A 56684-nucleotide genomic window follows, 5' to 3' on the forward strand; every position below is an offset into this window, starting at 1 on the left:
CGGGGTGGGCACGCCGCGGTAGCCGACCGCGCGCACCACCAGTTGGGCCGGCACCTCCTCGCGCTCACCGGTGTCCTTGGCGACGACGCGGCCGTTGTCGGTGACCAGTTCGTTGCGGCCCAGCACGATGGACTCCACCTTGCCGTCGCCCTTGATCTCGATCGGGGAAGTGCGGAACCGGAACACGATGCGCCGTTTGGCGCCGCGCGGTGGCTGCTCGGCGTATTTGCGCAGCACCTTGATGTTGTTGCGCACGGTCTTGCCCGCCGCGTCGAGATCCTCGTCGGTGATGTCGGCGACGTCGTCCCGATCCACGATCACGTCCACGTCGGCCAGGCCCTCGAGGTCACCGAGCTCACGCAACTCCAACGTGGTGAACGGCGCCTGTAGCGGCCCGCGCCGGCCGACGATGAGGACCTCCTCGACGCCGCGGCCGTGCAGCGCCTGCAGCGCGTGGTCGGCGATGTCGGTGCTGGCCAGCACATCGGGGTCGGTGACAAGGATGCGGGCCACATCCAATGCCACGTTGCCGTTGCCGATGACCACGGCGCGCCCGTTCGACAGGTCCGGCCCGCTCTCCCCGAAATGGGGATGCGCGTTGTACCAGCCGACGAAGTCGACGGCGGCGACGCTGCCGGGCAGATCCTCGCCGGGGATGCCGAGAGGCCGGTCGGATTGGGCGCCGACCGCATAGATCACGGCGTCATACCGTTCGGCCAACTCGGCGGCCTGCACGTGCTCGCCGACTGCGACGTTGCCGAAGAAGCGGAACCGAGGGTCGGCGGAGGTGGCCTCGAACTTGGCGCTGACCGACTTGATCTTGGGATGGTCGGGTGCCACACCGGAGCGCACCAACCCCCAGGGGGTGGGCAGCATCTCGAGCATGTCGACGCGCACGTCGCGCTTCTGGTCGGTGTCGTCTTGGGCATCGGCGAACTTCAGCAGCGACGCTGCGGCAAAGTAACCCGAGGGGCCCGAGCCGACGATCGCCACGTGATATGGACGCATACCTCAACCTTCTGTAGGCCGTGTCACTGCCCTGGCGAGACGCAGGGGGCTGTCGCGTCGTCGCGGGGCTGGTTACCCACCCGATGCTAAACGTGCGGTCGCCTCGTTGCCGCCAGTGATGGAGAACCGACACGCCGGTACGCTGATTTCTCGTGGATGCCGACCGTCAAGCCGATATCGCAGCCCTGGACTCCACCCTGACCACGGTGGAGCGGGTGCTCGACATCGAAGGCCTGCGCAGTCGGATCGAAAAGCTCGAGCACGAAGCCTCCGATCCCAGCTTGTGGGACGACCAGACCCGCGGGCAGAAGGTCACCAGCGAGTTGTCACACGCCCAGGGCGAGCTGCGGCGGGTCGAAGAGCTGCGCCAGCGCCTCGACGACCTGCCGGTGCTCTACGAGCTGGCCGATGAAGAGGGCGGTGCCGACGAACTGGCAGAGGCCGACGCTGAGCTCAAACAGTTGCGCGAGGACATCGAGGCGATGGAAGTGCGCACGCTGCTGTCGGGGGAGTACGACGAGCGCGAGGCGGTTGTCACGATCCGGTCCGGCGCCGGCGGCGTGGACGCGGCGGACTGGGCCGAGATGTTGATGCGGATGTACATCCGGTGGGCCGAGAAGCACGGTTACCCGGTCGAGGTGTTTGACACCTCCTACGCCGAAGAAGCGGGCATCAAGAGCGCGACGTTCGCGGTGCACGCACCGTTCGCCTACGGCACGCTCTCGGTCGAGCAGGGCACCCATCGGCTGGTGCGGATCAGCCCGTTCGACAACCAGAGCCGTCGTCAGACGTCCTTCGCCGACGTCGAGGTGCTGCCCGTGGTGGACACCACCGACCACATCGACATCCCGGAAAGCGATGTGCGCGTTGACGTGTACCGCTCCAGCGGCCCCGGCGGTCAGTCCGTCAACACCACCGACTCCGCAGTCCGGCTCACCCACGTTCCGACGGGGATCGTGGTGACCTGTCAGAACGAGAAGTCGCAGCTGCAGAATAAGGTGGCCGCGATGCGGGTACTTCAAGCGAAGTTGTTGGAGCGCAAGCGTTTAGAAGAACGCGCTGAGCTCGATGCATTGAAAGGCGACGGAGGCAGTTCGTGGGGCAATCAGATGCGTTCCTACGTGCTGCATCCGTATCAGATGGTGAAGGACCTGCGCACCGACTACGAGGTCGGCAACCCGTCAGCCGTCTTGGACGGCGATATCGACGGGTTCCTCGAAGCCGGGATTCGGTGGCGCAACAGACGCGATGACGAGTAGCAGCTATCTAGCGTTTTCGCCGGCCCAGGGCTGGCATGACTTCTGGCACGACAACATCGGCGAATGGATCCTCACCAAGGGGCTTCGCATCACCGTGTTGTTGCTTGCCGCCGTGCTGATCGCCCGGTTCATCAACTGGGCCGCGCACAAGGTCACCCGGCGACTCGAGGTGGGCTTCGAGACCGGCGACGCGCTGGTGCGTTCGGAGGCGTCCAAGCACCGACAGGCCGTCGCATCGGTGATCTCCTGGGTGTCCATCGTGCTGCTCGGTGTGGTGGTCGCCGTGCAGATCACGAACATCGTCAACGTGCCGGTCGGCTCGTTGGTGGCGCCGGCCGCCGTACTGGGTGCGGCGCTGGGTTTCGGCGCCCAGAAACTGGTCCAGGACCTGCTCAGCGGGTTTTTCATCATCACCGAAAAGCAATACGGCTTCGGCGATTTGGTGGAGCTGAACATGCTCGGCGCACCCGATGGCGCGCTGGGCACCGTGGAGGACGTCACGTTGCGGGTCACCAAGCTGCGCACCGCCGACGGCGAGGTGTTCACGATCCCGAACGGCAACATCGTGCGCTCGTTGAACCTGTCCAAGGACTGGGCCCGCGCGGTGGTCGACATCCCGGTGCCCGTCACCGCCGACCTCAACCGCGTCAACGACGTCCTGCATGAGGTGTGCGAGGCGTCGATGGACGACCGCCTGCTCAAGGACCTGCTGCTGGACGCCCCGTCGCTGATGGGCGTGGAAAGCATCAGCCTCGACAACGTCAACGTTCGGATGGTGGCGCGCACGCTGCCCGGTAAGCAGTTCGAGGCCGGCAGGCGACTGCGCGTACTCGTGGTCCGCGCGCTGGGCGGCGCCGGCGTTGTCACCCAGACCGATGCGACACCTGCCGTGGACACCCTGCCCCCTGCGGCAGCCAAGGCGGAGCGACCCGGTGGCTGAGCGCAAATTCCGCGTCCCGAGCCATCTGTTGGGCGGCCGGCTCCGCACGTCGACAGTCGCGCTGATCGTGGCGTTCGCCGCGGCGGTGTGGCTGCAGCAGACCTACGAGCCCGCACCGGAGCCGCCCCCACCGCCGACGCAGTTCGTACCGCCGGGCTTCGTCCCTGACCCCAACTACACGTGGGTGCCGCGCACCAACGTGCGCCGCACGACCGAACCGTCGTACCCGACGACCACCACGCCAACCACCACCACGACCACGCCGTCGCCGACCGAGACGACGCCGACCACGGCAGTGGACCCCGACGGACCGGGCCCGTTGTCGCCGCAGACCGACACCGTCGAAACGGCTCCGGAGACGTCGCCGCCGACCGCGCCGGGCGAGCCGCCGGTGACGACGACGGCTCCACCCAGCTAGTCCCGCTACACTGGCCAGCCGTGATCACCCTCGATCGAGTCTCCAAGCAGTACAAGTCGTCGGCGCGCCCTGCGCTGGACAACATCTCGGTCAAGATCGACAAGGGCGAGTTTGTCTTCTTGATCGGGCCGTCGGGATCGGGCAAGTCCACGTTCATGCGGCTGCTGCTGGCCGAAGACACGCCGACGTCCGGTGACATCCGCGTCTCGAAGTTCCACGTCAACAAGCTTCCGGGCCGACACATCCCCGGCCTGCGCCAGGTGATCGGCTGCGTGTTCCAGGATTTCCGGCTGCTGCAGCAGAAGACCGTGTTCGAAAACGTCGCGTTCGCGCTGGAGGTGATCGGCAAGCGCGGCGAGGTGATCAACCGGGTGGTGCCCGACGTGCTCGAGATGGTCGGGCTGTCGGGCAAGGCCAACCGGCTGCCCGCCGAACTGTCCGGCGGTGAGCAGCAACGCGTGGCCATCGCCAGGGCGTTCGTCAACCGGCCGCTGGTGCTTTTGGCCGACGAGCCGACCGGCAACCTCGACCCGGAAACCAGCAAGGACATCATGGACCTGCTTGAGCGCATCAACCGCACGGGCACGACCGTGTTGATGGCCACCCACGACCATCACATCGTCGACTCGATGCGTCAGCGCGTCGTCGAGCTCGAACTGGGCAGGCTGATTCGTGACGAGCAGCGCGGCGTGTACGGAATGGACCGCTAGTGCGCTTCGGCTTCCTGATCAACGAGGTCCTGACCGGATTTCGGCGCAACGTCACCATGACGGTGGCGATGATCCTGACCACAGCCATCTCGATCGGCTTGTTCGGGGGTGGGCTGCTGGTGCTGCGGCTGGCCGACCAGTCGCGCGACATCTATCTCGATCGGGTGGAGAGCCAGGTCTTTTTGACCAACGACGTCTCCGCCAACGACCCGACCTGCGACGCCGACCCGTGTCAGGCGCTGCGCGAGCAGATCGAGAACCGAGATGACGTGCGCTCGGTGCGTTTCCTCAACCGCGACCAGGCCTACGAGGACGCCATCACGAAGTTCCCGCAGTACAAGGACGTCGCCGGGCGCGACGCGTTTCCGGCGTCGTTCATCGTCAAGCTGGAGAACCCCGAACAACACCACGAGTTCGACGAGGCCATGGTCGGCCAACCCGGGGTGCTCAACGTGCTCAACCAGAAGGACCTGATCGACCGGCTGTTCGCGGTTCTCGACGGCATCAGCAACGCGGCGTTCGCCGTGGCGCTGGTGCAGGCGGTCGGCGCGGTGCTGTTGATCGCCAACATGGTCCAAGTCGCGGCCTACACCCGTCGTACCGAGATCGGCATCATGCGACTGGTCGGCGCCAGCCGCTGGTACACGCAGTTGCCGTTCCTGGTGGAGGCGATGCTCGCTGCGCTGATCGGGGTGATCATCGCGATCATCGGGCTGATCGTGGTGCGGGCGTTGTTCCTGGAGAACGCGCTCAACCAGTTCTATCAAGCCAACCTGATCGCGAAGGTCGACTACGCCGACGTGCTGTACTTCAGCGCTCCGTTCATGCTGTTCCTGGGGCTCGCAATGTCCGGTGTCACCGCCTACGTCACGCTGCGGCTCTACATACGGCGCTGATATGGCCAAGAAAGCCGACCCGACCAGGTCCAGTAACAACAAGGTCGTCGCGACCAACCGCAAAGCGCGACACAACTATTCGATCCTGGAGACCTTCGAGGCCGGCATCCAACTGGTCGGCACCGAGGTCAAGAGCCTGCGCGAGGGGCAGGCGTCGCTCGCCGACGCGTTCGCCACCGTCGACGACGGCGAGGTGTGGCTGCGCAACGTGCACATCCCCGAATATCACCACGGCAGCTGGACCAACCACACCCCGCGGCGCAACCGCAAACTTCTGCTGCACCGCCGGGAGATCGACCGGCTGATCGGGCGGATCCGCGACGGCAACCTGACGCTGGTGCCGCTGTCGCTGTACTTCTCCGACGGCAAGGTCAAGGTGGAACTCGCGTTGGCGCGCGGTAAGGAGGCCCGCGACAAACGCCAGGATCTGGCCCGCCGCGATGCGGACCGGGAGATCATCCGCGAGCTGGGCCGCCGCGCCAAAGGCATGACCTGATCGATTGAGTTGATGGCGGGAGGGAGCCCGTCACGACGTAACCTTTCGCTGCCGCAAAAGTTGAATGCGATATTTGCCGAGCGGGCCGGGCAAGCCCCTCGAGTAAGGCATCATGGCGAAGCGGGAAGGTGGAAAAGCGTGTCGCTCAGGGGTCAGCGCAGGCGTTACGTCGACTTGCTGGCTCTGCTCCTGCTGGTTGTGGTGAACGCGCTGGCCCCGTGGGGACACGACGTGGCCACGGCTGGGTTGACGGCGATGCAGGCGGTCCTGGGCATTGCGGTCGTGGTCCGCGGCTTCGCGGTGGCGCGCAGGATGCACGGTCCGTCTCGATGGTGGCGAGTGCTCATCGCCGTCGCTTGTTTGAGCTGGCTCATCGGCGAGTTGCTGTGGTGGACGGACGGCGGGTCGGCCGACGGGCGCGTGGCGGGCGCGAGTGAAATTGTGGCGTATCTGCTCCCTGCGGTGCTCATCTTCGCTGCCGTGCTCGTGCTGGGCCGTTCAGACGGCTTAACCGCCGGCACTCCGACCATTCCGGGGCGCCCGTATTCTCTCGTCGCTTTCGTGCTGGACGGGGTCGTGGCCGCCATATCGTTCTCGCTACTGTCCTACATCGCCGGCTACGGCGGACTGGCTGCCGCGGCGTTCCCTCGGTCCGACGATCCCCCCGTACTGGTGACCTATTCGCTACTCCAATTGTGCGCGGTGGTGGCGGCGGTGTCCTTGGCCATTGTTTACCGGCCCGGCCGGCCGTCTCGGGCGAACTGCCTGCTGCTGACCGGCGGAATCATGTTGCTCACGTCAGCGGACCGGTTGGTGGCCTATTTCCGGACCGTCGGTGTGCACAACGGTGACCTGTGGGGCGGCGGCCTGTTCGTCATCGCGCTGGTGTTGGTGGTGTACGCGCTGTCCGAACCGAGACCGCGATCGGAGTCGGCGGCGCAAGCCGGTGATCGGGTCATGGACTGGGTCCAGCTGCTCCTGCCGTACGCCGGATTTGTCGGCATTGCAATGCTTTACGGCTACCACGTGATGATCGGCCAAGAGCTGGACGCGGTGCTGGTCAGCGGAGCGGTGGTGATGGTTGTGCTGGTCGCCGCGCGTCAGGCCCTTGCGATGCGCGCGCAGCAGCGGCTGACGATGCGGCTGTACGACGCGCAGGCCCGGCTCGCGCACCAGGTGCACCATGACACATTGACCGGGCTGCCGAATCGGTTGCTATTCGGCAAGAGACTCGAAAGCGCCGCCAGGGGCGACTTCGTGCTGATATTCGTCGACCTCGACGACTTCAAGGACGTCAATGACCGATTCGGGCACGCCGGCGGTGACGCACTGTTGCGTGCCGTGGGCGAACGTCTGCGTCGATGCGTGACAGAGGCAGACACCTTGGCCCGCATCGGCGGCGACGAGTTCGCGATTCTGATCAACGACGAAATGGCGTCGCCCGAAGTCGTCGCCGACCGCATCCAGGCGGCGCTTCGAGAGCCGTTCGCCGTGCACGGTTCCAGTGTGCGGATCCGCGCCAGCATGGGCCTGGTTCGGCACTGCGCCGACGAAATCACCCAGACCCCAGACGATCTGCTGCGCAAGGCCGACCAGTCGATGTATGAGGGCAAGCGCCTGGGAAAAGACATCGCCGTGGTCTATCCGTCGATCGCGGATCTGGCCGTGGACTTTCCCACCGCGCTGCGCCATGCCGATGGCGATGCGCCCGCCGGGTTCAACCTGGTCTACCAGCCGATCGTTCGGCTGCCCGAGGCGACTCCGGTGGCCGTCGAGGCGCTCGCGAGATGGGCAGCGCCCGACGGCACACAGATCGCGCCTGAGACATTCGTGGCTGCGGCCGAGGCCGCGGGACTCGGGCATGTCCTGGACGCGATGATCCTGGATCTGAGCTGTCGGGAACTCACCGCCGCTGGCACGGACCTTGGTATCCACGTGAACATCGGGGCGGCACGGTTACACGGGGGGCGTTTCCACGACGTCGTGGCCGCGACGCTGGCCCGCTACGGCATGGCGCCCAGCCGGCTGACGCTGGAGATCACCGAGACCGTGCCGATTATCGATCTCGAGGAGGCGGCCGCACAGATCGAGCGGCTCAACGCCACCGGTGTCAAAGTCGCGCTGGATGATTTCGGGGCCGGATACAACTCGTTGACCTATCTGCACGCGTTGCCTGTCCACGTCGTCAAACTCGACCGCAGCCTGGTGACCGGTGTGGAACGGGCGCGAGACGCCGCGCTGTACCGCTCGGTGACCGCGGTGTGCAACCCGTTGGGCCTGGAGGTGGTCGCCGAAGGTGTCGAGACCGACGACCAGGCGGAGATGGTGTTTCGCGCCGGCTGCGGCTTCGCTCAGGGACATCTGTTCGGAAGACCCGCCGCGATCGCCGACCGTGCCATCGAACCTCTCACCGCTGACCGTACGGTCAGGCGGTGAGCTCCTCGCGTCCGGTGACGAAGCTCGACACTCTTGCTGCCGGTGCGAGCAAGCGGGTGAGGCCGACGCGGGCTAGGAGGACAGTCCGCTGACCGCCGGAAGCGTTAGGCGATACTGATAGCGATTAGTTAGCCGGTCGAACCGTAGGAGCGCCACCGTTGACAGAAGCGACGAGTTCGGCCGAGACGGCGACTACCGCGTTTTTCGAACGTCGTGGTGACAGCTTTCACCCGCGACGGATCGCCAGGGGCGGCTGGGGCCCGCTCATCAGCGGTCACGTGGTCGGCGGTCTGTTGGGATGGGCCGTCGAACGGGTTGTCGACGACTCGGATTTCCTGCCTGCGCGGTTGACGGTCGACCTGCCCAGGCCGGCGGCCATCGCGCCCGTCGAGTTGCAGACCCGTGAGATCCGTAGCGGTAAGCGGTTGCGTCTCGTCGAAGCGGTCATTCGCCAAGGCGGAAAGGTCGTTGCGCAGGCGAGTGGTCTGTTCCTGCGTCGTGGCGAGCAGCCGACCGGGAAGATCTGGTCGCCGCAAATCGAAATGCCGCCGATACCAAAGCAATCGGGACCGATCGACAACCCGCTGTTCCTCCGCACCTACGGCTGGGGGTTGTCGGTACAGAATCCCGACGAAACTTGGCCGGGGGAGGGCGGTCCGAAGTACACGTGGTTGAAATTGGTGAAGCCGCTGTTCGACGACGAGCCGCTGACACCCTTCACCCGCGTAGCGATGGCTGCGGATGTGACTGCGTCGCTCGTCAATTGGAGCTCGGAGGGCTTGAAGTTCATCAATGCCGACTACACCCTCACGCTGAGCCGCTTGCCCGCGGGGTCGGTGATCGGGTTGGCATCGCAGAGCCATTCGACCCAGGACGGTATCGCGACCGGTTCGGCGGTCATTTTCGACGAGAACGGCGAGATCGGCAGCAGCATCTCCGTGTCGGTGGCGCAATCAGGATTCGCTCCGCCGTCTCGCTGACCAGCCCTGCTTATTGCGCGAGCGTGCGCGTTTGAGGGCGACACGCCGGTCGGCACCAGATTTTGCGCACGCTCGCCGGCGCGCAGCGCTACGTTCGGCGGTGTGAGTACTTCGCGCCCCGTGACTGTCCTCGACAAATCCACCGTGTTAGACGGCTTGTTCGCTGTGTGGGACGACATCGCCGCGCTCGCCGCCGGTCTGGACGACGCGCAGTGGCAGGCGCCGACGGCGCTACCCGGCTGGACGGTGCACGACGTCACGGCCCACATGGTCGGCACCGAATCGATGTTGGCGGGCGTGGACACCCCGGACACCGACGTCGACGTGTCCACGCTTGAGCACGTCCGCAACGACATCGGGGCGATGAACGAACGCTGGGTGCGCCAGCTGCGCCAGATCAGCTCGGCGGAGCTGCTCGAGCGGTTCCGCGCCGTCACGGCCGGTCGGCGCGAGGCGCTGACGGCGATGTCCGAGGACGACTGGAACGCCGTCACGATGACCCCGGCCGGTCCGGACAGCTACGGCCGGTTCATGCGGGTGCGGGTCTTCGACTGCTGGATGCACGAGCACGATATCCGCGACGGCGTCGGTCTCCCGGCCTCCGATGCCGAGGTAGCGGGATCCGCCGCGGAGCAGGCGCTCGACGAGATGGCGGCCAGCATGGGTTTCGTCGTCGGCAAGTTGGGCGGGGCGCCCGACGGGTCCCGGGTGTCGATCGAGTTGACGGGTCCGCTGAGGCGCACGATCAACGTGGCGGTCGAGGGCAGGGCACAGGTGGTCGACGACTTCGGCGGCGAGGCGCCCACGTCGACGATCCAGCTCGACGGGCTGTTGTTTACGCGGCTGGCCGGCGGACGCACCGCGCTGGACCACGCTGCCGTTACGTACGGCGGTGACGAGGCCGTCGGCAGGCGGATCGTCGAGCGCCTCAACTACGTGATCTGACGCGCGGCTCGCGCGGGTCGGGAAGATATCGGTGGAGTGCGTTGTTGGTGAAGGCGTACTATGGAATGTCCTGCCGATCGCGGCAGGTGATGTTCGGAAAACTAAACAAGGGGCTGAACGGTTTCGACTTCGAGTGTCGAATCAAGGGAAGCGTGCCGGTGCAGGCAAGAGACCACCGTAAGCGTCGTTGCAACCAATTAAGCGCCGATTCCAATCAGCGCGACTACGCTCTCGCTGCCTAAGCGACAGCTAGTCTGTCAGCCCGGGAGAGCCCTCGACCCGGTGTCTGGCATCAGCTAGAGGGATCCACCGGTGAGTCCGGTCGCGGGACTCATCGGGACAACCGACAGCGACTGGGATCGTCATCTCGGCTTGTTCGCGTGACCGAGAGATCCGAGTAGAGACATAGCGAACTGCGCACGGAGAAGCCTTGAGGGAACACCGCAGGACCCGGGTTCGATTCCCGGCAGCTCCACCAATCGAAGGTACTGGCCAGGGCAACGAGCCCTGGCCAGTTCTCGTTTCACCATCTGTCGACCTGGCCGTTTCGCTGGGAATCTCGTGCGTCTGCACTTAAGCTGTGCCAGTCCCGCTTCGAGACATGTGCGCTTAACTCTCAGGGATCACGCGTTGGCGGCTCGGCGCACAAGGGGGAAACGGTGACTCAAGGGCTAGGGCGTCTGCGCGGAAAGTCCGCGGTGATCACCGGGGCGGCGTTCGGCATCGGCCGGGCAACGGCCGTGCTCTTCGCGCGCGAGGGCGCGCGGTTGGTGGTGACCGATGTTCAAAGCGAGCCGCTGCTTGCGCTGGCCGACGAATTGCGGAACGCCGGGGCCGAAGTCGAGACAGTCATCGGTGACGTCTCAATCGAGGCCGATGCGCAACGGATGATCAATGCGGCGGCCGGCCGCTACGGCCGGCTCGACGTGCTGGTCGCCAACGCCGGGATCATCCCGCTCGGCGATGCGCTGGAGGTCTCCGCCTCCGACTGGGACGAGGTTGTCGCCATCGACGGACGTGGCATGTTCCTGACGTGCAAGTTCGCGATCGAGGCGATGTTGCCGATCGGGGGTGGCGCCATCGTCTGCCTCTCGTCGATCAGCGGACTGGCAGGGCAGAAGCGTCAGGCGGCCTACGGGCCCGCCAAGTTCATCGCTACCGGCCTGGCCAAGCACCTGGCCGTCGAGTGGGCCGACCGGGGGATCAGAGTCAATGCCGTTGCGCCCGGGACGATTCGGACCGAGCGTGTCAAGCGGCTTCCCGAGGAGCCGGGTGGCGCGGAGTACTTGGCGGCAATCGAGAGCATGCATCCGATGGGCCGTCTCGGCGAGCCGGCTGAAGTCGCCAGCGCCATCGTCTTCCTCGCGTCCGACGACGCCTCTTTCATCACCGGCGCCGTCTTGCCCGTCGACGGGGGATACCTAGCGCAATAGCGACGACGCCCGGCAGCTCTGAGAAGGCGGCAGTTTGCGGCACGCCGTTTGTGAAACGTGGGCGAAAAACACGGCCAAATTCCGCCAAGGTTTCACAAACGGCGCCCGGGGGCTAGGCGCGGGCCGCCTGGTCGACCACCGACGCGAGCGGGGCAGCTTCGGCCCAAACCACCCATCCTGCCGACGACGCCGACACCAACGCCCGCCGCGCTCAGTCAGCTTCGGTCGAGGTCCCACTGGCCGAAATCAGAAGCGAGGACTTCGTTCTCGTCGACCTGGGTGCCGCCCATGGCGATCCCCGTGTCCGGCCCGGTGACCACCACCGCCTGATACAGCACCGCCCGCGGCTCGCGCTTACCCGCGGACCACGCCCTCGTCTGCCAGGCCCACCAGTGCCCGTCTGACGTCGATCGGCCGATCACCGCATCGTCGATCGCCCACGCGCACACCCGCGCGTGCCCGTAGACTCCGGTGCGCTCCACGCCCACAACGGAGTTGATCCCTCGAAGCCACTGCGCAGCAACGTTTTTCCAAGTGTCGAGGTCGATATCCTCGTCGATGCTGAAGAAGATGGGCGCGGAATCCGGACCGCCGGCCGCGGCATGCCACCGCAGCGCGGTGTGCGCGTCCGCCACCCCGCCCTCATAACCGCGGGTGTAGTCCGACGGCGTCGCCCAACCCGGCTTGCCGTACTGATAGCAGCTGGCGACGTGCAGACCGGCCGCGCGCAGTGAATCCGCGTACTCGCGGGTGACCGGCTTGAAATCGAAGTCGGCGCCCGGCCGCAACTCGGACACGTAGACCAGTGCCCCGTCATAGCCGGCCGCCTTGATCTGGTCGGCGGGCACCTGCCGGTGGGTGAAGTCGACGAGCCGCAAGGGCCGCGCACCCGCCGTCGGCGCATCGACCGCCGCGCCTGCCATACCGAGCATCACCAGCACAGGTGCGGACGCGCCGAACCTGAGAACGTCGCGCCGCGAACAAGATCGCCCTCGGTCGCCGGGGGCGGGTACGGCGCGATGGTCACAACGCTCCATGCCCCTTACTCTGGGGCGCGTCGCCCGCACCGTCAATGGATGGAGGTGGCAATGGTCAGGTTCGCCGCATCGGCCCTGCTTCTCCTGGCATGGGTCACCTCGTGTGGCCACGCGTCCGCGCCCGCGGTGCACCAACCCCCATCGCACACCCCGACACCGCCGGCCGCGACCAGCCCGGTGCGGACGCCGACTGCCCCGCCCACTCCCGACATCCCGGCCGTCTCCGAGGTGATCAACGACGCGATCGCCGCACATCGGCTCCCCGGTGCCGTCGCCGCGGTTGGACACGGCGGCAAGGTCGTCTTCGAGCGGGCCTACGGCGTGCGCAAACTGGCCGGTGAACAAGGGCTCGACGGCGCACCGTCGCCCGCCGAGCCGATGACCCTGGACACCATCTTCGACGTCGCGTCGCTGACGAAACCGCTGGCCACCGCGACCGCCATTCTGCAGCTCTACGAAAAGGGCAAGGTCGACCTCGACAAGCCCGTCCAGACCTACCTGCCCGAATTCAACCCGGACGGCGATCCGCAGCGCGCGAAGGTCACCGTGCGCACGTTGCTCACCCACACGTCCGGTGAACCCGACGTGCTGGACCTGCGCGAACCGTGGGGCCTGGAGCGCGCCGACAAGACCGCAGGCATCCATCGCGCACTGAGCGCCCCGCTGCTGTCGGAGCCCGGTGCGGTGTTCCGCTACTCCGACATCGGCTTCGTCCTGCTCGGCGCGATGGTCGAAAAGCTCACGGACCAGACGTTGGACAGCTATGTGCAGCGCAACATCTTCGCGCCGCTGGACATGGACGACACCCGCTACCTGCCGCCGGCGAAAGCCTGTGGGCCCCACAAGATCAGGGGAGTGGCGCTCGCGTGGGCACCAGACCAAGGGGCTCACGAAAGCTGCGCGGCGGGTACGTGGAGCATCGATCTGTTGCCGCGGATCGCGCCGACGGCGATCGACGGAGAACACGCCGTCGATCCCAGCAAGAATCCCAATTTCGGCCACCTGCTGCGCGGCACGGTGCACGACCCGACGGCGCGTCGCATGGGCGGGGTCGCCGGATCCGCGGGGGTGTTCTCCACCGTGCACGACGTCAGCCGCTTCGCCCAGGCGCTGCTGGACCAGCTCGCGGGCCAGCCGAGCCTATTTCCATTGCAGCAGAAGACATTACAGCTGATGACCACCCCCCAACAGCCCGGCCATTCGACCGACCAGCTTCAAGCAGCCGACGCCGCCGCGCGCGCTGCCGCTCCGAGATATCCGGCGATCAGGGGCCAGAACCTGCGCGGCCTCGGCTGGGACATCGACACCGGCCACTCCCGGCCGCGAGGCACCATCTTTCCGATCGGCAGCTTCGGCCACACCGGCTTCACCGGAACCTCCCTCTGGCTCGACCCGGGCTCAAACACCTACGTCGTGCTGTTCACCAACGCCATCCACTTGCCCGGTAGTCGACCCGTGTCGGATCTACAGGGTGCGGTGGCGACGGCCGCGGCCCGCGCGCTCGGTATCTGAAGCCGGGCGCGGTCTCATCGCCCAGGCCGCCAAACCCACTGCGACAGCGGAAAGTACGTGCCAGGCGCCGTGGAACTGCCACAGGCTGTCGGGCCGGCACAGCGGCGACCCCGAACGCCCCGCGGCGTAGGCGAGCAAGCCCAACGCGAAAACCCCGGCAGCCGTCGCCCACGAGGACCGGCGCACCCGGAGTCGGCTGCGGGCCAAACCGGCGGCGCAGATCGCGGCGAGGGCGACGATGGGCCAGTCATGGGCCGCCTGCGCCCATGACGGCTGCGTGCCGTGGTAGGCGAAGCTGCCCAGCCCCACCGTCACCGCCGCCACCCCGGCAAGCGCCCCCAGCACGGCCCTCGCTCTCGTGGCCCACCACAGCACGACCATCCCGACGACGACGTAGGCCAGGCTGGTGAGCGCCAGAACCGGCTGCGCCAGCGCGACGCCGGCGACGCGTTCGCAGTCGGTGTGCCCGAGACTCCTCGGGGCGAAAAACAGGTGCATCGGCGGCCACGGTAACCCGCCCGCATCCGACGCGTGCCGTGAGAACATCGCATGGTGACGGTGGTTCTGGCGCTGCGCTGCGCCGACGGGTTGGTGATGGGGTCGGATTCGCAGATCACCGATCCGGGTCGCGGGTTGAGTTATCCCGCGCAGAAGCTGCACATGATGGGGAAGCACGCGGCGTGGGGCGGCAGCGGTTCGCGGGCCGTGCTCTACGACCTCGAACAGATCTTTCACGCCGAACCCGACGGGATCCTAGAGGCCGACGACATCGGCCGCGCCCTCCAGCAGCGCACGGTCCCGGTGTTCAAACACCACTACGAAAACTTCATCGAAGACGTGCCCGCGAAGTCGACCAGCGGCGCGACCCCGGCCACCTACGTACTGGCGGCGGGCTTCGCCGGGGACCGCCCGTTCATCGTCGACCTCGACCCCCACGGGCTCATCGGCCATTACGAGGAGACCGGCTTTCAAGCGGTGGGTAGCGGAGCGCCGATGGCGCAGCAGGCCTATGCGCTGCTGTCGAATTTCCGGATGACCGAACGCGGCGTCGACTACGGCCTCGTGGCGGCGCTACGGGTGCTCGACGCGCTCGATGTCTCGTCGCCGAGCGTCGGGGGACCGATGGACCTGTGTCGAATCACCTCGGACGGGGCGCATCACCTCGACCCCGACGAAGTCGAAAGCGTCCGAACGCACGTCGACCGGTGGTTGTCCCTCGAGAAGAGCGCGCTCGACGGACTGTTCGACTAGTCACCAATCCGCAATACCGGCGCGCGATTCAGGTCGGCGAGGTGTCGAGCGGCGATCCCGGCGCCGGTGTGCACCGCCCGCCACTGCGAGATCACCGGGTCAGATGCGGCGAGGGCGTATCGACCGGTCGTCAGTAGCCGGTCGGCCGCGTCACGCGCCCGCACGACGGCCTGGTGGCACGCCCATGTCGCGGCCGCAACCTCGCCGTCGTGCTCCAGCGACGTCACGACCTGAAGCTTGGCGGCATCGATGTCGGACGCCGCCCTCGCCAACTGAGCCGCGCCCGCTCCGGTGACCTGTTCGCCGCCGTACGACGTGGCAAGGCGTCCGCGCATCTGATCGACGCATTTGCGCCACACGCCGTCGGCCGCTCCCACCGCCGCGGCCGCCATACCCGCCCCCGCGACCGCGAAGACGCTGTCGCGGCCGCCAAAGATGTGGCGCCCGCCTACCGGCGCCTCGCGCACCGTCACATCGGCCACTCCCGCCCCGTCCAGACCGGCCGAGCCGATCGGGTCGGCGCGCACCGCGCCGCGAGGCAACAGGACGCGACGCGCACCGCTTGTCGACAGCAGCAGCCAGTCGGCGGCATCGGCGCCCACGACCGATCGCCAGTGACCGCTGAGCCGACCGTCCCCGTCAACATTCCCCTCGGCTCGATAGCTGGCGGCGACCAGTGCGGCCGGATCAGCGCCCCAGATTTCGTCGGCCGCATCTCCCGGCAGTTGTGCGACCTCATACGCGGCCGCGTTGTAACCGGCAATCAGCCAACTCCGGAAGCCGTCGAGTGCGGCGATCTCACCGATCGCCGCGATGAACTCCTGAGCGGGCAACGCGGCCCCACCCAGTCGAGCCGGTTGCAGAATCCGGTAGGCGACCGAGTCACGCGGCGCTACAACAGCTTCCGCCGTCACCGCGTCGACCACCGCACGCACTGCCTCACGTTCAGCGGCCAGTTTGGCCATGCCCACCTCCACCGACAGCGACAATGGTAGGCGTGACCGCGGTAGGGAACGTTCGATGACTGGCCAGAATTCGTCGAAATCTGTGCTCAGCGCGGTGCGGTCCCTTCTGCCTCAGATCGCGGCGGCCGCAGAAGAGGTCGATCGAACCGGCGTAGTGGACTCGCAGCTGATCAGGCAGTTGCACGACGCGGGTTACTTCTCGCTGCTGCAATCCGAACCGTTCGGCGGCCTAGAATCCGGACCCGACATCTACCTGACGGCCACGCGGGAGCTGTCTTCGGCGTGCACGTCCACCGGGTGGCTGGCCGGATGGCTTGCGGTGAACAACTGGGGGCTTTCCGTGCGCGATGAGCGAGTACTACAGGAGATCTGGGGTGAGGATCCTCGCGCGCTCCTGTGTTCGTCCTACGCTCCGACCGGACGGCTCGAGGCCGTCGACGGAGGGTTCCGGTTATCCGGTCGCTGGACGCGGTGCACGGGTGCTCACCACTCCTCGTGGCTGAGCGTCGCGGCTCTGCTGGTCGGTTCCGATGGCGCTGCACAGGATTTCGTGGCTGTGCTGGTGCCCAGGACCGACTACAGTATCGAATCGACGTGGAATGGTCTGGGCCTGCGGGGAATCGGCGCTGACGACGTCGTTGTCTCCGGGGCATTTGTACCCCGGTATCGCTCGTTCAGCTGGCTGGACTTCGACCTCGGTTCGAACGTTCCTGCGCTGGACCGGCTTCCGCAACCGACGGTGTATACGCTGGCCGGGACCATCCCGTTGATCGGTGCGGCGCAGCGTGTGGTCGCGACGCGGCCGCAGGATGCGATGACGCCATCGGACCCGGTCGCCATGGCTCGCACCGACCTTGAGCTGTCGGTGCTCCAGATCCACCGCAACGTGTCTGAGCTCCTGAGCTGTGTTCGTGGCGGCGACCAGCCGGACACCGAGTTGGTGCTGCGGACGCGACGCGATCAGGTGATGGCCGCCGATCGGGCCGTGCGCGCCGTCACCACTATCGTGCAGACCTGGACCCATGACGCCGACGACGTTGTGGTTGAACGTATCTCGCGGGATATGCAGACGGCGCGCATGCACGTCTCCAGCAATGTCGAGCAGGTACTCTCCGTCGTAGGCAGGTTTGCGCTCGGCCTCGAGGTCGACGACCTCATCTGGTAGGCGATCACACCCAGTCGTCGGACGACAACGTGCGCAGCACCCGCGACAACATATCGTCGGTGACGGCCACGGAAGCGGTTTGGACCTGCGCCGATGCTGACGTCGAGTCGGTGAGGCGTTCGGCGATGCCCCGGGAGCAGCGGGTGAGAAACGGTGCCACTCTTTGCAATCGAGCGACCGGCACGATGCCTGAAAGTGAGACCGCCGCCCACTCGCCGTCGGCGAGTCGGATAGGCGCCGCGACGCTGGAAAGGCCCGCGGCCAGCTCCTGGTCGTCGTAGGCGAGCCCGTGCCGGGATCTGATGCGCGCCAACTCCTGATGCAGTGTGGGAAGGTCGGCGATCGTCGCCGGAGTGCGTTTGCGAAGCGGGGTAGCGAGAGTTTCGTCGATTTTCTCGGGGGAGAGCTGTGCCAGCATCGCCTTGCCCAACGCGCTGGCGTGCGCGGGGGTGTAGCCGGCGACGCGTAGCGGTCCCACACCACCGTGATCATCCGAAACCCGGTCCAGGCACAAGACATCGGCCCCGCGTAGGACGCCGAGATGCACCGCCAGCGCGGTGTCGGCGCGGAGGCGCTCCAGCACGGGGGAGGCCACCGCACGCAGCCGGGAATGGTCAACTCCGCGTCGCGCCGCCGGGGACGAGGAGGTAAGGCAGTATCCCGCCGAGCGGCGGTGAAGCAACCCTGCGCTGTTCAACTGGCTGAGGATCCGATGAGCCGACGAGCGTGGTAAGCCCGTTTGGCGGGCCACCTGGTCAAGCGGCAGCGGCTTGTCGGCGAGGTTCAGCGAGTTCAGGATCAGCGCAACCCGGGACACCATCGACGTCGGCGCGTCCGATGCATTGCCGCGAGATTCTCGCACGATCACCTCCGAACTCGTAGCCGCACGAGAACGATCCCACTTGCTACCGAAGGTGGTGACCGAAACCGGTTGTTTGTCCGACCGGGACCATCACACAGCAGAGCCGGCCCCGCCACCGATGGGGGTAGGGGCCGGCTGTGCTGAGTGGCTGGCTACCGCGTCATGCAGCCACACTTGCCTCACCGGTGTTGCCCGCGTCGCCGCGCGCGTCGGATCCGGCGTCGTCGTCGCCCGTGTCGCCGAGCGTCGGTGCTCCGGTGACGTCGTCGTCGGCCTCGTCTGAGGTGTCGGACGACCGGGTTCCCGGCGACGTGGAGCCAGGCTGCGTGGTACCGGGCACGGCCTTGTTCCCGTCCTTCAGGTCGGTTGCGCCGTTGGCCGTCACGCCCGGCGCGTCATCGTCGGGCGCGTCGGTTTCCGAGGGGACGGTCTGCGCGTCGTCGACGGCGTTCGCAACCTCCCGAGCCTCCGTAGCTTCCGCAGCCTCTGTCGGTTCCGCGGTGCCGGCCTGCGGGCCACTATCGGAGGAGACCGCCGCAAGGTCGTTGACGGACAAGACGTCGGCACCTGAGGGGACGGCGCGCGTGTCCTCGGCGGCCGCCGAGTCGGTGGCCGTATCGACGGTGGATACCTCGACCGGTGACGACGACGCCGGCGCGGCGGGGGCGAACTTCTCGGCGAGTTCGCTGCTGACCTTGGCGGCCATCGCGCGCTGGAACTTGACGAGCGAGTATGCAGCGTCTGCGAAACCGCGGTTGAACGCGGTGGCGATCGTCGCGGGGTCTCTGGTGGCCAACGCTTCGGCAACCTGACGTGCGGTAGTCACGAGCTGTCGGCTCAACGTCCGGATGTGGAGCCTCGTTGCCCCGGCGAGCGTGAGATCGGGGCTGAACTGCTGGCCGTTCCAGTTCACCAGAATCCACCCGTCCTCGGGATTGCCTTCGATCACAACGTAATCGGTGTTGTCCAACGGGCTGGTGCGCAGCAGCTCGATCTTCTGCTGCAAGGTGAGGTTCGAGACGTTCATCATCGTCCAGAACATGATGGTGCCGCCGTGGGAGAACACGACCGGGTTGCGGTCGCCCTTGTCGTACATGGCCCGCAGCGCACCGTCGACCCGGGCGTCGAACTCGTGGCCGTTGATCGACCCCGGGATCCGCACGTCGCGCTGACCGGCGAAGGTCCACGCCAGCATGGCCTGGGCGTAACCCTCCTCGGCTTCGCTCTCGGGTGTGCCTTCGAAGATGCCGGCCTCGATTTCCTGAAGGCCGGGCAGCACCTGGATCGGCAGCCGCAGATATTGCGACATCGGCGTCGCGGTGAGCTGGGTTCGCACCATCGTGGAGCCGTAGATGGCGTCATAGTTGTTGTCGCCTAGCACGCCGACCACGGCCTGGGCTTGTTGCTGGCCCTTCGGAGTGAGAACGGGACCCGGCGTCGAAGTGTCGATCAGCCCGGAGGCGTTGCCGGCCGACTCGCCGTGGCGGACGAACGTCACCCTCATCAACTCGGCCGCAGAGGCCGGGATCGCTGCTCCGAACAGGAGCAGCAGCGAGAAGAGGGCGGCACACCAGTGCTTCCACCCCACGGATCTGCGTCGTGCGGATGCTTGACTCGCGAGTGCGTCGGGTTCGGTACCGTTCACAGAGCCTCCTGTTCATGGGTGGTACGGATAGCTCACGGTGAACTCGCCGCCGACGACGGGCAAGCGCAAGTCTCACTCATCGAGACTGCGGAGACGCGTCAGGAGATGGTCAGCAGAGCGTGGTCGACGCGTGCGCGCGTATCGTCCGGCAGGCCGCCGGCCATCTCCGCAACGAAGCGGCGGGCCAACTCTCGGACTTTGACGTTCGTCTCCTGCGAGCGCCAGACCAGGATGTCGAAGGCCCGGTCTGCGCTGATGCCGTACGCGGCCATGAGCAAGCCCTTGGCCTGCTCGATCACGGCGCGGCCTTCGGCCATCTTGGACAGTGCCGCGGAGATGTCGGATTGCATGGTCTCGGTGTAGTCGACGTAGAAGCCGGTGGTGCCGACGACGTTGCCCGACTCGTCGACCATGCGATCCCCGACGACGATGACCCAGTGGGTGCGTCCAGCGGTGTCGACGATGCGGTGCCGGCTGCTGAACGGCTCCCCGTTCGCGACCCTTTCCAGAACTTCAGCGACCTGCTGCCGGTCCTCTGGATGCTTGTGCCGCAGTAGCAGGTCTGTCGTGGGCGTCACGGTGCCCGGCTCGTAGCCATGCATCCGCTCGATGTTGTCCGACCATTCCCACCGTTGCTCGGCGGTGTAAAAGCGGAAGCTGCCTACACGCTGGGGTTCGCCGGTGCCAACCGCAAGCTCGACGGCTTCGTGGGTCGTCTCCGAATCGCCGTCGCGCGAACCGGTCATCGCGTTGGGCGCGGAAGTCACCGCGGTCGCGGCCCCGGGTCCGATGTCGCCGATATGGGTGTCGTCGCTCCGATGCAACACCTGACTTCCTCCCCGTCGCTGCGTTTCAACGCGAGTAAAAAATCTGTGGCTGTCTGAACAGATTTTATATAACACTACCGACGTTTTTGTGCAATCTCGTCCGCAGATATTGTTCTTGCTACAGTACATATCTCTGAAGGGATCTTGGGACGCTACGCACACGGTGGTTGACGACGAAATGACGGATGGGCTCGTAAACGCCGCACCTCCCGCGTCTGACCGCGGGGTCTACGGAATCTCAGTGGCTGCCGAACTGTCGGGTATCAGCGAACAATCATTGCGGCTCTATGAGCGCCACGGTCTTCTGACGCCGTCGCGCAGTCCAGGGGGGACCCGCCGCTACAGCGCCGATGACATCGTTCGCCTTCAGCGGATCAAAGAACTCGTCGACGACGGGGTCAACCTCGCCGGTATCGGCCGCATCCTCTCCCTGGAAGACCGCAACGCCGCCCTCGGCGAACGCAACGTCACCCTGGAGAGTGACAACGACGCGTTGCGCAACGAAAAACTCCGTAGGTAAGTCGCCACCAGTTCGCGCCACAGTTCGACGATGGTGCCGCGGTGCCGACGCACTTTGTGCAGTACGACGAGACCCCCCGTGACGGCGCCGAGCGCACCCGGCCGGGCGGACCGGGCCCGCGGCACCTTGGCCGCCGCCCACCCGGTGACGACGCCGAGCAGAAAGAACCCGCGGCCGCGTCTGCTGTTCCGCAGCACTGCAAACGCCGCGATAAAGCCGCATATCGCTCCGGTGGCGGCAACCGTGATGAGAACAAGGGCAAGGGCTGCTGCTCCGAGCACAGTCAAGTCGTACCTCTACGCGTCGTTCGCGAACCAGTCGCTCGATCAAACCACTGGCGTCGTGATAACAGCCGGTCGTGACCAAACCGACGGTCAAGTGTTAGCGGGCCGCCGCATCCCGAGCGGATTGGCCCTAACCGGCCGCCTGAAGCGTGATCTCCGAAATCTCCGTGCGGCTCTGGTCGTTGGTCGTACCCAACGTGGATATCCAGACCAGCACGTTGGACGTCTTGGTCTGGTTGTCCACCTCGATGCGGTTGTGCCCGGGCTGCAGCGGTGTGGTCGGCGTCAGCTCGGTGGTATCCGACAGCTCGGCGGGGTCTTCGGTGGGCGACGAGCGGATCTGCACCTCAGTCCCCGTACTGGACACGTCGACCGTGACGACGCCGAGCTCGGTCGGCTCGGGCAGGTGCAGCATCACGCCCATGCCTTCGATGAAGTTCGGGAAAGGGACGGCGTCCCTGTAGGTGACGGTGGACCATGCCGTGTCCGGGTTGCCGTCGATCGCCAGATCGGCATCCTGTGGATTGTCCGGGGCGCCGGCGGGGGAGAACACCGTCGCGCTCACGGGCTTGACCATCGGTCCCGGGCCAGCCCACAGGCCGAACCCCTCGGTCACGTAGGCCACCGAGGCCGCGACCAACACGATCACGCCGATCAGCGCGCCGAGCGCGATGAACAGGCCTGAGCGATTGCGCTTTTTATGCTGCCTCGGCGGCGCGTCGCGCCGCGGCTCCTTTCGGGGCGGCGACGATCGTCTCTTGGGCCGGGCGCCGGCCGACACGTTGACGATCGTGTCGGCGTCCAGCGTGTCGCCGTCCCAGACACCGCCGACCTCGACCTCATCGCCTTCTGCCAGTTGCCCCGCGACCAGTTGCGTCTGGATCTCGACCGGAACCGGAGCACCCCGGTTGTCGATCGGGTTGTGGGGCACTACGTGGAATGACAGCACCCCGACGTCATGTTGGGCGTCGACAACGTTTTGCGCCACGCCGCGCGCGGTGCCGTGCACCACCAGCCGCTCAAGCCGCTGTGTGGACACGTGACCCGACGGCGTCGCGCCCGAATGCGGCTGCGTCCCGGGCGCTGCGAGGGCCCGAGCGAAGTCGAGACAGTTTCGGTATCGCTGGGTGGGGTCTTTGGCCAGCGCCTTCATCAGCACCGCGTCCAGGCGGGCGAGTTCGGGTCGATGATCCGAGAGGCGTGGTGGTGGCGTGTTGAGTTGGTGGCTGATCACCACGGCGGGGTTGGAATCTTCAAACGGTGGCTTGCCGGTCAGGAGGTGAAAGGCCGTGGCCGCCAGCGCATATTGGTCCGCGCGCCCGTCGAGCGGCTTGCCGAGAAGTTGCTCGGGAGCCACGTAGTTGATCGTTCCCATCGCGACGTTGTCTTTGGTCAGGTTGCTGGACTCGTCGATTCTGCGAGCGATCCCGAAGTCGGTCAGCAGCACCCTGCGACGCTGGCCGTCGGGCGCGGTGACCAGGATGTTCTCCGGCTTGATGTCACGGTGCAGCAGGCGGCGCTCATGACCGAAGTCGAGCGCATCGGCCACCGCCGTCACGATCTCTGCCACCTCTTGTTCCGGCATACCGCGCGAATAACGCTCCCGGATCAACCGCCCGGCGTCGGTGCCGTCCACGTAATCCATCGAGATCCACAGGCGGCCGTCGAACTCACCCCGGTCGAGAACGCCGACGATATGCGGGTGCCACAGTGTCGCGGCCAACTCTGCCTCGCGGATAAACCTCGCCCGGAACTCCTCGTCAGTCGCCGAAGAGGCCGACAAGATCTTCAGCGCGTCATGACGAGGCAGTCGCGGGTGCTGGGCGAGGTACACCTCGCCCATTCCGCCAGTACCGAGCAACCGCTGAATGACGTAGCCCGCGAAGATCTCACCGTGGTTCAACGGCATGCCGAAAGCCTACAAACCGGCACAGTTGGGCCGTGAACTCCGCCGGTGACAAGGCATTTTCGGCCGGCGCCAGAGATGAGGACCGGACCGATACAAAACGGTCGACCGTAGGTCTTGCCATGCTTAGGCTTGCCTAATAAGCTCACAGAAAGTTAGGTGAGACTTAGCTTGCTTGACGCGGTCCGACCATCGAGGTGTCTTAGTTGTTCGTTTGTCTTTGCACAGGCGCTACCAGCGAGTTGGTCGCTGACGCGGTAGCCAAAGGGGCGCTCACCTCGAACCAGGTCACGGCCGCGTGCGGGGCCGGAGCGGACTGCGGGCGGTGCCGGCGCAACCTCCGCGCGATCATCGCAAGCGTCAACGGTCAATCGGGCGGCCACGCACGCGGCGGATCGTCGTTCGGCACCCATCGGTGCGCGATGGGACCAACCCCGTGTAGCGAGCCCGCCTGCGCGGCGACGGGCAGCTAGCCTCAGCGACGTCAACTGCCGTCGCGGGTCCGGGACCGCGGCCGGGTCAGGCGCCATCGGCTCGGTTTCGGCGTCTGGTGCGACCGGGTCCAGTCCTCCCACATGATTTCTTCCGGGGTCTCCGCCAACGGGTTATCCGATACCGACCAGCCGAGCCTCTGCACTTCTGTTGCGCTCCAACGCAGTAGCGAGCCGTCGTTGCCGATTTGCTGTGCCAGCACGGTTCGGTCGTCGGGACTCAGCTGGTCACTGAACGCCTGCATGGTGTTCTTCACCTGCCGGTAGGGGACATCGTCGTCGAACTGCTGACACAGTTCCAGCAGCTCCTGGCGGGCGTGGTCAAGGAGCGATTCCGGCTGCGAATCGGCGCGCGCAGCCGTCGGCGCCCGCGGCTTCGGTTGTTTTACAGGTCGTGATGCCGGTGGCGCGCTGCCGGCGCTGGCCCGCAGTTCGTCGATTTCCGCGAGGGCTGCCAGGGCGGTGTTGCGCCACCACACGAGGTGATACTCGACGAGCTTCGCCTCGCAGTCGGGGCATACCGCAGTCGGCTGCGCTGCCTGGTCCAACCTGGTGGAACCGTCGAACACAAACCCGCAGAGCGCATGGTCGTCGCGGCTGTCGAGGTAGTCCTCATGGTGCACGACGGAATCGGATGCGTTCCGTACGTACCTGTGGGGCGGTTCCACATATGGAAACCTAGTTGACCGTCTCTGAGAAGTCGGCGCGATCGGGCGAACCCGTCTGTACATCAACGCAACTCGTGGACTTCTTGATGGCGCGGCCTGATACTCACCGAACCACAGTGGGTACCAGATGGCGAAGGTCGGCGACAGCGGCCACCCTGGTCGAAAGGCACCGAGATGTCCACGGCAGATGATGTCCTCGCGACGAACGGCATCGACGAGGTGCAGGTTTGGCAGGAGGAGTTCTACAAGGATCTCCACCGCCACCCCGATGTGTGGGGTGAGGAAGCGCGCACCGCCGCGAAGGTGACGCGCAAACTCGAAGAGATCGGCGTCGACGAAATCCTGCAGATCGGCGGGGGCGTTGTCGGCATCGTTCGCAACGGCGACGGCCGCCGCGTGCTGTTTCGCGCCGACATGGACGCGCTGCCGGTCACCGAGGCCACCGGCTTGGAGTACGCCTCCACCGAGGAGGGCAAGATGCACGCCTGCGGCCACGATGCGCACGTTGCGTGCGGCCTCGGCGCGGCGGCGCTGCTGACCCGCAATAAAGCTGAGTGGTCGGGAACCTACCTCGCGCTGTTTCAGCCCGGCGAGGAAACCGCCAAGGGCGCGCAGGCGATGGTCGACGACGGCCTGGTCGACAAGCTGGCGGCAGATAAGCCCGGGGTCTGCTTGAGCCAGCATGTGCTGACGAAGCCGGAGGCCGGCCATGTGGCCACCAGGAACGGGCCTGTGCTGTCGGCCGGTGACAGCCTCAAGGTGACGGTCTTCGGGACGGGCACACACGGTTCGATGCCCCACCTCGGGGTCGATCCCGCGGTGTTGGCCTCGAGCATCGTGTTGCGGCTGCAGGGCATCATGTCGCGGGAAGTCGCGCCGGGGGTATTCGGTGTCGTCACCGTGGGCTCGGTGAAGGTGGGTGACTCACCCAACGTCATCGCGGACCGGGCCGAATTGCTGCTCAACGTGCGCACCTACGACAGCGCGGTGCGTGACACGATCCTCGCCGCCATCGACCGGATCGTCCGCGCCGAATGTGAGGCGTCGGGCTCACCGCAGGAGCCGACGTTCGAGTCCGTCGCGACCTTTCCGCTGACGTCGAACGATCCGGCTGTCACCGATGCGGTGACCACGGCGTTCACCCGGGCCTTCGGGGAAGACCGGGTACACGTATTGGAGCCGGTTCCGGCGTCTGAGGACTTCAGCCGTATCCCGGTGGCGTTCGGTGTGCCATATACGTTTTGGGGTTTCGGTGGTTTCCTGCCGGGGATGAACGTGGTGGGAAACCACAACCCGCAGTTCGCGCCCGCGATACAGCCGACCCTGCGCACCGGCACCGAAGCCGCCGTCGTTGCCAGCCTCGCCTACCTCGGCTGAGATGCCGTCGGACGGGCGCACGGACCACCACGACTATGTTGTGCTGAGGGCGCGCGCTGGGCTGCGCCGGGGGACCGACCTTGTCAGGAGTGGCCAATGGGCGTCTATGCGGTGACGGGATCGGCCTCGGGTATGGGGCACGCGGCTGCCGAACAGTTGCGGGCCGAGGGTCATACGGTGATCGGCGTCGACCAGCGTGACGCCGATGTGGTGGCCGATCTCGCCACCCCGGGAGGTCGTTCCGACGCCGCCGCCGCCGTGCTCGACCGGGTGGACGGCCGACTCGACGGCGCCATCCTGGCTGCCGGAGTCGGCCCGTTACCGGGGGCGCAGAACGTCCCGTTGATCCTGTCGGTCAACTACTTCGGCGTGACCGAACTGCTCGACGCATGGCGGCCGGCGCTGGCCGCATCCGGCAAAGCCAAAGTGGTTGTGGTAGCCAGTAACTCGACGACCACCATGCCCATGGTGCCCAAGCGCACTGTGCGTGCCCTGCTCGACGGCGACGTGGACCGTGCCGTACGGGCACTTCGGCTGTTTCGTTCGGCCGCACCGTCGTTGGCCTACGGCGGTTCCAAGATCGCCGTCTCGCGGTGGCTGCGTCGCACTGCCGTACAGCCCCAATGGGCCGGCGCGGGTATCAGGTTGAATGCGCTGGCACCCGGCGCGATCCTGACGCCCTTGCTGGAGAAGCAGTTGGCGACTCCTCGGGAATCCGCGACCGTCAAGGCGTTCCCGGTCCCGGTCGGAGGTTTCGGCAGCCCGGAGCAACTCGCCCAGTGGATGGTTTTCATGCTGTCGGACGCGGCTGATTTCCTCTGCGGCAGTGTGGTGTTCGTCGACGGTGGTTCAGACGCCTACTTTCGCTCCGATGACTGGCCGACGCGGGTGCCGACACGGCGGTTGGCGCGGTACGGGCTGCAGTTCTGGCGAGGGAGCCGGCGTTGACGTCATCGGCGACGGGGGTGTGAATGTTCATCGTCGTTCTCGGTGCGGTGCTGGCACTGATGCACCTGTACCTGTGGAAGCGGCTGGTCAAGGACACCACCGCGCCGGGGCGCACCCGGAGGATCCTCACGGCCGTGCTCGTCGCGCTGGGGGCACTGTTGTTGGCGACGCTGGTGCTGCCGCGGGTTTTCGGGCTCGCCGACGCGGGCTGGTATGCCTGGCCCGGCTACTTCTGGTTCGGCCTGTTGGCGTATCTCTTTCTGATATTGCTGGTCACCGAACCTGTCCGGCTGATGTTGCGCGGCTGGGTGAAACGCAGCGCGCGGACGGAGCAGAACGGGGACGCGTCGCCGACACCACCGCCGATGGACCGACGGCTGTTTTTGGCGCGGGCGACTGCCGTGGCCGCCGGGGCGGTGTCGGTCGGCGTGGTCGGTGTCGGCGCCTCCTCCGCGCTGGGCCCACCGGATCTGCTGCAGGCGCCGATGCGGTTGCGCCGACTCGATCCGGCGTTCAACGGGTTTCGGATCGCGGTGGTATCCGACATCCATCTGGGCCCGTTGGCCGGGCGCGCACATACCGAGCGCATCGTCGAGATGATCAACGGGGCCGACGCCGACCTGGTGGCGATCGTCGGCGATCTGGTGGACGGAACCGTTGAGGAACTCGGTCCGGCCGCAGCGCCCTTGCGCGAGTTGACGTCCCGGGAGGGCACGTTCTTCGTGACCGGCAACCACGAATACTATGTCGCCGACCCCGAGTCCTGGCTGCGCGAACTCGAGCGGCTCGACGTCCAGGTGCTGCGCAACGAGAACACCGTGATCCGGCGCGCCGGGGCAGCCTTCGACCTGGTCGGCATCAACGACATCGCCGGCGGCCAACGGTCCGACCCGCCCGATTTGGACCGGGCATTGGAAGGGATCGATGCGTCGGGGCCCACGATTCTGCTTGCCCACCAACCGGTTCTGGTGAGCGAGGCGGCCACACGCGGGGTGGACCTGCAGCTGTCCGGGCACACCCACGGCGGCCAGATGTGGCCCTTCCACTACGTCGTACGTGCCGAACAACCGGCCCTCGCCGGGCTGTCCACCGTTGGCGACACCCAGCTTTACGTCACGAAGGGTGCCGGGTTCTGGGGCCCGCCCGTGCGCATCGGTGCGCCGCCGGACATCACCGTGCTCACGCTTCAGTCCGGCGAAACGTGAGCGCTCAACAGGTCAGCAGCATGCAACCCGCGATCGGCCCGCCTCCCGCAGCCGCGACGGCCACCTCGGGCCGTCGAGACAGCTGGCGTTCACCGGCTTGACCGCGCAACTGCAGGCAGGCTTCGTGTAACAGCCAGTAGCCGTGCATCCGCCCTGCAGACAGCTGGCCGCCGTACGTATTCAGCGGCAGCTCACCGTCGAGCGCGATGCGGGCCGCCCCCTGCACGAACGGACCCCCTTCGCCGTCGGCGCAGAACCCCAGCGCCTCCAGCCACGCGAGCGTGAGAAACGTGAAGCCGTCGTAGAGTTCGGCCACGTCGACGTCTGCCGGGGTGAGCTCGGTGCGCGACCACATCTCGGCCGCCGCGTCGACCGAGGCCATCTTCGGGAAGTCGTCGCGGTGAAACCAGCCGCCCAGACCGTATGAGCCGCCGACAGCTTCCACTGCGACAGCAGGATTCGGGCAGTCGGGCGCGTAATCAGCGTGTGAGACCACCACCGCGATCGACCCGTCGACCGGCACGTCACAGTCGAACAACCCGAACGGTGTCGACACGGAACGGGCCGCCAGATAGTCGTTCATCGTCATCGGCTCGCGGTAGGCCGCACGGGGGTTGAGTGCGGCGTTGCGCCTGCTGTTGACCGCCAACCAGCCCAGCTGTTCCTTGGTCGTCCCGTAGAGATCCATGTGCCGCCGGCAGTGCATCGCCAACCAGTTGGCCGCCGAGTAGGCGTGTGCGGCCAGCAGCTCGTCGATGTCCTCGAATGGCTTGAGCTGCCTACGTGTTCCGGGCGTGCGTGGCGCTTCGGGCGGGTTGGCCAGAGGGTTGGGTTCCGACGACGGCGGTGACTGGGTCATCGTGCCGCCCAGCATCTGAACCGTGCGATAAACGAGCACATGGCGGGCCCGCTTCTCGGCGACCGCGCGGCAGGCTGACATCACCGGGGTGAGGAGACCGCCGGTGTCGAATCCGGATGTGTAGTTGGGTACGTCGATCTTGAGAGCGGTGTTCACGTCGGCCAACGGCACATCGCCGAGCGAAGCGATGCCGTCGATGTCGTTGGTGGTCACGCCCGCATCCTCGACGGCACCCCGGGCGGCTTCCATGGTCAGATCCAGCCCCGGTATGCCGGTGCGCCGCCCGACCCGTGAGATGCCCAGACCGCTGATGATCGCGTCCTTCTCGAAGTGGCTCATCGGGTGACCATCCGTTTCATCCGGCTCCATTTTTGTAACGACCGTTGTCCGGAATGTACTTTGCTTGTCATGTCCGACGACGCCGCCCCCGCCGTTCCCGCGCGCATTCTGCCCGCGCTGACCGAACACAATCGGGCCTTCTGGACCGGCGGAGCCGACGGGCAGCTGCTCATCGCCCGGTGCACTGGATGCGCGATGTGGGTGCATCCTCCGGCATCGGACTGCCCCGAGTCCGGCGGCACGCTCGTCGCGCAACCGGTGTCGGGCCAGGCAACGGTGTTCAGCTACACCGTCAACCAGCAACCGTTCAACCCCGCAGTGCCGGTGCCGTACGTGGTGGCGATCGTCGAACTCGTCGAACAGGCCGATCTGCGCATCGCGACCAATATCGTGGACTGCGACCCGGCTTCGGTGCGTGTCGGCCTACCTGTCGAGGTGCGCTTCGAACGCCACGACGTCGGCGACGACGCCGTCTTCGTTCCGGTGTTCGCGCCCCGCTAGTTCTCTGCCAGGCCCATCAGCTCGGTGACATGGTGGTCGCGTCCGGCCGTGTAGCCGCCGTCCACCGCGATGGTCTGCCCGCTGACGAAACTCGCGTCCGGCGACAACAGGAACGCCGCAACGGCGGCGACTTCCTCGGCGCGGCCGAACCGGCGTAGCTTGTGCTCGTGGCGCAGCGCCTCGCGCGGTGTCTCCATCCCGGGCATACCGAGGACCGCGTCGAACATGGGCGTCTCGATGAAGCCCGGGCAGATCGCGTTGACTCGAATTCCGCTCGGGCCGTAGTCGATCGCTGCGTTCTTGGTGAGCAGGTTGACGCCGCCCTTTGAGGCGTTGTACGCGCTGCCGCCTGCGGTGCCCTCCAGGCCTTCGATACTTGCCAGGGTGACGACGGCGCCGCGCTCGCCTCCCATCCGGCTCTGTTGCATCATCTGGCTCAGGGCGGCGCGAAGCACGACGAATGTGCCCTTGAGGTTGACGTCGAGTACCCGGTCCCACTCTTCGTCGGGCAGCAGGTGAATCGGGCCGCCGCCGGCGACGCCGGCGCAGTGCACCACGCCGTCGAGTCGACCCACCGCAGCGACGACGGCCGCCACCGCCGCGGCGACCGCCTCGGCGTCGAGCACGTCGGCTGGGCGGTAGGTGAACCTATCAGCGCCGGAATGCGTTGTGTCGGGCGCTGAATCGATGCCCACCACGGTGGCCTGCTCGGCGAGCAGTCGCTCGACGGTGGCTTTTCCGATGCCCGATGCCGCACCGGTGACGAGTACGCCTTTGGCGTCGAACCTGATCATCCCTCTCCCTTCCGCAACGGCGCCAGCAGTGCAGACAGCCCGTACTCGAACACCGCGTCATAGTCGGTGGGTGACCGAAGCGCGGCCACCAGTTCGCGGTCGGGCCAATCGTCACCCCACAGCGTCGGATCCTCTTCGTCGTGCTTGGCGCCGCGCACAGCGGTGAATTGCATTACCGCCGAGGAGATGACGTGCACCTGCACGGCGCGAAGGAACAACGCGGCGTCGGTTCCGGTCACGTCCAGCCCGGCCAACTCGACGGCAAGGGTCTGCTGGATCGGCAGGAACAACTGCGGGGTGCGGTCGCGTTCGTGGGCGACCGCAAGCAGATGCTGCCGCTCGATCAGGGCGCGCCGCTGTGCGCGCGCCAACGACGCGATGCGGTCAACGGGTGTGGCGCCTTCGACGGGCAGCTGAGCCATCTGGCTGAGCAATCGGCCAACGAGGCTGTCCAGCAGCTTGTCTCGTCCTCCGACATGCCAGTAGATCGACGTGACCGCGACCCCGAGCTCCTCGGCCAGGCGGCGCATCGTCAACGCGTCCACGCCGTCGAGCTCGATGAGACGCGCCGCCGTCTCCAGAATCGCCTCGGCGCTGACGTTGTCCTGGCCGCGTCCGCCGCCGGCCTTAGCGCCGGTCAGGGTGTCTCACCCCCGGTGATGCGATCCGGTTCTGGAAGGTCCAGATAACGTTCGAGGTTGCGGTGCATGTTGATCACGCGGCGCTCCTCGTTGGACAGGGTCAGGTGGCTGAACCCGGGCTGGTGCAGACCGCGCTGAATTCCGGGCAGCACGGTGATGTCCTGGGTCAGCACCACCCCGGGATGGGCTTCGTCGGCCGTCATCCGGACGTCGGCGGGTTTCAGTCGGGGTGAACCCGGTGGCATCCGCGTCCACAGCATCATCACCAGCTCACCGTGGTCCGGGTCGGTGCCCGGAAGCGAAGACATGACCGTCAGGTGGTCGGCGTTGGTCAGCAGCGTCATGTTCGGAAAAATGTTGTACTGGTGCAGCCGCATCAGCTGATCGGTGCTCGCCCAACTTAATTCGACACCGCGCTGCGCGGCGAACGCCCTGGTACGCTCGGCGATCACCTCGGCCACCGACTCGCCGGGCATTGGGCGGCCGTCGGGCAGCGGGGTGCCCTCCTCGACACCCATCAACGCGCCCTGCGTGCAGACGTAGGCATCCCACACTTCGCGGCTGGAAAGGGTTTCTTTGATGTGTGGGCTCTGCACGCCGTACAGCTGTTCGGACTTGCCCGTGTGGCCCCAGATCACCTGCGGGGCATGGACGTCGTCCATGCACAAGCGAAGCTCTGGATGCAGTGTCTGGATGTGGTACGTCTCGCTGTACCCGTCGGCGATGGTCTTCCAGTTCGCATCCACTTCGATGGTCAGCGTTGCATAGCAACGGAAGTCGCTCAGCGTGTTCCACGCGATGTCTGACGGTACTTGTTCCAGGTACTCGAGAAGGGGCACCGCATCGACGTCGAGGTTGACGAAGACGATGCGCTCCCAGACGTCGACGGCGGCGGCGTGCAAGGGCAGTTCCGACATCCGCAGCGCGCCGAAGCCTTTGCGGTTCGGTACCCGTTTGAGCGCTCCGGACAGATCCCATGTCCAGCCGTGGTAGCCGCATTTCAATTCGTTGAGCCCCGAACCCGTTCCGACGCACAGCGTGTTGCCGCGATGGCGGCATACGTTTTGAAACGCGCGAAGTTCGCCGTCGTCGCCGCGCACGATCAGCACCGAGTACGGTCCGCACCGGTATTCGAAGTAGTCGCCGGGTTCGGCCACGTGGTCGACGGAACAGGCCACCTGCCACACCTTCGGCCACAACCGCTGGACTTCGCGCGCTGCGAACGCCGCCGAGTAGTACCGCTCGGCCGGTACCAGGGTGGGGCGCTGCGGCGGCGCGCCGATCGCATCGTCGCCCCGGTTACGGGGTGCGGGACCGGCGGGATCTCCGGTGCGCTCGGTCTGGGTCGTCATGGAAGCGTCCTGCCTGTCTGAAGTCGACGACATCGGCCTGTAACGGTGTTACATTGCCACTGTAGCGGCCGGTAGGGCACCCGAGGAGTGAATCGTGTTCGATCTCAAAATCACTGGCGGAACGGTCGTCGACGGAACCGGTGCGGACCGATTCCAGGCCGACATCGGCGTCAAGGACGGCAAGATCGTCGAAGTGCGCCGCCGCGGCCCGCACGACCCGCCGCTGGAAGGTGACGCGCGCGAAACGTTCGATGCGACCGGAGACATCGTCGCGCCCGGCTTCGTCGACATCCACACCCATTACGACGGTCAGGTCAGTTGGGACGATCTGCTCGAACCCTCCAGCAATCACGGCGTGACGACGGTCGTGATGGGCAACTGTGGTGTCGGTTTCGCGCCGGTGCGGCCCGGGCGCGAGGAATGGCTCATCGAGCTGATGGAGGGCGTCGAAGACATTCCGGGTGCCGCGCTGTCCGAAGGCATCAGCTGGGGCTGGGAGAGCTATGCCGAGTACCTCGACGTGATCGGCGAACGCGAACTGGCGGTGGACGTCGGCAGCCAGATCGCCCACGGGACCGTCCGCGCGTATGCGATGGGGGAGCGCGGTGCGCGCAACGAGCCCGCCACTCCGGAGGACATCGCGACGATGAGCCGGCTCGTGCAGGAGGCGGCGGAGGCGGGCGCGCTTGGCTTCTCGTCTTCACGCACGCTCGCGCACCGTGCGATGGACGGCGAACCCGTGCCCGGCACCTTCGCCGCCGAAGACGAACTGTTCGCGCTCGGACGGGCGATGGCCGCGGGCGGTGCCTCAGTGTTCGAGCTCGCGCCGCAGGGAGCGGCGGGCGAAGACATCGTCGCGCCCAAAAAGGAGCTCGACTGGATGCGCCGGCTGGGCGCCGAAATCGACTGCGCCCTGAGCTTCGCGCTGATCCAGGTCGACGCCGACCCCAACCTGTGGCGCGAACAGCTCGAGATCAGCGCGGCCGCCCACGACGCGGGCAGCCGGCTGTACCCGCAGATCGCCGCGCGCCCGTTCGGGATGCTGCTGGGCTTTCCCGGCCATCACGCGTTCACCCACCGGCCGACCTATCGGCGGCTGAAGGCCGAATACGGTCGCGAAGAGCTGGCCGTCCGGCTCGCCGATCCCGCCGTCAAGGCGGCGATCCTGGCCGAGGACGATCTGCCCGCCGACCCGAACGTGCTTTTCGACGGGATGTTCGCGTTCGCGCAGCATTCGGCGGACCGGCTCTACGCCCTCGGTGAGCCGCCCGACTACGAACCCACGGCTGACCGCACGGTCACCGCCATCGCGCGCGAACGCGGCGAGGACCCACTGGCGACCATGTACGACCTGATGCTCGAATCCGACGCGGCTGCAATGCTTTTGCTGCCGCTGTACAACTACGCCGACGGCAATCACGATGCGATCCGCGAGATGCTCACCCATCCCGCAGGCGTTCTGGGGCTGTCGGACGGCGGCGCGCACTGCAGCATGATTTGCGACGCGTCCTATCCCACGTTCCTGTTGACGCACTGGGCCCGCGACCGCCACCGCGGCAAGCAACTGCCGCTGGAATACGTGATCCGCAAGCAGGCTCACGACACCGCGCAGCTGTTCGGGCTGTCGGACCGGGGCACGATCGCCGTCGGCAAGAAGGCCGACATCAACGTGATCGACATGAACACGTTGACGCTGCACGCCCCTCGGATGGCCTACGACCTGCCCGCAGGCGGCAACCGTCTGGTGCAGGGCGCGTCCGGCTACCGCGCGACGATCGTCAACGGTGCGGTGACCCGGCGCGACGGCGTCGACACCGGTGCCCGGCCCGGCCGGTTGGTGCGCGGCGCCCGCTGAGCGTTCTCGGTGCGGCTACGGCACAACGGACAGTAGGCTCTACGTCACCGACAGGCGACTCGCCGAGCCGACGTGACCGGCTGGGCCTAAGGAGAACGTGTGGTCACGCTAGACCGGCTGGTGAACGTGCTGGGCAGCTACGGGGTTCGCTTGCGCTTCTGCCCGGTGCCGCGGTCCACAGAACTGGGCAGTGTCGTGATGCACGAGGTGGCCGGCGGCCGCACCGTCATCGGTGACGTGCTGCTGGCCATCGGCGCCCGATCAGTGAAAGAAGCTGTGCGATGGGCTGTTTCGGCTCGCGCGGTGGTCGTCCTGCTGCGCAGCGGCGATGACGAGGCCACGTTCTCCGGGATGGCCGAAGGTGTCGCGGTCATGGTGGTCGATCCGAGCGTGTCGTGGAGCGAGCTGGCCGCAGTGGTCTACGGCCTGGTGCTGGAGGGCCGAGAAACCGAATCAGGGCGTGGCCCAACAGATTTGTTCGCACTGGCCGACAGCCTTGCGGATGCCACCGGCGGGGCCGTGGTCATCGAGGACCAGCTGTTGCGGGTGTTGGCCTACTCCAGAAATCAGCAGAACGCCGACCCCGCGCGCACAGCCACGATCATGGACCGCCAAGCACCGGAACGGCTGAAGGAATTCTTCAGGGCCCACGGGGTTTACCAGCATCTGGCGGCCTCCGACGAACCGTTGTACATCGGTGAGCACCCCGAGCACGGTGTCACCGGCCGCATGGTGGTGGCGGTGCGCTCCGGGCGCGAACTTCTCGGCTCGGTCTGGGTCGCGTGCCCCGTGCCGCTGAAAGGTCAGGCGCGCGCGGCGCTGGTCGACGGCACCCGCACGGTGGCGCTGCATCTGCTGCGGTCGCGCGCCAGCGCAGACCTCGAACGGCAGGTCGAATCCGATCTGGTGATACGGCTGCTCGAGGGCAGCGCCGACACCACATCATCGGTCAGCAGATTGGGCTTCTCCTCCGGCCCGTTGCGCGTCATCGCGGTCCAGGCGGTCAACGGCGCAGAACGAGATGCCGCGCTGCTGTTGGCATTCGACCGCGCCACCACCGGGTTCGGTTGGTCACGCCCTGGCCGCAGTGCGTTGGCGGGTAACACCGTCTACACCATCCTGCCCGGCGAGGACGTCGAGGCGGCCCGGCGCTGGGTCGCCGGTCTACGCGCGGCGTTGCCCGACCCGGTCACGCTCTCGGCCGGGATCAGCAAGCCCGCGTACCTCACGGAGTTGCCCGCGGCCCGCCAAGAGGCCGACGAGTGCCTGGCGCTACACCAGACCTGCTCGGTCGACTCGGCGCCGCCGGCCTACGACGAATCGTGGGACGAGATCCTGCTGCAACGGCTTCGCACGGCGGCCCTGGCCGGACGTTCACCCGACCGGGGCCCGGTGGCCGAACTGCGCAGGCACGACGAGGCGCACGCCACCGGCTATGTGGCGACGTTGCGCGCCTGGTTGGAAGCCCTCGGCGATCCTGCCGAGGCCGGCCGTCGACTCGGGGTGCACGAGAACACCGTGCGGTACCGACTGCGCAAGATGGGTGAGATCACCGATCTGCAACTCGACGACGCCGGTAAGCGGCTGGCGATGATGATCGAACTCGCGGCCACCGACACCCATCGGCCCCATGAGCACGCCGGTGGCGAACCCGAACCGCGCGGCAACGAGTAAAGACGGTCCCGACCCCGCTTTTGCCGTGCTGAGCAAACTCGGCGCCGAAGTTGTTGGATCGCCACAACCTGGCGGTGCAGCGTTGTCGGTTCCGGGCAATGGCCTGGTCGCGGCTGGCGGCCATCATGGAAGGTACGAGCGGATTTTCAGCTGTGGAGGTAATGATGGGCGGCGGCGACCGGTTAGACGGCGGGCCCCGATCGGCGATCGTCGTCGGTGCGGGCATCGTCGGGCTGTCGACCGCGTGGTTCCTCCAGGAGCGCGGGGTCGAGGTCACGGTCGTGGACCGCAGCGGTGTCGCTGCGGGCGCCTCTTGGGGCAACGCGGGATGGGTTTCTCCTGCGTTGACACTGCCGCTGAACTCGCCCGGGGTGCTGCGATTCGGATTGCGGTCGTTGCTGGACAAGACTGCGCCGCTGCACATTCCATTCACCGCCGACCGCGCGCTGATGGCGTTCCTGATGCAGTTCGCGAAAAGCTGTCGTAAGTCGACCTGGCGGCGCGCGGTACGGGCGAATGTTCCGCTGAACGAGGAAGCCATCGAAGCGTTCGACGTGCTGGTGGCCAACGGGGTCGACGCGCCGGTGACCGATGCGCCGATCACCGCGGTGTTCCGCAGCACCCGCGCCGCCGAGCACATGCTTGCCGAAATGCGTGAGCTCGAAAAGGCCGGGCAGGAACTGCACGTCACCGGGCTGTCGGGGGAGGCGCTGCGCGAGCAGGTGCCGCTGGTATCCCCGGTGGTCACCGCGGGGCTGAGCATCAACCATCAGCGTTTCGTCGATCCCGGCCGCTTCGTCCACGCGCTGGGGCGCGCCGTCGTCGAGCGGGGCGCGTCGATCGTGACGAACGATGTTGTTGACGTTGACAGTTCGGCGGCCGCGGTGAAGGTGTCCACTGCCGGCGGCGACGTGCTCACCGCGGACGCGGCCGTGATCGCCACGGGCGCTTGGCTGTCACATCTGGTGGGTGCCCAGCTGCGGGTGCCCGTGCAGGCCGGGCGTGGTTACTCGTTCACCGTGCCGGTCGACCGTCCGGTGGTCGGCCCGATCTACCTGCCGGATGCGAGGGTGGCATGTACCCCTTACCAAGGCGCACTGCGGGTCTCGGGCACCATGGAGTTCCGTGATCCCAACGACGGGGTGGTCGACGAACGCGTCGATGCGATCGTTGCATCGGCGAGCCCGCTGCTCGACGGTGTGCGATGGGCAGAGCGCAGTGATGTCTGGGTGGGACCACGGCCGGTAGCGCCCGACGGCCGACCGCTCATCGGTGAGGTGTCGCGCGGCGTGTATGTCGCAGGCGGCCACGGGATGTGGGGTTTGGCGCACGGGCCGATCACCGGTCGGTTGCTCGCCGAACACATCACCACCGGCAAACAACCCGAAGTCCTGCGGGAGTTCAATCCGCTGCGCCGAACCGGCAGGTAGCCGGCGCAGCCCGGCGACTTTCGCCCGCTACGGGCGGTTACGTCGTCACGGACTCACTCCGATCTGACGACATCCCATCTCTTCTCACACCACGGTTGAAAGGACGAAAATGACATCTTCCCAAACGTTTTGGCTCACCCCGAAGGCGCACGAGCGGCTCCGGGAGGAGCTGGCCACGTTGCAGCAACTCACCGATGAGGTCGCCGACGACGAGGAAGGCAGCAACGAGAACACCGCCGCGATCCAGCGTGCCCGCCGGGCCCGGATTCAGCAGATCCACGATCTGCTGGTCAACGCCGTCGTCGGCGAGGACCCGCCCAATGACGGGATCGCCGAACCGGGGATGGTCGTGACGGTGCGTTTCGACGACGACGAAGACACCGAGACGTTCCTGCTTGGTGTGCGCGGCGCCGAGCACGCCGAAATCGAGGTCTATTCGGTGCAGTCGCCGCTGGGATCGGCGATTGTCGGCGCCCGCCCGGGTGAGCAGCGCACCTACACCTTGCCCAGCGGGAACACGGCCACCGTGACCTTGCTCAAGGCGGTCCCGTACGGGATGCACGCCGCGGAGGACGTGAAGGCCGACGCGACGTAGTCGACGAGACGGTCAGCTGCTGCGGTCGGCTTCGGGGCGTGCGTTGACGCTCTCCGCTGAATCCTCGGTGTCGGTGTGTCTGCCGACGTGGGATTCGGCGCGCATTCGCGCGATCATGTGCGGGTAGTGCAGTTCGAAGGCGGGCCGCTCGGAGCGGATGCGCGGCAGTTCGGTGAAGTTGTGCCGCGGCGGCGGGCAGGAGGTCGCCCACTCCAGCGAGTTGCCGTAACCCCACGGATCGTCGACGAGAACCGGTTCGCCGTAGCGCCAGCTCTTGAACACGTTCCAGGTGAACGGCAGCACCGAGATGCCCAGGATGAACGCGCCGATCGACGACACGACGTTGAGCGTGTGGAAGCCGTCGGTGGGCAGGTAGTCGGCGTAGCGCCGCGGCATGCCCTCGTCGCCGAGCCAGTGCTGCACCAGGAACGTGGTGTGGAAGCCGATGAACGTCAGCCAGAAGTGCAGCTTGCCCAGCCGCTCGTCGAGCATTCGCCCGGTCATCTTCGGGAACCAGAAGTAGATGCCGGCATACGTGGCGAACACGATGGTGCCGAACAGCACGTAGTGGAAGTGCGCGACCACGAAATACGAGTCGTGAACGTGGAAGTCCATCGGCGGGCTGGCCAGGATCACGCCCGTGACGCCACCGAGCACGAAGGTCAGCAGGAAGCCGATCGAGAACAGCATCGGCGTCTCAAAGGTCAGCTGGCCTCGCCACATCGTGCCGATCCAGTTCACGAACTTGATGCCCGTCGGCACCGCGATCAGATACGTGGTGAACGCGAAGAACGGCAACAACACGGCGCCGGTGGCGAACATGTGGTGCGCCCACACCACCATTGACAACGCCGCGATACCGATCGTCGCGTAGACGAACGTGGTGTAGGCGAAGACCGGTTTGCGGGCAAAGACGGGCACAATTTCGGTGACGATGCCGAAGAACGGTAGCGCCACGATATAGACCTCTGGGTGCCCGAAATACCAGAACAAGTGCTGCCACAGCAGCACACCGCCGTTCGCGGGGTCGTAGACGTGGGCGCCGAGGTGGCGGTCGTAGGCCAGGGCGAACAGCGCAGCGGTCAGAATCGGGAAGACCAGCAGCACCAGGATCGACGTGACCATGATGTTCCAGGTGAAGATTGGCATCCGGAACATCGTCATCCCGGGGGCGCGCATGCACACGACGGTGGTGATCATGTTGACTGCGCCCAGGATGGTGCCGAGACCGGCCACACCGAGGCCGAAGATCCACAGGTCACCGCCCGCGCCAGGGGAGTGGATGGCGCTGCTCAACGGCACGTAGCCGGTCCAGCCGAAGTCCGCGGCCCCGCCCGGGGTGATGAACCCCGAAAGGGTGATCAGACCGCCGAACAGGAACAGCCAGAACGAGAAGGCGTTGAGTCGCGGGAAAGCCACATCGGGCGCGCCGATCTGCAGCGGCAGCACCAGGTTGGCGAAGCCGAACACGACGGGGGTCGCATAGAACAGCAACATCACCGTGCCGTGCATGGTGAACAGCTGGTTGTACTGCTCGTTGGACAGAAACTGCAGTCCGGTGGCCGTGAGTTCGGCCCGCATCAGCAGCGCCATCAGCCCGCCGATGAAGAAGAAGGCAAAGCACGTGACCACGTACATGATGCCGATCAGCTTGTGATCAGTGGTCGTGATCAGGTTGTAGATCAGGTTGCCTCTTGGGCCCATCCGCTCAGGAAACGGCCGACGGGTCTTCAGTTCGCCAACTGCGGGCGCTTCGGCGGTCAAAGGACCTCCTTCAACGAAAATGTGCGAAGAGTCGCTCTTGTCATGCTAGTGAGTACCCGACAGGGCCAACAGCCTATTAGCGAAATGTCGGGGCGCGCGTCGGCTTCGCCCTGCGCTGGTGGGGTTCAATTGCGGACGTGGCCGGTGCCAGATCAGCGGGACGTCCGCGCGACGCGTCGATCGAGCAGCGGGTCTTCACCGTCACCCGCGAATTGCTCGTGGAAATCGGCTGGGACGACCTGAGCCTGCGACAGATCGCCGCGCGTACCGGGGTCAGCCGATCGAGTCTGAACCGCCGCTGGTCGTCGAAGGCGGAGTTGGTGCTGCACGCGATCCTGGGCGCGACACCGGATCTGGCGCCCTTCGCCGGCACCGACCGGCTCGGTTGGGTCGACTGGGTGGTGCGCGGGAGCCGTGAGCTGTTTACCCGTCCCGAGGTGCGGGCTGCGGTGCCGGGCCTGATGCTGGCGATGTCGCAGAACGACGATTTTCGCAGGCAGTTGTGGGAGACGTTCAGCGGACCGGCTGTCGCTCTCTTCGCCGACGGTCAGGACGACGAACGCGATGCTCGTGCGGTGATGGCGATGGCCGCCGGGGCAGCTCTCTTTCTCACCACCGTCGCCGTCGAGGACGACACCGACGAGTTACACGCCCGCATTTCCGGCATCCTCGCCGACGCGGTGTCGGGAGAACGACGCGACGATGGCCTCAACGGGTGAACGCCAGGTCAGGCCGAAGTCGCGGATCGTGGCCGAGTCGTCTGTCGGGGTCGCCGCGGTCAGCAGCAGCGCAGCCTCGTAGCTCAGACCGTCACCCATGGGAACGATCGTCGACATCGCCTCGGCGATCCTGCTGCCCGAACGAAACATTCCAGGGGTCAATGGGATTCGGGTGAATCGCCGGCCGGCGCCCCGCTCGAGTGCGGCGATCATGTCGTTGAACGGGACGAGGGTGCCGCCGCACACGTAGCGGCGAGGTCCCCGACCCGGCGTCATGATCGCCGCGTGCACGTCGGCGACGTCGCGAACGTCGATCATCTGCATGCCGCCACGCAACCTGGGCGCGACACCGAACCGCGCGATCGGTGCCCAACCGCGTTCGGTGACGCCGGGCGCGGTGTGGAACGCCGGGCCGACCACGCTCGAGGGATAGGTGACCACGACGGGTGCGCCCTGGTCCTGGAGTCGTCGGGCGACGCGGTCGGCGTAGCCCTTGGTCTGCGCGTAGTCGCTGCGTCCCGCACTCGTCGGGGTGTCCGGGCCGATGACGCCGTCGGGCGGCGGGAACAGCGCGCTGTAACTGCTGATCGACACCACCGGGTCGAGGCCGGCGTCGACGGCGCGGGTGAGTACCGCTTCGGTGGCGTAGGCGTTGATCTCCCACATCAGCGCGCTGCGACGGCTGTCGGTGCCGACCACGCCCGCGCCGTGCAGTACTGCATCGCACCCGTCGAGCAATGCGTCGATGGTGCGCCGGTCCCGAACGTCACCGGCCAACAGTTCGATGTCGCCGACGTCGGCGAACCGCTGCAGCACAGGTGCGCCTTCGTCGTTCGGGGCGACGAGCAGACGCACTTTGTGCCCGTCGGCGAGAAGCGCGCGTACGCAGTGCGCGCCGACGTATCCGGTACCGCCGGTGACGCTGATAAACATCGTGCAATATTACGGTACCGCTGGCATCGGAATTGCGCCGGCCTCGCTGGGAGGCCTATGCACGTGCGGTGTTCTCGACGATGATCTCGCAGGCCGCCTTGTAGAACGCGCTGATCAGCGTGGAGAAGGACAGTTCGAACGGGTAGATCATGTGCACGTCCAGCGGTTGCGGGGTCCACTCCGGCAGAACGGGCACGATGGTGCCGTCGCGCAGTTCATCGGTGCAGATGATCTGGGTCGGCATGGCGCCGATGCCGAGACCCTCGAGGATGTACTGCTTGCACACCTGAAAGTTGTTGGCGCGCGCCCGCACCGGCGGGGTGAGTTCGTGTCGACGCTTGTTCTTGGTGACGGCGAGTTTGCGTTGCCCGCAGAAGCCGAAGTCGATGAACGGCAGTTCGTTGAGGTGCGCCGGTTCGGAGATCTGTGTGCGGACGTCTCGGACGAATTCCGCTGAGGCGCAGAGGAACAACTCGAGGCTGAACACCTTACGCGCGATCAGCGTCGAATCTTGCAGTGGCCCGGTGCCGAACACCACGTCGAACCCGTCCCGGACCGGATCGACGTTGTTGTCCACCAAGCGGATGTCCAACCGCGAGTTGGGATGGCGCCGCAAGAACATCGCGCCCACCCGCGACGCGTAGTCGGTGCCGACGAAAATCGGTATCGCGACGCGTAGTTCGCCCTGCGGTTCCTGCTTGCTGCGCTCCACCAGCGCACGTACGCCGTTGGCTTCGGTCAAGATCTTCACCGCGTGCGCGTAGACCTGCTCGCCGAGGTCGGTGACGGTGATCTGGTGGGTGTTCTTGCGCAGCAGCTTGATGCCGAGGTCGGATTCGAGCTTGGTCAGCTTGCGGCTGACGGTGGATTTGGGCATGCCGAGCAGTGCGGCGGCCTTCGAAAGGCTTTTACTCTCCACCACCTTGCCGAATACCAGCAGGGCATCGAGGTCGAACGGCAGGTTCTGTTCCATCTGTTGCAAATATGCAACAGGGTGTTGCGCTTCTGCGCCGAATTCGCCGGATCTGTCGTGAACGAGCGACGGCCCCCTCGGGGAAGAGGGGGCCGCCGCGTCGTCCGTGCTAGCTGTCCGAGCCCGAGCCTGCGCTGCTGTCGGAGCCCGAGCTGTCGCTATCCGAGTCGGAGTCGTCGTCGCCGGTGCTGTCGTCATCAGCGGCGTCGTCTTCGTCGGTGACGTCGTCCGTGGCGTCGTCGTCCGTGGCGTCGTCGTCAGCGGCGTCGTCTTCGTCGGTGACGTCGTCCGTGGCGTCTTCGTCGGTGGCGTCGTCTTCGGTGGCGCCGTCTTCGGTGGCGCCGTCTTCGGTGACGTCGTCCTCGGTGACCTGTTCGTCGGTGACATCGTCGTCGGTGACCTCTTCGTCGATGACGTCGTCGCTCTCGGCGGCACCGCTCACGGTTCCGTCACCCGAACCGTTGTTCGTGGTGCCCGAGACGCCTTCGCGGGAAGCGAGATTCACCGTGACAGTCTCGGCGTCGAGATTGAACTCAGTCGGCGCACCTTGCGCAGCAATGCTGTTCGCGGCCTCGACCGGACCGGTCAGCGCGTCTGCGATCTGCTTGGGCAGGGTCACCGTCAGGTAGTCGACGATGCCGCCGTTGATGATGCCGGGCCATGCTCCGGTCGCGAAGCCGGGTGTGTAGCCGTTGACAAATGCGTTGAATACCTTGGCGGGCAGGTTCACCAGCTCGACGACCGCGGACGGTACATCCCCGGCTGCCAAGGCGATCCGCGTGGCATCGAAGATCTCGGCTGTCTGGGCGACTGCCGTCAGGAAGGGTGCGATCGCTGCCTTCGTGATGGCGAACTCCGACACGACGTCTAACAGCGCGGGTAGCCGTTCGGCGCCCGGAAGGCTCGCAACGAACTCGCTGGGAATCGAGAACAGCGGGATCAACGGCCGCATCGCGCCCAGGACGTTGAGGACGAAATAGACGTCCGCTTCGGCAAACGCCTCGACGAACTGGCCGGCGGCCAGGTAACGCAGCGTGTTGAACACGACCTCGGGCAACATTGCTGCGGTGGTGGTCATGCGCTCGAGGGTGTCGGTGAAGGCCGTATTGATCACGCCGCCGTAGTTCGCGGGGAAGTTGACGAGCTCGGTGAGCAGCGGAACCGGGTTGAGCGTGTTGAGCGCGACGATGTTGACGAATTCCAGGTAGATCTCTGGATTGCTGATCCCCTGCAGCAGCGCGGGTACTGCTTCGGAGATCCCCACGCCCAGGTTCTGCAGGCTGCCCATGGTCTCGGTGATGGTCTGCTGCCACACGATGAGCGGGTTGGTGGCGGCCGCGAGCTCTACTGCGTGTGCTGCGCGCGCCTGGATGTCGGGTAGCGCGGGGAGAGTGGGTGCCACCGGGCTGGCGGCGATGACACCGGCACTTGCCATCGCCACGCCAGCAACCATGAACTTGGTGCTGCGGCGAGTCGACCGTGAGGGTCGGGGCGTGAAGCCGTATGCCGGCGAGTCAGCTTGATATGCGAGTTGCACGTTTTCTCCTGTAGTGCGTCTGATTTGCCAGATGGCAGCCGAAGATTAGCTTAGGCTAACCTCATCCACAAGTGATTCGTGTAGCTAAGCAGAAACGTCTTCTCCGGGATCCGCAGCCGCGCGTGCAACCGCCAACGGCCACTTAACCCGCTGCCCAGACCGGGTAGTTGCGGACTCACATATTCGGCGACCGAGAATTTACCCCACCGTCATGCGTCGTGGGGGCCTACGTACTAACACGTGTCGAGTCCCACACGTGCATCGGTTACTCGCGTGGTGCCCCCCTGCCGTCAGGCGTTGCTGAATGGCGATCCCAACACCTCGGCCGGCGACCCTGCGCCAGCGAGGGTGCGGTATCCCCACCATGTCCACCGCACATCAGCAACCAGCGTGGGCAAATTCTTCGACGCGGTCGCCGCCCGCTTGTTGCCTCGGCGAACGGCGGCTTGCGATTAAGGTGTCGGGCGTTCGTCAATACCGAAAAGCGCTCGAAAGGAACGGTATTCGCACAGTAATTCGCGTTCCAAATATGAAACAGGGTGTTGCGATTCTGCGTCTATCTCCGACGAACCGCGGACGTTAGCGTCGGCGTTTGAGGAGGGCCGATGAGTCACGACAGCCTGGTGGCAAAACCCGCGAGCGGACATTGGACGGACGCGTATCCCGAACTCGGACGCGGTCCGGTGTCGCTCGAAGACTGCGTCTCCGAAGAGTTCTACGACAGGGAGCGCGAGCACATCTTCAGGAAGACCTGGCTCTATGTCGGCCGGGTTGAACGAGTGCCGAAGTCGGGTAGCTACTTCACGCGCGAACTGAGGTTCCTCAACACCTCGATCATCGTCGTGCGCGGCAAGGACGGGGTGATCCGCGCCTTCCACAACATCTGCCCCCACCGAGGCAACAAGATGCTGTGGGAAGACGACCCTTTCAAAGAAGTCGAAGGCCGAGCGCCGTTGCTGTACTGCCGATTTCACGGCTGGCGCTACAAGCTGGACGGGTCACTGCACTCGGCGACGCGCAAGGACCTGCTCCTGGACTTCGACGCCGATAGCTGCCGGGTGCCCGCCGTGCAGTGTGAAGTCTGGGAGGGGTTCATCTTCATCAACCTCAACCCGCACAACACCGAGCCGCTGCGCGACTTCCTCGGGGAGTTGGCGCACGGCATCGAAGGCTATCCGTTCGAAGGTCCGCACCAGGTCTACAAGTTCACAGCCGAGTTGCAGTGCAACTGGAAGATCTTCCTCGACGGCTTCGCGGAGAGTTACCACGGTCCGTATCTGCACGCATCGTCGTTCGGCACGTTGACCGCCGAGGCCAAAGAGGCGCTTGACCAACCGAATCCGTTCACCGACGCCCTGGCCTATCAGCTGAAGGGGCCGCACCGGATGTTCTCGTTCGCCGGTGAGCCCTCCCAGAAGACGCCGTACTCCAAGCCGATTGAGTGTGTGTTCGAAGCCAGCGCGGCTGGGCCGTGGAACAAGCGCACCGGCAGAGGCCCGATGCCAACCGGCATGAACCCCACCCGCTCGGAGAAGTACGGGTTCGACTCGTTTCAGTTCTTCCCCAACTTCGTGTTGATCTTCGGCGCGTCGGGTTTCACTGTGCACACCCACTGGCCCACCGGACCGCATTCGCACCTCTTCGAAACCGAGATGTACTACCAACCGCCGAAAACCCATAAGGAACGGCTCGGCCAGGAACTGACCGTGACGTTTCTCAACGACATCATCCTTGAAGACGCCAGCCCGTCCGAAGGCCTGCAGGCCATGCTCAACAGCGGCGCGCTGACCCATTTCACGTTCAACGACGAGGAGATCCTGCTACGGCACTTCCACAAGACGGTCGCCGACTACGTCGAGGCCGGGGAGAAAGCGAAGGTCGACCACCGATGAATACGGCTCTGCCACCGGAGTTCTCACAGCTTGAGCACCTAGTGTCCGAGTGGGCGATCGAGGATGGGCATGCCCGCTACGTCAAGCGCGTGCACAGCTCCATGGAAGAGATCCAGGCCTTTTACGATCAGGTGTTTCCCTGTGCCGAGGAAGCGGTCGCCTACATCGACAAGTTCGACTACGCCGAACCGCTGCCCGACGATGTCGCCAACTTGCGCAACCTGCTCTACTCGCTGATCACGGTCTCGCTGGCGGTGGAGCTGTGGAAGCAGCCGCGGGTAAAGCATTCCGCCACCACAATTCTCACGAGGGTGAGTTGATCCGCATGGGCGTGACCTCAACACGATTCGACATCGTCGACCTCACCTCGAAAATCGCCAGCGAGATCAAAGTCGATCTCGACACGTTGATCAGCGGCCGGGAAGCCGCCAACATTCGAACCACCCTGGAACAGCGCGGGGTGGTGTTCTTCCGGGGCCTGGACATCAGCGACCAGCAGCAGGTCGCCATTGCGAAAACCCTCGGCGACGTCGTGGCCAACGAGGGCGAGGACGGCATCTACAAGATCTCGCTGGACAAGAGCGTCAACCAGCGCGCCCAGTATCTGAAGGGCTCGCTGTTCTGGCACTTCGACGGTTCCCTGCAGCCCTACCCGAACCTCGCGACGCTGCTGCGGGCGGTGAAGCTTTCCGACCACGGCGGCGACACCGAATTCTGCAATACCTATGCGGCGTACGACGATCTCCCGCAGTCGGAGAAAGACGCCATCGCTGACGTGCGGGTAGTCCACAGCGCGGAGCGGTCACAGTACTACGTGACCCCGGAGATGAGCTACGAAGAGGTCACGTTCTGGCAGAAGTCGCCGACCAAAGTATGTCCGTTGGTGTGGACCCACCAGTCCGGTCGCAAGTCACTGCTGCTGGGGGCAACGGCCGACTACGTGGTCGGCATGTCAGTCGAGGACAGTCGCGCATTGCTTGCCCGCCTTCGTGATTGGGCAACCCAACCGCAGTACGTCTACCGGCACCAGTGGCAACTCGGCGATCTGCTCATCTGGGACAACACCGGAACCATGCACCGGGCGCTGCCGTATGCCGAGGACAGCGGACGGCTGATGCATCGCACTATCCTGGCGGGCGAAGAGCCGCTTCTTTGACACGGCGCGGCGGCACACCGAAGGGCGACATGACCGAAGACGCTGACGCACCCCTGCTGACCCCGCTGACGGCCGACGAGTGGGGCGAGGACGAATACGAGGCCGTGGGCGCACTGACCGGCGTCGCGGGCAGCGAGATACCGCGGGCGGGGTCGGGGCATCCCAGGGATCCGCTGAACTTCGACATCCTCGGATTGCTAGCCCGGCACCCCAAGATGGCGCAGAAGTTCCTGAGCTACAACGGCTTTCTGCTGATGCGTGGTGAACTTCCGGTGCGCCTGCGGGAGCTGGCGATACTGCGCCTCGCCCACGCACGGCGCTCCGCCTTTGTGTGGGGTGAACACTTCCGCATCGGCGTCGCAGGCGGCATCGCCGAAGAGGACATCGCCCGGTTGGCCGGCGGCAACGACGGCTTCGACGGAGTGGACCGGCTGGTGCTGGAGGCCACCGACCAGATGCTGGCCGACGCACACATCCACCCGTCGACGTGGCAGCGGTTGGTCGATGAGATCGGCACGCATCAGGCGATGGAGCTCATCTTCATCTTCGGTACGTATGCCATGTTGGCGACGGCGTGCGACACCTGGCGGCTCGCCCCGCCGCCGGGCAGTCCGGCGTTGCCTTAACCAGACGTCACCAAGGATGCCCGATCCTCGTCGGCGAACGTATCTTCGAGCTGAAGCGGCGAATAGTCGACGTCGATATCGGCTAGCGGCCGACCTCGTGCACTGTCGATGGTTCCGAGTCGGCGCATGCCTTTGTCGGCGGCGTAGGTCTGGAACTCGGCCATCGTGAGACCGAAGGGGATGTCGTCGTAGAGGGCGAAGGCGTCTTCGGTGTTGGCCAGCGCCAGCGGAATGAGTTCGTTCATCCGCGTCTCGAACACCGTCCAGTTGGCGTCGTCAGCGGCGACGTGGCGCCGGCAGGTGAACGTTCCCCATGCCATGTGGCGGCGCTCGTCATCGCCGATGCGCCGCACCAGCTCCTGCATGCCGGGAAGGATGCCGCGGTCCACGCAAATCCGGTGCCACGCATAGTATCCCGTCAGCGCCATCATGCCCTCGATGACATGGTTGTACGTCGCCGACGCCCGAACCTGGGCGGCCGGTGAGGGGTCGGTGGCGAGGGCGTCCAGCGATTGCGGCAGCTCCTCGTAGAACATCTGGCGGTAGGACGGTAGTTCATCGAGGTAGTGCTGGAGGTCGCCGGTCATGCCGACGGCGTCGAGCCACATGCGGAACACCTGCGTGTGTTTGGCTTCCTCGAACGCGAACTGCGTCAAATACATCTCGTCGCCGAGGCGACCTTCGGCCCGCATCGCCGCCATGAACGGCTGGATGTCCTGGGTGACGGCTTCCTCGCCGGCGATGAACTGGGCGCACAACCGCGTCGCCCAATCACGCTCCAGTTCCGACAACCCTTCCCAGTCTTCGCGGTCGCGGGAGAAGTCGATGTCGGCGGGATCCCAGAACTTGGCGTTACCGCCGGCGAACAACTTCAGCGGCAGACTGTCCCAGTTCAGCCCGCCTGAAGCGAGTGAGTGTGAATAGTTACGTGTCATGGGCCTGACCTCCGCGGCCCATCCTAATGTGAGTCAGCTCACAATCAAGCTCAGCTGGGTCTGTTCGCCCGAGACCGCGCCCGCCAGGTCCGGTAGCCGCGGTGCGTGGCGAAGGCGCCGACGACAGCCATCACACACCAGACCGCAACCGCCGCATAGACCAACGGCGACGACAAGTCCCCGATCGACGCACCCAGCGCCGTGTAGACGAACGCACGCGGCGCCGACCCGATAAACGCGCCGACGGCCATCTGCCACAACGGAACTCCGAAAGCGCCGAACGCATAGGACGCCAACGCGTCGGAGACACCGGGGACGAACCGCTGGCCGACCACCGCCCACAACCCGCCCCGTTGGATCAGCCGGTCGAGTCGGTCGGCGCGCTGCGCACCGAGCAGGGCCCGCGCGCTATCCCTACCTGCCCGACGTCCGATCAGGCTGGCGATGGTGGCGGTACCGACCGTCGCGCCGAGAGTGACGAAAACCCCCAGCACCGGTCCGAACAGCAAGCCGCTGCCCGCCGCCAGAATCGGGCCGGGCACGAACACCGCGCCCAGCACCGCAGAGACGACCACGTACGCGAGCGGAGCGACAGGACCGGTGGCCGCAACCGCGTTTCGCACGGCTTCGACGTCGATGACCCGGGCGACCGCGACCAGATAGAACAGCCCCAACAGGAACGATGCGACCGCCACCAGGCGCAGCACGTGGCGACGACGCGAGGCGGGCGCCGGTTCTTCGATGTCGGTCATGTCGGATGCCGATTGTTCCGCACCCGGCTTCACGGTCAGGGCTGCGGGTAGGGCGCCCAGCGCCTGTCGTAGCCGGCCTTGCGTAACGCGAGTTGCTCCGCGCGCTGCTCTTCGGTGACGAAGTCCTCCGGCGGCAGATAACCGCGCAACTCCTCATGTGACATCACCTGCTGATCGAGGATGCGCGGCGGGTTGTCGTCGGGGTTCGGACCGAGGTTTTGGAACCGGATCGAGATCGCGCCCTGGTGCAGCCCGCCGGTCGAGATCCAGTTGGCCGCACCGGGATCGGTCGGGGAGATGACCACCGTGTAGGTGCCGTCACCGTTGGCGACGGCCTGCTCGTTGTTGAGGCTGGTTTGCTGGTTCCAGTAGTCGTCGGTGATGGTCCAGATGTTGTACGTCGGGACGATGAAGTAGCCGGCGCTGCCCGGGTCGATGGTGAGCACCAGGACTTCGTCATCGGCGAGCTGGAAATGCCCGGTGCTCTGCAGCTGGTTGGCGAGAAACTCGGCGTTGGAGGACGGTTGCGCAAGCACGTTGGCCTCGCGCGGCTGTCCGGTCTCCGGATCGGTGCTCGCCAACGCCATGTACTTGGCCTGCTCGTTGACCCCGCGCACGAGCAGGATCACCGCGGTGAACGCCCCGCGCAGCACCGGCGGCATATACGGCAGGGGCGGCACCAACGACACCAACGTCGTCAGGAACCGGTTGGTGCTGACCTGCGGACCGAGGAACACGAAGCCGCCGATCTGGGCGAACAGGCTGTTGGGCGGGCCGGAGACGCGTTCGATCGACAGGCTTATCGGCGTCTCTTCGTTCCAGTTGCCCAACGTGTCCCGCGCGGCGATGAGCGTGGAACCCGACGTCAGCTGCAGATGGTTTTTGCGCCCGTTGGCCGGTTCGGTGCTCACCGTGATGACGAAGGTGCCGTCGTCATTGATCTCAAGATCGTCGGCGCTCAGGATCGTCGAGGTTGTCCCCGCCAGACCTTCCAGCACGCTGAACGTGGTGTCGGCCGGCCGACCGTCTTCGGTGAGATCGTGGAACCGGCCGGTGATCACATACTCCGACGACGCGCTGACCGCCATGAACCGGTAGATCGTGTCGGGGTTGTCGTAGAGGATTCGAGACCCGCCCGCGCTCTGGCCGTACCAGATGTGGGGTGGGGCGACCTGGGTGACCACCGTCGGGGTCAGCGGGTTGAGCAGTTGCTGCTGATAGGCCGCGGCCATCGCGTATTCGTTGACCGCCCTGTTGAGCGACGCCAGGCTGCCCTGGTCGAGCCCACCGGGATACTGCCGGTGCGCGGCGAACAAAAAGCCCGCCCGCAGTACGACTTTCATCAGCGCGACCGGAAGCGAGTTGGCGGTCTGCCGGGCAATCCGTTCGGCGGCCAGCTGTTGGGGTGTGCCCAGCGGGCTGACGGTGGTGGCGGCGGCGGTTTGCGACGTCGTGACGGTCGCGGCGGCGGGGCTAACCGTCGGCGTGCTCGTGGTGCCGATCTCGCGTCGCGCCCATGCCAGCATCGCCCACAGCGCGACGGGCTGCTGCGGTGCAGGCGCACCGTCGGCCGCCTGCGCGCCAAAACCCAACGCGGACAGCACTGATGAGACGACGCCGTCGATGCGCGCGACGACCGGTGCGTCGGTGGTTTCGGGCTCGGGTGTGTCGGCGACGACGGTCGCAACGGTTTGTGTCGGTGCCGGTTCGGGCTGCGGATCGGGCAGCGCGGTCACGTCCGACACCGTTACCGTCGGCGGTACCTCTTCGTCGATCGGTTCGGCGACGCTGGTCGGGACCTCCTCGATCGGTGTCAGCGTCGGCGGGGTGGCCAACTCAGTTGCATCATCGGCTTGGCGACCGCTGTCCGAGTTCGACTCGTCTTCGTCCTCGTCAACGTCCTCGTCCGCGACCTCTTCCTCATCAACGTCGACATCGTCCTCAACGTCGACGTCGTCCTCAACGTCGACATCCTCATCAACATCGACATCGTCATCAACGTCGACGTCGTCCTCGACGGACACGTCGTCGTCGGAAACTGCTGCGGCGGATTCCGACACCGAAGCGCTGGTGCTGTCGGTGGTGTCGGCCGTGCCGCCCTCGGCGAGCGCGATACCGGGGCTGTTGGCAATGGCGGCGCCGACGCCCAACGCGACCGCCAGCGCGCCGACCCTGCCGATGAATCGTCCGTAGGTGTTCGCGGTCGTGGTCAACGAAGGCGTCCTTCCGTCAATCCGCCAGCGAGGGCCGATGGAATGACGGTATGGCTGCCCGACCGCTTCTGCACGCACTTTCGACGGTTCTGTTTGCTGCGGGGCCTTCCATCGATTCGACGACGGATGTACCATTTGGTACATGATTACCGCATGTGCCGTCGAGATCGAGGCGCCCGCCAGTGTGGTTTGGGATGTGTTCAGCGACGTCGAACGCTGGCCGGAGTGGACGTCCTCGGTCACCCGGCTCACAGCTCTGGACGGCCCCGAGTTGGCTATCGGCAAGCGCTACGAACTCAAGCAGCCCCGGATGCCCAAGTTGATATGGGTGGTGACCGAGATATCGCCTGGCAACGGCTGGAGCTGGGAGCAGCGCTCACCAGGAGGGTTGACCGTGGCGCGCCACGAGGTAGCGCCGGTCACCGACCGCCGCACCCGGGTGCGCCAGCAGGTCGACCAGCGGGGTCCTGTCGGCGTCGCGGTCGGTGTGCTGATGCACCGGATGACCAAGCGCTACCTCGACCTCGAGGCCGCGGGCCTGAAAACCCGAAGCGAACAGCTCTACCGCCTCGATGGCGCGGCCTCCTGACGTCGGGCGGCGTAGGGAGCTGCTTGACGCGTTGGTCACCGAGTTTGCGAAGACCGGCATCGGCGACCGTTCGCTTCGGGAGATCGCCGCGGCCGTCGGCACCAGCCACCGCATGCTGCTGCACCACTTCGGGTCGCGTGATGAGCTGCTGCTGGCGATTGTCGAGGACGTCGAGCGCCGGCAGATGGCGCTGCTGGGGGAGTTGCCGCCGGAGCCGGAAAAAGCGATCGCCGCCATGTGGGCGAACCTGCGGCGCCCCGAACTACGCCCGTTCGAGCGGCTTTTCTTCGAGTGCTACGCGCGCGGCGCACAGGGCGAGCAGCCGTTCGCCAGGATGCTGCCGGGCGCCGTCGACGCGTGGTTGGCCCGTGCAGTAGTCAGTACCGGTAGCGCGCCGGATCCCGCGTTGACGCGCCTCGGCCTGGCGGTGGCCCGTGGGTTGTTGCTCGACCTCGTGGCCACCGAAGACCTCGACGGTGTCGATGCGGCGGCCAACGCATTCGCCGACCTCGTCGGCATGTGGTCTACTCGGGCTTGACGATCGCCAACACTTCGCTGTTCGGCAGGCCTGCCAACACATCGGTGGTCGCAAGGAGCTTCGAGGCGCGCATCCCGCTGCCGATGATCACCCGGCCCTGCCGGATCACGTTGTCGTCGATGAGTATCGGCCACTCCGGTGGGAGGCCGATCGGTGTGATACCGCCGTACTCCATACCGGTCAGCGACACCGCGGTGTCCATCGAGGCGAACGAAATCTTGCGGGCACCAAGGTGTTTGCGGACCACACCGTTGATGTCGGCGCGAGTGGTGGCCAGCACCAAACACGCGGCGTACCACGTGCGCTCGGCGCGGCGAGCCTCGACCACGACGCAGTTCGCCGACTCGTCCATGCTCACCCCGTAGTGCTCGCAGAATGCGGCGGTGTCGGCAAACTCCGGATCGATCGCGCTGACCCACAGGCCGTCGCGCAGCTGGCGCCGTACCGGTACTGCGACGAGCTCCACCGCATCAACGGCGGGTACGAAGGTGAGCTGGCCTACCCGCACGCCTCACTCCTCGCTGCTGCGCCGGTCGCCGATGAAATCCAGCAGGCGGGGGTCGTCGGAGGTGAACCGGTCTACCTCCTCGCCGCCGTCGCAGCGCAACAACGCCACGATCACCGCACCGCCGCGCCGTGACAACACCTCCCACACCGCGCCGGCATCCTCCCAACGCTGAAGTTCTGCGACCCGATCGATGTCCATCGTCCTACCATCCCACGCATGACTGGACGCCCACGCATCAAGCTCGCCCGGGTGTATGACGATCCTGCTTCCGACGAGGGCGCGCGGGTGCTCGTCGACCGGTTGTGGCCGCGCGGCATGCGCAAGGACGATCCCAGGGTCGGCCGCTGGCTCCCGGAGGTGGCGCCGTCCGCCGAGTTGCGACGCTGGTACTCGCATAAGCGTGAGCGGTTCGACGAGTTCGCCACCCGCTACGCCGAGGAACTCGAATCCGAGGAAGGGTCAGCCGCCCTGTCCGAGGTGCGTGACCTGATGCGCGACGGCCCCGTCGTGCTGGTGACAGCGTCTCGCGATCTGGATATCAGCCAGGCGGCGGTATTGCGGAAGCTGCTGTCCTAAGGTGGATGTCGTGCATGCGGCGCCGACGTCGGGTCGTACAACGCCACCGGGGCGTTGCCGCTCCCACCCGCCCGGCGCGCGCCTCAATGTAGGTAAAGCTTGCCTAACTTCGTGCGGTAAGGTCGGAGGCCGATGACCGACATTGAAGAGGCGCCGACCCTGGTGCTGCCGCGCGAGCTGAAAGACGTTTGCGAAGAAGTGCGTCAGGTGGCGGCGCCGACGATTCCCATCGTCGCCGAGCCTTACGCCGCGCGCCTCGTCGACCCCGACACCGACGCGGAGATGATTTCGGAGTGGATGAACCGCCCGCATCTGGTCGAGGCGTGGGAGTACGCGTGGCCGCCGGCGCGTTGGCACCGTTATCTGACCGCTCAGCTCAACGGTCAGTACTCGCGCCCGGTGCTGGGCTTCTTCCGCGGTAAGCCGTTCGGCTATATCGAGCTCTACCGAGCAGCAAAGGACTCCATCGCCACCCGGTACGCCGCCGACCCGCATGACATCGGTCTGCACGCCGCCATCGCCGATGCCAGGTTTGTCAACAGGGGCATCGGGCCGATTGTGTTGCCGCGCATCGTCGCCAGCATCTTCGAGCTCGAGCCACGGTGCCAGCGCATCATGTTCGATCCGGACCACCGCAACAGCGGGGCCCGGCGCCTGTGCGAGTACGCCGGATGCGAGTTCCTCGGCGAGCACGATATGCCCAACCGGCGTATGGCGCTGTATGCGCTGCCGCGCTCCTGAGCGCGCGCCTTCCAGCGTCTAGGGCAGTTGGCCGAACTCCGCGTAGCCGTCGTAGTCGGGTTTCATCGCAGCGGCGACCAGCTCCCACAACACCTCGTCGGTGCCGCCACCGACGCGCGCCAACTTCATATCGCGCCACCACTTACCGAGCGGTGTCTCTTCGACGAGATAGCCTGAGCCGCCGAAGATGTGCATGCACTCCGACAGCACCTCCTCGCCGAGTCGCGCCGCGTTGACCTTGATGGCGGCCGCGGTGCGCAGGTCGAGCCTGCCGGTGGCGGCGATGCCGTCGAGCGCATAGCGCAGCATGTCCACCCGCGCCTGCAGGTCGGCCATCCGCATGCGCAGAGCCTGATGCTCATAAAGCGTGTTTCCGAACTGACGACGATCCATCATGCGCGCCAAGGTGATTCCCAGCACCCGCTGGCATGACGACGACACCTGTCCCGCGATGGACAGGCGTTCGTGCGCCAAGCCCCAGGAGATCGCCGCGAGGCCGGTGCCGGCGCGGGCGACCAGGGCGTCGGCAGGTACCCAGGTGTCGATGTGCACGGCCGCGGTGTCCAGTGGCCCAGCGCCGACCTTGCGGTAGGGCGCGCGAACCTCGCACTGCGCAAGCGGGACAGCGATGACCACGACGCTGCCGTGCCTGCTGTGGGGGTCGTGGTCCACGCTTCGCGCGACCGCCATCACGTGATCGGCGATCGGGGAGAGCGAGACGAACTTCTTGATGCCTGTGACCTGGAAACCCTCACGCACCGAGCGCACTTCGGTCCCGACGATCTGCAGATCCGAACCGCCGGACTGCTCGGATGCGCCGATGCACAGCACGGCCTCACCGCGGATCGCCTGCTCGGCGATGTTACGCAAATAGTCTGATTTTCCGAACCGGCGCAGGATCGCGATCGCCGAGTCGTGAAGGCTGACGCCGACGGCGATGCCTGCCGAGCCCAGGGCGCCGAGCGCCTGCGCGAGCGCGATGATCTTGCCGACGTCGGGTTGGTGCCCGTTGGACCACTTTTGGGCGAACACGCCGGATTCTCCGAGGTATTCGATGAGCTTGCGCGGAAAGTGTTCGGCAGCTTCGGCTTCTGCGGTCCACGCGGTGACCCGATCGTCGAATACCCGTTCGAGCAACCCGTGGTAGTCCTCGGTCGCCGGTGCGTCGACGGTGGCGGTCATCGGACGGCCCCTTCCACAGTGCGTTTGGCGTCCAATCGGCGCAGCTTGCCTGATGAGGTGCGAGACACCGGTTGAGGTGCCCGTCATGGCCACCGATAGTGCTGCGGCCAGTTCAGTTACGAATCCTGTTGGGATGCAGGCACCTTCGCCTGGATCGCCGCCTCGAGATCACCGACCGTATCGCAACTGAGCAGATCTTTTTCTTCCAGTGCGACACCGAGGCGGTCTTCGATGGCCACCATTCCGACCGCAAACGCGACCGAGTCCAGGCCGACGTCGTCGATCAGTCGGGATTCCCGGGTGATCCGTTTGATGTCGACGTTCATGTCGTCGCGCAGGATCTCGGTGAGCGCGGCACTTACCGCGTCTGGGGTGGAAGGCGTCACGGCGTGCGACGGTACACCGTCGAGTCGGGTAAGGCTAGGCTTACCTCGGCCGGGCAGCGTCTACCCTTTTTGGCGGAAAGGGGTGATCCGCCATCGGCTCAGATCAGGCTTCGCCTCGGTCGACGCCCAGAAATCTGCGTTGGCTGTTGCGCGGGTGTGCGACCGCGGTCATCGTCGTCGCCAGTTGGTTTCTTGCGGTGATCGCCTCCGGTGTCGCGGCGGTGTGGCTGGCGTACATCTGGATCTTGGTGGCCATTGGTCTTGCCGTATGCCTGGTCAGCTCCGCAGCGGGCGTGTGGTTCATCGCCCGCCGCACCGAGCGACGGCGCCGCTACACGGCGGTCACGGCGATCGTGAGCGTGCTGGTGCTCGCCGTCTCCGCAGCGGTGATCGTGGCGCGTCCGTTGCCGAGTGACCCACTGGCACACCAGCCGAGCGCC

The 56684-nt window shown here is 66.2% G+C and carries 56 protein-coding genes, 1 other RNA gene and 1 pseudogene (2 of these 58 only partly in view); 34 read left to right on the top strand and 24 right to left on the bottom strand.

Annotated features, from left to right (window positions below; all coding sequences use genetic code 11):
- Nucleotides 1-1008: the 5' portion of an FAD-dependent oxidoreductase gene (locus tag ABQE93_RS21890; protein ID WP_448410617.1), read on the bottom strand. Its footprint begins 369 nt before the window's first position; 1008 of the gene's 1377 nt are visible here — the first part of the coding sequence; the start codon lies at nt 1006-1008; the stop codon falls past the left edge of the window.
- Nucleotides 1009-1160: 152 nt separating this feature from the next.
- On the opposite strand from ABQE93_RS21890, the gene prfB reads away from it, so the two are divergent.
- The 11 genes from prfB (at nt 1161) to ABQE93_RS21945 (ending at nt 11521) form a co-directional block, all read left to right on the top strand.
- Complete coding sequence (prfB, locus tag ABQE93_RS21895) at nt 1161-2267, top strand: peptide chain release factor 2 (RefSeq protein WP_448410616.1); 1107 nt, start codon at nt 1161-1163, stop codon at nt 2265-2267.
- Complete coding sequence (locus ABQE93_RS21900) at nt 2257-3207, top strand: mechanosensitive ion channel family protein (RefSeq protein WP_448410615.1); 951 nt, start codon at nt 2257-2259, stop codon at nt 3205-3207. Before prfB ends, ABQE93_RS21900 begins: the two co-directional genes overlap by 11 nt.
- On the top strand, nt 3200-3625 hold the full coding sequence (locus tag ABQE93_RS21905; protein WP_448410614.1) for an Rv3103c family proline-rich protein: 426 nt from the start codon (nt 3200-3202) through the stop codon (nt 3623-3625). Before ABQE93_RS21900 ends, ABQE93_RS21905 begins: the two co-directional genes overlap by 8 nt.
- A 20-nt stretch (nt 3626-3645) precedes the next feature.
- Entirely contained in the window at nt 3646-4335 is a 690-nt protein-coding gene (gene ftsE / locus ABQE93_RS21910; RefSeq protein ID WP_448410613.1) for a cell division ATP-binding protein FtsE, read from the top strand.
- Nucleotides 4335-5231, top strand: coding sequence for a permease-like cell division protein FtsX (gene ftsX / locus ABQE93_RS21915; protein ID WP_448410612.1), 897 nt, complete (start codon nt 4335-4337; stop codon nt 5229-5231). Before ftsE ends, ftsX begins: the two co-directional genes overlap by 1 nt.
- A 1-nt stretch (nt 5232) precedes the next feature.
- Nucleotides 5233-5727 (top strand): SsrA-binding protein SmpB, encoded by a 495-nt coding sequence (gene smpB, locus ABQE93_RS21920; protein WP_448410611.1) that lies wholly within the window; start codon nt 5233-5235, stop codon nt 5725-5727.
- 138 nt (nt 5728-5865) lie between these two features.
- Nucleotides 5866-8163, top strand: a complete 2298-nt coding sequence (locus ABQE93_RS21925; protein ID WP_448410610.1) for a putative bifunctional diguanylate cyclase/phosphodiesterase — start codon at nt 5866-5868, stop codon at nt 8161-8163.
- Between the two features lie 158 nt (nt 8164-8321).
- Nucleotides 8322-9143 carry a thioesterase family protein gene (locus ABQE93_RS21930; RefSeq protein ID WP_448410609.1) on the top strand — a complete coding sequence of 274 codons (822 nt, stop codon included), beginning with the start codon at nt 8322-8324 and terminating at the stop codon, nt 9141-9143.
- A 102-nt stretch (nt 9144-9245) separates the two neighbouring features.
- Entirely contained in the window at nt 9246-10088 is an 843-nt protein-coding gene (locus tag ABQE93_RS21935) for a maleylpyruvate isomerase family mycothiol-dependent enzyme (RefSeq protein WP_448410608.1), read from the top strand.
- A 109-nt stretch (nt 10089-10197) separates the two neighbouring features.
- Nucleotides 10198-10566: a transfer-messenger RNA gene (gene ssrA / locus ABQE93_RS21940) on the top strand.
- A gap of 181 nt (nt 10567-10747) precedes the next feature.
- A complete protein-coding gene (locus ABQE93_RS21945) occupies nt 10748-11521 on the top strand; it encodes an SDR family NAD(P)-dependent oxidoreductase (protein ID WP_448410607.1) in 774 nt (257 codons plus the stop codon).
- A gap of 215 nt (nt 11522-11736) precedes the next feature.
- Here ABQE93_RS21945 and ABQE93_RS21950 read toward each other — a convergent pair whose 3' ends face one another.
- Nucleotides 11737-12558, bottom strand: a complete 822-nt coding sequence (locus ABQE93_RS21950) for a DUF1906 domain-containing protein (RefSeq protein WP_448410606.1) — start codon at nt 12556-12558, stop codon at nt 11737-11739.
- Between the two features lie 39 nt (nt 12559-12597).
- Between ABQE93_RS21950 and ABQE93_RS21955 the strand changes: the two genes are divergently transcribed.
- Entirely contained in the window at nt 12598-14070 is a 1473-nt protein-coding gene (locus tag ABQE93_RS21955) for a serine hydrolase domain-containing protein (protein WP_448410605.1), read from the top strand.
- Here the strand turns inward: ABQE93_RS21955 and ABQE93_RS21960 are convergent.
- Nucleotides 14023-14568, bottom strand: a complete 546-nt coding sequence (locus ABQE93_RS21960; protein WP_448410604.1) for a hypothetical protein — start codon at nt 14566-14568, stop codon at nt 14023-14025. The genes ABQE93_RS21955 and ABQE93_RS21960 overlap by 48 nt on opposite strands.
- A gap of 54 nt (nt 14569-14622) precedes the next feature.
- Between ABQE93_RS21960 and ABQE93_RS21965 the strand changes: the two genes are divergently transcribed.
- Complete coding sequence (locus ABQE93_RS21965) at nt 14623-15321, top strand: Ntn hydrolase family protein (RefSeq protein WP_448410603.1); 699 nt, start codon at nt 14623-14625, stop codon at nt 15319-15321.
- On the opposite strand, the gene ABQE93_RS21970 is transcribed toward ABQE93_RS21965, so the two are convergent.
- Nucleotides 15318-16286 (bottom strand): acyl-CoA dehydrogenase family protein, encoded by a 969-nt coding sequence (locus ABQE93_RS21970; RefSeq protein ID WP_448410602.1) that lies wholly within the window; start codon nt 16284-16286, stop codon nt 15318-15320. The two genes, ABQE93_RS21965 and ABQE93_RS21970, sit on opposite strands and share 4 nt — an antisense overlap.
- A gap of 55 nt (nt 16287-16341) precedes the next feature.
- Here ABQE93_RS21970 and ABQE93_RS21975 point away from each other — a divergent pair, with 55 nt between their 5' ends.
- A complete protein-coding gene (locus ABQE93_RS21975) occupies nt 16342-17451 on the top strand; it encodes an acyl-CoA dehydrogenase family protein (protein WP_448410601.1) in 1110 nt (369 codons plus the stop codon).
- A gap of 4 nt (nt 17452-17455) precedes the next feature.
- On the opposite strand, the gene ABQE93_RS21980 is transcribed toward ABQE93_RS21975, so the two are convergent.
- The 3 genes from ABQE93_RS21980 to ABQE93_RS21990 all read right to left on the bottom strand — a co-directional run bounded on the left by ABQE93_RS21980 (nt 17456) and on the right by ABQE93_RS21990 (nt 20704).
- The gene (locus ABQE93_RS21980) at nt 17456-18313 is read right to left on the bottom strand and encodes an IclR family transcriptional regulator (protein WP_448410600.1); all 858 of its coding nucleotides are present in this window, start codon (nt 18311-18313) and stop codon (nt 17456-17458) included.
- 160 nt (nt 18314-18473) lie between these two features.
- Entirely contained in the window at nt 18474-19817 is a 1344-nt protein-coding gene (locus ABQE93_RS21985) for a histidine phosphatase family protein (protein ID WP_448412459.1), read from the bottom strand.
- Nucleotides 19818-20056: 239 nt separating this feature from the next.
- Nucleotides 20057-20704 (bottom strand): PAS and ANTAR domain-containing protein, encoded by a 648-nt coding sequence (locus ABQE93_RS21990; RefSeq protein WP_448410671.1) that lies wholly within the window; start codon nt 20702-20704, stop codon nt 20057-20059.
- Between the two features lie 259 nt (nt 20705-20963).
- Between ABQE93_RS21990 and ABQE93_RS21995 the strand changes: the two genes are divergently transcribed.
- Nucleotides 20964-21305 (top strand): MerR family transcriptional regulator, encoded by a 342-nt coding sequence (locus tag ABQE93_RS21995; protein ID WP_448410670.1) that lies wholly within the window; start codon nt 20964-20966, stop codon nt 21303-21305.
- Between the two features lie 414 nt (nt 21306-21719).
- Here ABQE93_RS21995 and ABQE93_RS22000 read toward each other — a convergent pair whose 3' ends face one another.
- Nucleotides 21720-23498, bottom strand: a complete 1779-nt coding sequence (locus ABQE93_RS22000; protein ID WP_448410598.1) for a serine/threonine-protein kinase — start codon at nt 23496-23498, stop codon at nt 21720-21722.
- A 203-nt stretch (nt 23499-23701) separates the two neighbouring features.
- Here ABQE93_RS22000 and ABQE93_RS22005 point away from each other — a divergent pair.
- A pseudogene (locus ABQE93_RS22005) lies at nt 23702-23854 on the top strand ((2Fe-2S)-binding protein); the annotation flags it as partial.
- Between the two features lie 125 nt (nt 23855-23979).
- Here ABQE93_RS22005 and ABQE93_RS22010 read toward each other — a convergent pair.
- Nucleotides 23980-24534: a hypothetical protein gene (locus ABQE93_RS22010; RefSeq protein WP_448410597.1), complete on the bottom strand. Its 555-nt coding sequence runs from the start codon at nt 24532-24534 to the stop codon at nt 23980-23982.
- Nucleotides 24535-24828: 294 nt separating this feature from the next.
- On the opposite strand from ABQE93_RS22010, the gene ABQE93_RS22015 reads away from it, so the two are divergent.
- From ABQE93_RS22015 to ABQE93_RS22025, 3 genes are all read left to right on the top strand, one after another.
- Nucleotides 24829-26031, top strand: coding sequence for an amidohydrolase (locus ABQE93_RS22015; protein ID WP_448410596.1), 1203 nt, complete (start codon nt 24829-24831; stop codon nt 26029-26031).
- Nucleotides 26032-26127: 96 nt separating this feature from the next.
- Complete coding sequence (locus ABQE93_RS22020; protein WP_448410595.1) at nt 26128-26979, top strand: SDR family oxidoreductase; 852 nt, start codon at nt 26128-26130, stop codon at nt 26977-26979.
- 23 nt (nt 26980-27002) lie between these two features.
- Entirely contained in the window at nt 27003-28184 is a 1182-nt protein-coding gene (locus ABQE93_RS22025; RefSeq protein ID WP_448410594.1) for a metallophosphoesterase, read from the top strand.
- A 4-nt stretch (nt 28185-28188) separates the two neighbouring features.
- Here ABQE93_RS22025 and ABQE93_RS22030 read toward each other — a convergent pair whose 3' ends face one another.
- Nucleotides 28189-29382: a thiolase family protein gene (locus ABQE93_RS22030; RefSeq protein ID WP_448410593.1), complete on the bottom strand. Its 1194-nt coding sequence runs from the start codon at nt 29380-29382 to the stop codon at nt 28189-28191.
- A 69-nt stretch (nt 29383-29451) separates the two neighbouring features.
- Here ABQE93_RS22030 and ABQE93_RS22035 point away from each other — a divergent pair, with 69 nt between their 5' ends.
- Nucleotides 29452-29883: a Zn-ribbon domain-containing OB-fold protein gene (locus ABQE93_RS22035; RefSeq protein WP_448410592.1), complete on the top strand. Its 432-nt coding sequence runs from the start codon at nt 29452-29454 to the stop codon at nt 29881-29883.
- On the opposite strand, the gene ABQE93_RS22040 is transcribed toward ABQE93_RS22035, so the two are convergent.
- Genes ABQE93_RS22040 through ABQE93_RS22050 form a run of 3 tightly spaced genes read right to left on the bottom strand, consistent with a single transcriptional unit; the run spans nt 29880 to nt 32670 of the window.
- Nucleotides 29880-30677: an SDR family NAD(P)-dependent oxidoreductase gene (locus ABQE93_RS22040; RefSeq protein ID WP_448410591.1), complete on the bottom strand. Its 798-nt coding sequence runs from the start codon at nt 30675-30677 to the stop codon at nt 29880-29882. The two genes, ABQE93_RS22035 and ABQE93_RS22040, sit on opposite strands and share 4 nt — an antisense overlap.
- Nucleotides 30674-31318 carry a TetR/AcrR family transcriptional regulator gene (locus tag ABQE93_RS22045; protein ID WP_448438077.1) on the bottom strand — a complete coding sequence of 215 codons (645 nt, stop codon included), beginning with the start codon at nt 31316-31318 and terminating at the stop codon, nt 30674-30676. The genes ABQE93_RS22040 and ABQE93_RS22045 overlap by 4 nt, the downstream gene beginning before the upstream one ends.
- Entirely contained in the window at nt 31315-32670 is a 1356-nt protein-coding gene (locus ABQE93_RS22050) for an aromatic ring-hydroxylating oxygenase subunit alpha (RefSeq protein WP_448410590.1), read from the bottom strand. The genes ABQE93_RS22045 and ABQE93_RS22050 overlap by 4 nt, the downstream gene beginning before the upstream one ends.
- 94 nt (nt 32671-32764) lie before the next feature.
- Here ABQE93_RS22050 and ABQE93_RS22055 point away from each other — a divergent pair, with 94 nt between their 5' ends.
- The 4 genes from ABQE93_RS22055 to ABQE93_RS22070 all read left to right on the top strand — a co-directional run bounded on the left by ABQE93_RS22055 (nt 32765) and on the right by ABQE93_RS22070 (nt 38224).
- Complete coding sequence (locus ABQE93_RS22055) at nt 32765-34525, top strand: N-acyl-D-amino-acid deacylase family protein (RefSeq protein ID WP_448410589.1); 1761 nt, start codon at nt 32765-32767, stop codon at nt 34523-34525.
- A gap of 99 nt (nt 34526-34624) precedes the next feature.
- Complete coding sequence (locus ABQE93_RS22060) at nt 34625-36199, top strand: PucR family transcriptional regulator (RefSeq protein ID WP_448410588.1); 1575 nt, start codon at nt 34625-34627, stop codon at nt 36197-36199.
- A 164-nt stretch (nt 36200-36363) separates the two neighbouring features.
- A complete protein-coding gene (locus tag ABQE93_RS22065; RefSeq protein ID WP_448410668.1) occupies nt 36364-37629 on the top strand; it encodes an NAD(P)/FAD-dependent oxidoreductase in 1266 nt (421 codons plus the stop codon).
- Between the two features lie 109 nt (nt 37630-37738).
- Nucleotides 37739-38224, top strand: coding sequence for a GreA/GreB family elongation factor (locus tag ABQE93_RS22070; protein ID WP_448410587.1), 486 nt, complete (start codon nt 37739-37741; stop codon nt 38222-38224).
- A gap of 12 nt (nt 38225-38236) precedes the next feature.
- On the opposite strand, the gene ctaD is transcribed toward ABQE93_RS22070, so the two are convergent.
- Complete coding sequence (ctaD, locus tag ABQE93_RS22075) at nt 38237-39988, bottom strand: aa3-type cytochrome oxidase subunit I (protein ID WP_448410586.1); 1752 nt, start codon at nt 39986-39988, stop codon at nt 38237-38239.
- 137 nt (nt 39989-40125) lie between these two features.
- Here ctaD and ABQE93_RS22080 point away from each other — a divergent pair, with 137 nt between their 5' ends.
- Entirely contained in the window at nt 40126-40707 is a 582-nt protein-coding gene (locus tag ABQE93_RS22080) for a TetR/AcrR family transcriptional regulator (RefSeq protein ID WP_448410585.1), read from the top strand.
- On the opposite strand, the gene ABQE93_RS22085 is transcribed toward ABQE93_RS22080, so the two are convergent.
- The 3 genes from ABQE93_RS22085 to ABQE93_RS22095 form a co-directional block, all read right to left on the bottom strand.
- Nucleotides 40633-41640, bottom strand: a complete 1008-nt coding sequence (locus ABQE93_RS22085; RefSeq protein ID WP_448410584.1) for an NAD-dependent epimerase/dehydratase family protein — start codon at nt 41638-41640, stop codon at nt 40633-40635. The genes ABQE93_RS22080 and ABQE93_RS22085 overlap by 75 nt on opposite strands.
- Nucleotides 41641-41695: 55 nt before the next feature.
- Nucleotides 41696-42613 (bottom strand): LysR family transcriptional regulator, encoded by a 918-nt coding sequence (locus ABQE93_RS22090; RefSeq protein ID WP_448410583.1) that lies wholly within the window; start codon nt 42611-42613, stop codon nt 41696-41698.
- A gap of 109 nt (nt 42614-42722) precedes the next feature.
- The gene (locus ABQE93_RS22095) at nt 42723-44054 is read right to left on the bottom strand and encodes a hypothetical protein (RefSeq protein WP_448410582.1); all 1332 of its coding nucleotides are present in this window, start codon (nt 44052-44054) and stop codon (nt 42723-42725) included.
- A 701-nt stretch (nt 44055-44755) separates the two neighbouring features.
- Between ABQE93_RS22095 and ABQE93_RS22100 the strand changes: the two genes are divergently transcribed.
- The 4 genes from ABQE93_RS22100 to ABQE93_RS22115 are packed head-to-tail and all read left to right on the top strand — an operon-like array spanning nt 44756 to nt 47824.
- Entirely contained in the window at nt 44756-46042 is a 1287-nt protein-coding gene (locus ABQE93_RS22100) for an aromatic ring-hydroxylating oxygenase subunit alpha (RefSeq protein WP_448410581.1), read from the top strand.
- Entirely contained in the window at nt 46039-46362 is a 324-nt protein-coding gene (locus tag ABQE93_RS22105) for a hypothetical protein (RefSeq protein ID WP_448410580.1), read from the top strand. The genes ABQE93_RS22100 and ABQE93_RS22105 overlap by 4 nt, the downstream gene beginning before the upstream one ends.
- 5 nt (nt 46363-46367) lie before the next feature.
- Nucleotides 46368-47198 carry a TauD/TfdA dioxygenase family protein gene (locus ABQE93_RS22110; RefSeq protein ID WP_448410579.1) on the top strand — a complete coding sequence of 277 codons (831 nt, stop codon included), beginning with the start codon at nt 46368-46370 and terminating at the stop codon, nt 47196-47198.
- 29 nt (nt 47199-47227) lie between these two features.
- Entirely contained in the window at nt 47228-47824 is a 597-nt protein-coding gene (locus tag ABQE93_RS22115; RefSeq protein ID WP_448410578.1) for a carboxymuconolactone decarboxylase family protein, read from the top strand.
- Here ABQE93_RS22115 and ABQE93_RS22120 read toward each other — a convergent pair.
- Genes ABQE93_RS22120 through ABQE93_RS22130 form a run of 3 tightly spaced genes read right to left on the bottom strand, consistent with a single transcriptional unit; the run spans nt 47821 to nt 51724 of the window.
- A complete protein-coding gene (locus tag ABQE93_RS22120) occupies nt 47821-48759 on the bottom strand; it encodes a R2-like ligand-binding oxidase (RefSeq protein ID WP_448410576.1) in 939 nt (312 codons plus the stop codon). The genes ABQE93_RS22115 and ABQE93_RS22120 overlap by 4 nt on opposite strands.
- A gap of 50 nt (nt 48760-48809) precedes the next feature.
- Nucleotides 48810-49511 carry a TVP38/TMEM64 family protein gene (locus tag ABQE93_RS22125; protein WP_448410574.1) on the bottom strand — a complete coding sequence of 234 codons (702 nt, stop codon included), beginning with the start codon at nt 49509-49511 and terminating at the stop codon, nt 48810-48812.
- Nucleotides 49512-49546: 35 nt separating this feature from the next.
- The gene (locus tag ABQE93_RS22130; RefSeq protein ID WP_448410572.1) at nt 49547-51724 is read right to left on the bottom strand and encodes a DUF1214 domain-containing protein; all 2178 of its coding nucleotides are present in this window, start codon (nt 51722-51724) and stop codon (nt 49547-49549) included.
- Between the two features lie 142 nt (nt 51725-51866).
- On the opposite strand from ABQE93_RS22130, the gene ABQE93_RS22135 reads away from it, so the two are divergent.
- Both ABQE93_RS22135 and ABQE93_RS22140 read left to right on the top strand, forming a co-directional pair.
- Entirely contained in the window at nt 51867-52313 is a 447-nt protein-coding gene (locus ABQE93_RS22135) for an SRPBCC family protein (protein WP_448410570.1), read from the top strand.
- Nucleotides 52297-52851, top strand: a complete 555-nt coding sequence (locus tag ABQE93_RS22140) for a TetR/AcrR family transcriptional regulator (RefSeq protein ID WP_448410568.1) — start codon at nt 52297-52299, stop codon at nt 52849-52851. Before ABQE93_RS22135 ends, ABQE93_RS22140 begins: the two co-directional genes overlap by 17 nt.
- On the opposite strand, the gene ABQE93_RS22145 is transcribed toward ABQE93_RS22140, so the two are convergent.
- On the bottom strand, nt 52838-53359 hold the full coding sequence (locus tag ABQE93_RS22145) for a YbaK/EbsC family protein (protein WP_448410566.1): 522 nt from the start codon (nt 53357-53359) through the stop codon (nt 52838-52840). The genes ABQE93_RS22140 and ABQE93_RS22145 overlap by 14 nt on opposite strands.
- Before the next feature lie 3 nt (nt 53360-53362).
- On the bottom strand, nt 53363-53557 hold the full coding sequence (locus tag ABQE93_RS22150; RefSeq protein WP_448395476.1) for a hypothetical protein: 195 nt from the start codon (nt 53555-53557) through the stop codon (nt 53363-53365).
- 18 nt (nt 53558-53575) lie between these two features.
- Between ABQE93_RS22150 and ABQE93_RS22155 the strand changes: the two genes are divergently transcribed.
- Both ABQE93_RS22155 and ABQE93_RS22160 read left to right on the top strand, forming a co-directional pair.
- Nucleotides 53576-53935 (top strand): DUF488 domain-containing protein, encoded by a 360-nt coding sequence (locus ABQE93_RS22155; protein WP_448410564.1) that lies wholly within the window; start codon nt 53576-53578, stop codon nt 53933-53935.
- Nucleotides 53936-54067: 132 nt separating this feature from the next.
- Nucleotides 54068-54676, top strand: coding sequence for a GNAT family N-acetyltransferase (locus ABQE93_RS22160; protein ID WP_448410562.1), 609 nt, complete (start codon nt 54068-54070; stop codon nt 54674-54676).
- A gap of 18 nt (nt 54677-54694) precedes the next feature.
- Here the strand turns inward: ABQE93_RS22160 and mbtN are convergent, their stop codons facing one another.
- Together mbtN and ABQE93_RS22170 are read right to left on the bottom strand one after the other, a co-directional pair.
- Nucleotides 54695-55858 (bottom strand): mycobactin biosynthesis acyl-ACP dehydrogenase MbtN, encoded by a 1164-nt coding sequence (gene mbtN / locus ABQE93_RS22165; RefSeq protein ID WP_448410560.1) that lies wholly within the window; start codon nt 55856-55858, stop codon nt 54695-54697.
- A gap of 116 nt (nt 55859-55974) precedes the next feature.
- On the bottom strand, nt 55975-56244 hold the full coding sequence (locus tag ABQE93_RS22170; RefSeq protein WP_448410558.1) for a mycobactin biosynthesis acyl carrier protein MbtL: 270 nt from the start codon (nt 56242-56244) through the stop codon (nt 55975-55977).
- A gap of 146 nt (nt 56245-56390) precedes the next feature.
- Between ABQE93_RS22170 and ABQE93_RS22175 the strand changes: the two genes are divergently transcribed.
- On the top strand, nt 56391-56684 hold the beginning of the coding sequence (locus ABQE93_RS22175; RefSeq protein WP_448410556.1) for an alpha/beta hydrolase. 999 nt of this gene lie beyond the right edge of the window; the window shows 294 of its 1293 coding nt (coding positions 1-294); its start codon is at nt 56391-56393; the stop codon falls past the right edge of the window.

The sequence above is a fragment of the Mycolicibacterium sp. XJ662 genome (assembly GCF_053484035.1).

Coding starts and splice junctions, on each gene's coding strand:
- ABQE93_RS22050 (WP_448410590.1), bottom strand. CDS start 32,670: ATGACGACCCAGACCGAGCGCACCGGAGATCCCGCCGGTCCCGCACCC.
- ABQE93_RS22160 (WP_448410562.1), top strand. CDS start 54,068: ATGACCGACATTGAAGAGGCGCCGACCCTGGTGCTGCCGCGCGAGCTG.
- ABQE93_RS22015 (WP_448410596.1), top strand. CDS start 24,829: ATGTCCACGGCAGATGATGTCCTCGCGACGAACGGCATCGACGAGGTG.
- ABQE93_RS22025 (WP_448410594.1), top strand. CDS start 27,003: ATGTTCATCGTCGTTCTCGGTGCGGTGCTGGCACTGATGCACCTGTAC.
- ABQE93_RS22035 (WP_448410592.1), top strand. CDS start 29,452: ATGTCCGACGACGCCGCCCCCGCCGTTCCCGCGCGCATTCTGCCCGCG.
- ABQE93_RS21990 (WP_448410671.1), bottom strand. CDS start 20,704: ATGACCGGTTCGCGCGACGGCGATTCGGAGACGACCCACGAAGCCGTC.
- ABQE93_RS22100 (WP_448410581.1), top strand. CDS start 44,756: ATGAGTCACGACAGCCTGGTGGCAAAACCCGCGAGCGGACATTGGACG.
- ABQE93_RS22070 (WP_448410587.1), top strand. CDS start 37,739: ATGACATCTTCCCAAACGTTTTGGCTCACCCCGAAGGCGCACGAGCGG.
- ABQE93_RS21970 (WP_448410602.1), bottom strand. CDS start 16,286: ATGGCCAAACTGGCCGCTGAACGTGAGGCAGTGCGTGCGGTGGTCGAC.
- ABQE93_RS22030 (WP_448410593.1), bottom strand. CDS start 29,382: ATGAGCCACTTCGAGAAGGACGCGATCATCAGCGGTCTGGGCATCTCA.
- ABQE93_RS22110 (WP_448410579.1), top strand. CDS start 46,368: ATGGGCGTGACCTCAACACGATTCGACATCGTCGACCTCACCTCGAAA.
- ABQE93_RS22040 (WP_448410591.1), bottom strand. CDS start 30,677: ATGATCAGGTTCGACGCCAAAGGCGTACTCGTCACCGGTGCGGCATCG.
- ABQE93_RS22065 (WP_448410668.1), top strand. CDS start 36,364: ATGGGCGGCGGCGACCGGTTAGACGGCGGGCCCCGATCGGCGATCGTC.
- ABQE93_RS22020 (WP_448410595.1), top strand. CDS start 26,128: ATGGGCGTCTATGCGGTGACGGGATCGGCCTCGGGTATGGGGCACGCG.
- ABQE93_RS21960 (WP_448410604.1), bottom strand. CDS start 14,568: ATGCACCTGTTTTTCGCCCCGAGGAGTCTCGGGCACACCGACTGCGAA.
- ABQE93_RS21975 (WP_448410601.1), top strand. CDS start 16,342: ATGACTGGCCAGAATTCGTCGAAATCTGTGCTCAGCGCGGTGCGGTCC.
- ABQE93_RS21950 (WP_448410606.1), bottom strand. CDS start 12,558: ATGGAGCGTTGTGACCATCGCGCCGTACCCGCCCCCGGCGACCGAGGG.
- ABQE93_RS21955 (WP_448410605.1), top strand. CDS start 12,598: ATGGAGGTGGCAATGGTCAGGTTCGCCGCATCGGCCCTGCTTCTCCTG.
- ABQE93_RS22150 (WP_448395476.1), bottom strand. CDS start 53,557: ATGGACATCGATCGGGTCGCAGAACTTCAGCGTTGGGAGGATGCCGGC.
- ABQE93_RS22135 (WP_448410570.1), top strand. CDS start 51,867: ATGATTACCGCATGTGCCGTCGAGATCGAGGCGCCCGCCAGTGTGGTT.
- ABQE93_RS22155 (WP_448410564.1), top strand. CDS start 53,576: ATGACTGGACGCCCACGCATCAAGCTCGCCCGGGTGTATGACGATCCT.
- ABQE93_RS22085 (WP_448410584.1), bottom strand. CDS start 41,640: ATGTTTATCAGCGTCACCGGCGGTACCGGATACGTCGGCGCGCACTGC.
- ABQE93_RS22120 (WP_448410576.1), bottom strand. CDS start 48,759: ATGACACGTAACTATTCACACTCACTCGCTTCAGGCGGGCTGAACTGG.
- ABQE93_RS21985 (WP_448412459.1), bottom strand. CDS start 19,817: ATGAGGGTGACGTTCGTCCGCCACGGCGAGTCGGCCGGCAACGCCTCC.
- ABQE93_RS21900 (WP_448410615.1), top strand. CDS start 2,257: ATGACGAGTAGCAGCTATCTAGCGTTTTCGCCGGCCCAGGGCTGGCAT.
- smpB (WP_448410611.1), top strand. CDS start 5,233: ATGGCCAAGAAAGCCGACCCGACCAGGTCCAGTAACAACAAGGTCGTC.
- ABQE93_RS21995 (WP_448410670.1), top strand. CDS start 20,964: ATGACGGATGGGCTCGTAAACGCCGCACCTCCCGCGTCTGACCGCGGG.
- ABQE93_RS22140 (WP_448410568.1), top strand. CDS start 52,297: ATGGCGCGGCCTCCTGACGTCGGGCGGCGTAGGGAGCTGCTTGACGCG.
- ABQE93_RS22125 (WP_448410574.1), bottom strand. CDS start 49,511: ATGACCGACATCGAAGAACCGGCGCCCGCCTCGCGTCGTCGCCACGTG.
- ABQE93_RS22000 (WP_448410598.1), bottom strand. CDS start 23,498: ATGCCGTTGAACCACGGTGAGATCTTCGCGGGCTACGTCATTCAGCGG.
- ABQE93_RS22090 (WP_448410583.1), bottom strand. CDS start 42,613: ATGGAACAGAACCTGCCGTTCGACCTCGATGCCCTGCTGGTATTCGGC.
- ABQE93_RS22105 (WP_448410580.1), top strand. CDS start 46,039: ATGAATACGGCTCTGCCACCGGAGTTCTCACAGCTTGAGCACCTAGTG.
- mbtN (WP_448410560.1), bottom strand. CDS start 55,858: ATGACCGCCACCGTCGACGCACCGGCGACCGAGGACTACCACGGGTTG.
- ABQE93_RS22115 (WP_448410578.1), top strand. CDS start 47,228: ATGACCGAAGACGCTGACGCACCCCTGCTGACCCCGCTGACGGCCGAC.